Source organism: Methylobacillus sp., from assembly GCF_036844465.1.
Classification (GTDB): domain Bacteria; phylum Pseudomonadota; class Gammaproteobacteria; order Burkholderiales; family Methylophilaceae; genus Methylobacillus.
In genome coordinates this window covers 283207-340669 of sequence record NZ_DAIUFW010000002.1, presented here as the reverse complement: position 1 = coordinate 340669, position 57463 = coordinate 283207, and the positions used below count along the sequence as shown (strand labels likewise).

General features: G+C 54.1%; 58 protein-coding genes (2 of these 58 running past the window's edge). 28 read left to right on the top strand and 30 right to left on the bottom strand.

Features of this window, described 5'->3' with window-relative positions:
- Nucleotides 1-578 carry the 3' portion of a heme o synthase gene (cyoE, locus tag V7Z75_RS03995; RefSeq protein ID WP_334107309.1) on the top strand. The gene continues 337 nt to the left of window position 1, outside the view, so the window shows 578 of its 915 coding nt (coding positions 338-915); its start codon lies off the left edge, out of view; the stop codon is at nt 576-578.
- 45 nt (nt 579-623) lie between these two features.
- Here the strand turns inward: cyoE and V7Z75_RS03990 are convergent, their stop codons facing one another.
- Nucleotides 624-1142 (bottom strand): hypothetical protein, encoded by a 519-nt coding sequence (locus tag V7Z75_RS03990; protein WP_334107308.1) that lies wholly within the window; start codon nt 1140-1142, stop codon nt 624-626.
- A gap of 205 nt (nt 1143-1347) precedes the next feature.
- On the opposite strand from V7Z75_RS03990, the gene V7Z75_RS03985 reads away from it, so the two are divergent.
- Nucleotides 1348-2529, top strand: coding sequence for an MFS transporter (locus V7Z75_RS03985; RefSeq protein WP_334107307.1), 1182 nt, complete (start codon nt 1348-1350; stop codon nt 2527-2529).
- Between the two features lie 84 nt (nt 2530-2613).
- Here the strand turns inward: V7Z75_RS03985 and ykgO are convergent, their stop codons facing one another.
- The 3 genes from ykgO to V7Z75_RS03970 all read right to left on the bottom strand — a co-directional run bounded on the left by ykgO (nt 2614) and on the right by V7Z75_RS03970 (nt 4119).
- Entirely contained in the window at nt 2614-2739 is a 126-nt protein-coding gene (gene ykgO / locus V7Z75_RS03980; RefSeq protein WP_334107306.1) for a type B 50S ribosomal protein L36, read from the bottom strand.
- A gap of 81 nt (nt 2740-2820) precedes the next feature.
- Nucleotides 2821-3099: a cupin domain-containing protein gene (locus V7Z75_RS03975; RefSeq protein ID WP_334107305.1), complete on the bottom strand. Its 279-nt coding sequence runs from the start codon at nt 3097-3099 to the stop codon at nt 2821-2823.
- Between the two features lie 27 nt (nt 3100-3126).
- On the bottom strand, nt 3127-4119 hold the full coding sequence (locus tag V7Z75_RS03970) for a serine/threonine protein kinase (RefSeq protein ID WP_334107397.1): 993 nt from the start codon (nt 4117-4119) through the stop codon (nt 3127-3129).
- A gap of 412 nt (nt 4120-4531) precedes the next feature.
- Between V7Z75_RS03970 and gdhA the strand changes: the two genes are divergently transcribed.
- Nucleotides 4532-5875 (top strand): NADP-specific glutamate dehydrogenase, encoded by a 1344-nt coding sequence (gene gdhA, locus V7Z75_RS03965; protein ID WP_334107304.1) that lies wholly within the window; start codon nt 4532-4534, stop codon nt 5873-5875.
- A 68-nt stretch (nt 5876-5943) separates the two neighbouring features.
- Here the strand turns inward: gdhA and def are convergent, their stop codons facing one another.
- Nucleotides 5944-6477: a peptide deformylase gene (def, locus tag V7Z75_RS03960; protein ID WP_334107303.1), complete on the bottom strand. Its 534-nt coding sequence runs from the start codon at nt 6475-6477 to the stop codon at nt 5944-5946.
- A complete protein-coding gene (locus tag V7Z75_RS03955; protein ID WP_334107302.1) occupies nt 6467-7213 on the bottom strand; it encodes an S-methyl-5'-thioinosine phosphorylase in 747 nt (248 codons plus the stop codon). Before V7Z75_RS03955 ends, def begins: the two co-directional genes overlap by 11 nt.
- Before the next feature lie 97 nt (nt 7214-7310).
- Between V7Z75_RS03955 and hpnC the strand changes: the two genes are divergently transcribed.
- The 5 genes from hpnC (at nt 7311) to glgA (ending at nt 12319) form a co-directional block, all read left to right on the top strand.
- Nucleotides 7311-8165 (top strand): squalene synthase HpnC, encoded by an 855-nt coding sequence (gene hpnC / locus V7Z75_RS03950; RefSeq protein ID WP_334107301.1) that lies wholly within the window; start codon nt 7311-7313, stop codon nt 8163-8165.
- A complete protein-coding gene (gene hpnD, locus V7Z75_RS03945; protein ID WP_334107300.1) occupies nt 8162-8998 on the top strand; it encodes a presqualene diphosphate synthase HpnD in 837 nt (278 codons plus the stop codon). Before hpnC ends, hpnD begins: the two co-directional genes overlap by 4 nt.
- On the top strand, nt 8974-10308 hold the full coding sequence (gene hpnE / locus V7Z75_RS03940) for a hydroxysqualene dehydroxylase HpnE (RefSeq protein WP_334107299.1): 1335 nt from the start codon (nt 8974-8976) through the stop codon (nt 10306-10308). Before hpnD ends, hpnE begins: the two co-directional genes overlap by 25 nt.
- A 13-nt stretch (nt 10309-10321) precedes the next feature.
- Nucleotides 10322-10729, top strand: coding sequence for a phage holin family protein (locus V7Z75_RS03935; protein WP_334107298.1), 408 nt, complete (start codon nt 10322-10324; stop codon nt 10727-10729).
- A gap of 135 nt (nt 10730-10864) precedes the next feature.
- Nucleotides 10865-12319: a glycogen synthase GlgA gene (glgA, locus tag V7Z75_RS03930; RefSeq protein WP_334107297.1), complete on the top strand. Its 1455-nt coding sequence runs from the start codon at nt 10865-10867 to the stop codon at nt 12317-12319.
- Between the two features lie 244 nt (nt 12320-12563).
- Here glgA and orn read toward each other — a convergent pair whose 3' ends face one another.
- Nucleotides 12564-13112: an oligoribonuclease gene (gene orn, locus V7Z75_RS03925; protein ID WP_334107296.1), complete on the bottom strand. Its 549-nt coding sequence runs from the start codon at nt 13110-13112 to the stop codon at nt 12564-12566.
- 104 nt (nt 13113-13216) lie between these two features.
- Here orn and V7Z75_RS03920 point away from each other — a divergent pair, with 104 nt between their 5' ends.
- Genes V7Z75_RS03920 through queD form a run of 4 tightly spaced genes read left to right on the top strand, consistent with a single transcriptional unit; the run spans nt 13217 to nt 16750 of the window.
- A complete protein-coding gene (locus V7Z75_RS03920; protein WP_334107396.1) occupies nt 13217-14470 on the top strand; it encodes a M48 family metallopeptidase in 1254 nt (417 codons plus the stop codon).
- A 10-nt stretch (nt 14471-14480) separates the two neighbouring features.
- Nucleotides 14481-15344 carry a ribosome small subunit-dependent GTPase A gene (gene rsgA / locus V7Z75_RS03915; RefSeq protein WP_334107295.1) on the top strand — a complete coding sequence of 288 codons (864 nt, stop codon included), beginning with the start codon at nt 14481-14483 and terminating at the stop codon, nt 15342-15344.
- A complete protein-coding gene (locus V7Z75_RS03910; protein WP_334107294.1) occupies nt 15341-16276 on the top strand; it encodes a histone deacetylase family protein in 936 nt (311 codons plus the stop codon). The genes rsgA and V7Z75_RS03910 overlap by 4 nt, the downstream gene beginning before the upstream one ends.
- A 33-nt stretch (nt 16277-16309) precedes the next feature.
- Nucleotides 16310-16750, top strand: coding sequence for a 6-carboxytetrahydropterin synthase QueD (gene queD / locus V7Z75_RS03905; protein WP_334107293.1), 441 nt, complete (start codon nt 16310-16312; stop codon nt 16748-16750).
- Between the two features lie 26 nt (nt 16751-16776).
- Here queD and dnaQ read toward each other — a convergent pair whose 3' ends face one another.
- From dnaQ to V7Z75_RS03890, 3 genes are read right to left on the bottom strand one after another with little or no spacing between them, the layout of a single operon-like run.
- On the bottom strand, nt 16777-17469 hold the full coding sequence (gene dnaQ, locus V7Z75_RS03900) for a DNA polymerase III subunit epsilon (protein WP_334107395.1): 693 nt from the start codon (nt 17467-17469) through the stop codon (nt 16777-16779).
- A gap of 8 nt (nt 17470-17477) precedes the next feature.
- The gene (gene rnhA / locus V7Z75_RS03895; protein ID WP_334107292.1) at nt 17478-17936 is read right to left on the bottom strand and encodes a ribonuclease HI; all 459 of its coding nucleotides are present in this window, start codon (nt 17934-17936) and stop codon (nt 17478-17480) included.
- On the bottom strand, nt 17926-18657 hold the full coding sequence (locus tag V7Z75_RS03890; protein WP_334107291.1) for a class I SAM-dependent methyltransferase: 732 nt from the start codon (nt 18655-18657) through the stop codon (nt 17926-17928). Before V7Z75_RS03890 ends, rnhA begins: the two co-directional genes overlap by 11 nt.
- 57 nt (nt 18658-18714) lie before the next feature.
- Here V7Z75_RS03890 and gloB point away from each other — a divergent pair, with 57 nt between their 5' ends.
- From gloB to V7Z75_RS03865, 5 genes are read left to right on the top strand one after another with little or no spacing between them, the layout of a single operon-like run.
- Nucleotides 18715-19467 (top strand): hydroxyacylglutathione hydrolase, encoded by a 753-nt coding sequence (gloB, locus tag V7Z75_RS03885; RefSeq protein ID WP_334107290.1) that lies wholly within the window; start codon nt 18715-18717, stop codon nt 19465-19467.
- Between the two features lie 16 nt (nt 19468-19483).
- Entirely contained in the window at nt 19484-21157 is a 1674-nt protein-coding gene (locus tag V7Z75_RS03880; RefSeq protein WP_442919863.1) for a LysM peptidoglycan-binding domain-containing protein, read from the top strand.
- Between the two features lie 37 nt (nt 21158-21194).
- The gene (locus V7Z75_RS03875) at nt 21195-22832 is read left to right on the top strand and encodes a peptide-binding protein (protein WP_334107289.1); all 1638 of its coding nucleotides are present in this window, start codon (nt 21195-21197) and stop codon (nt 22830-22832) included.
- A gap of 52 nt (nt 22833-22884) precedes the next feature.
- Nucleotides 22885-23901, top strand: a complete 1017-nt coding sequence (locus V7Z75_RS03870; protein ID WP_334107288.1) for an ABC transporter permease — start codon at nt 22885-22887, stop codon at nt 23899-23901.
- Complete coding sequence (locus V7Z75_RS03865) at nt 23898-24722, top strand: ABC transporter permease (protein WP_334107287.1); 825 nt, start codon at nt 23898-23900, stop codon at nt 24720-24722. The genes V7Z75_RS03870 and V7Z75_RS03865 overlap by 4 nt, the downstream gene beginning before the upstream one ends.
- 20 nt (nt 24723-24742) lie before the next feature.
- Here the strand turns inward: V7Z75_RS03865 and V7Z75_RS03860 are convergent, their stop codons facing one another.
- The 17 genes from V7Z75_RS03860 to V7Z75_RS03780 all read right to left on the bottom strand — a co-directional run bounded on the left by V7Z75_RS03860 (nt 24743) and on the right by V7Z75_RS03780 (nt 39228).
- Nucleotides 24743-26503: a putative bifunctional diguanylate cyclase/phosphodiesterase gene (locus V7Z75_RS03860; RefSeq protein ID WP_334107286.1), complete on the bottom strand. Its 1761-nt coding sequence runs from the start codon at nt 26501-26503 to the stop codon at nt 24743-24745.
- Nucleotides 26504-26892: 389 nt separating this feature from the next.
- The gene (locus V7Z75_RS03855; protein ID WP_334107285.1) at nt 26893-27270 is read right to left on the bottom strand and encodes a hypothetical protein; all 378 of its coding nucleotides are present in this window, start codon (nt 27268-27270) and stop codon (nt 26893-26895) included.
- A gap of 76 nt (nt 27271-27346) precedes the next feature.
- Entirely contained in the window at nt 27347-28117 is a 771-nt protein-coding gene (locus V7Z75_RS03850; protein WP_334107284.1) for an MBL fold metallo-hydrolase, read from the bottom strand.
- Complete coding sequence (locus V7Z75_RS03845; RefSeq protein ID WP_334107283.1) at nt 28108-28884, bottom strand: TatD family hydrolase; 777 nt, start codon at nt 28882-28884, stop codon at nt 28108-28110. Before V7Z75_RS03845 ends, V7Z75_RS03850 begins: the two co-directional genes overlap by 10 nt.
- A gap of 45 nt (nt 28885-28929) precedes the next feature.
- Nucleotides 28930-29301, bottom strand: coding sequence for a PilZ domain-containing protein (locus tag V7Z75_RS03840; protein WP_334107282.1), 372 nt, complete (start codon nt 29299-29301; stop codon nt 28930-28932).
- A gap of 17 nt (nt 29302-29318) precedes the next feature.
- The gene (gene holB / locus V7Z75_RS03835) at nt 29319-30329 is read right to left on the bottom strand and encodes a DNA polymerase III subunit delta' (protein ID WP_334107281.1); all 1011 of its coding nucleotides are present in this window, start codon (nt 30327-30329) and stop codon (nt 29319-29321) included.
- Nucleotides 30326-30940, bottom strand: coding sequence for a dTMP kinase (gene tmk, locus V7Z75_RS03830; protein ID WP_334107280.1), 615 nt, complete (start codon nt 30938-30940; stop codon nt 30326-30328). Before tmk ends, holB begins: the two co-directional genes overlap by 4 nt.
- Nucleotides 30930-31934 carry an endolytic transglycosylase MltG gene (mltG, locus tag V7Z75_RS03825; RefSeq protein WP_334107279.1) on the bottom strand — a complete coding sequence of 335 codons (1005 nt, stop codon included), beginning with the start codon at nt 31932-31934 and terminating at the stop codon, nt 30930-30932. The genes tmk and mltG overlap by 11 nt, the downstream gene beginning before the upstream one ends.
- A gap of 1 nt (nt 31935) precedes the next feature.
- Nucleotides 31936-32751, bottom strand: a complete 816-nt coding sequence (gene pabC, locus V7Z75_RS03820) for an aminodeoxychorismate lyase (protein WP_334107278.1) — start codon at nt 32749-32751, stop codon at nt 31936-31938.
- A gap of 328 nt (nt 32752-33079) precedes the next feature.
- A complete protein-coding gene (fabF, locus tag V7Z75_RS03815) occupies nt 33080-34312 on the bottom strand; it encodes a beta-ketoacyl-ACP synthase II (RefSeq protein WP_334107277.1) in 1233 nt (410 codons plus the stop codon).
- A gap of 42 nt (nt 34313-34354) precedes the next feature.
- Nucleotides 34355-34591: an acyl carrier protein gene (gene acpP, locus V7Z75_RS03810; protein WP_011479726.1), complete on the bottom strand. Its 237-nt coding sequence runs from the start codon at nt 34589-34591 to the stop codon at nt 34355-34357.
- A gap of 104 nt (nt 34592-34695) precedes the next feature.
- The gene (fabG, locus tag V7Z75_RS03805; protein ID WP_334107276.1) at nt 34696-35430 is read right to left on the bottom strand and encodes a 3-oxoacyl-ACP reductase FabG; all 735 of its coding nucleotides are present in this window, start codon (nt 35428-35430) and stop codon (nt 34696-34698) included.
- A gap of 21 nt (nt 35431-35451) precedes the next feature.
- The gene (gene fabD / locus V7Z75_RS03800; RefSeq protein WP_334107275.1) at nt 35452-36381 is read right to left on the bottom strand and encodes an ACP S-malonyltransferase; all 930 of its coding nucleotides are present in this window, start codon (nt 36379-36381) and stop codon (nt 35452-35454) included.
- A gap of 42 nt (nt 36382-36423) precedes the next feature.
- Nucleotides 36424-37380, bottom strand: a complete 957-nt coding sequence (locus V7Z75_RS03795) for a beta-ketoacyl-ACP synthase III (RefSeq protein WP_334107274.1) — start codon at nt 37378-37380, stop codon at nt 36424-36426.
- Nucleotides 37381-37389: 9 nt separating this feature from the next.
- On the bottom strand, nt 37390-38433 hold the full coding sequence (plsX, locus tag V7Z75_RS03790) for a phosphate acyltransferase PlsX (protein WP_334107273.1): 1044 nt from the start codon (nt 38431-38433) through the stop codon (nt 37390-37392).
- 73 nt (nt 38434-38506) lie between these two features.
- Nucleotides 38507-38686: a 50S ribosomal protein L32 gene (gene rpmF, locus V7Z75_RS03785; protein ID WP_230341835.1), complete on the bottom strand. Its 180-nt coding sequence runs from the start codon at nt 38684-38686 to the stop codon at nt 38507-38509.
- A 17-nt stretch (nt 38687-38703) separates the two neighbouring features.
- Nucleotides 38704-39228, bottom strand: a complete 525-nt coding sequence (locus V7Z75_RS03780) for a YceD family protein (protein ID WP_334107272.1) — start codon at nt 39226-39228, stop codon at nt 38704-38706.
- Between the two features lie 73 nt (nt 39229-39301).
- On the opposite strand from V7Z75_RS03780, the gene V7Z75_RS03775 reads away from it, so the two are divergent.
- The 6 genes from V7Z75_RS03775 (at nt 39302) to V7Z75_RS03750 (ending at nt 47130) form a co-directional block, all read left to right on the top strand.
- Nucleotides 39302-40720 carry an acetyl-CoA carboxylase biotin carboxylase subunit gene (locus V7Z75_RS03775; RefSeq protein WP_334107271.1) on the top strand — a complete coding sequence of 473 codons (1419 nt, stop codon included), beginning with the start codon at nt 39302-39304 and terminating at the stop codon, nt 40718-40720.
- A gap of 36 nt (nt 40721-40756) precedes the next feature.
- The gene (gene oadA / locus V7Z75_RS03770; protein ID WP_334107270.1) at nt 40757-42619 is read left to right on the top strand and encodes a sodium-extruding oxaloacetate decarboxylase subunit alpha; all 1863 of its coding nucleotides are present in this window, start codon (nt 40757-40759) and stop codon (nt 42617-42619) included.
- 103 nt (nt 42620-42722) lie between these two features.
- Nucleotides 42723-43301 carry a Maf family nucleotide pyrophosphatase gene (locus tag V7Z75_RS03765; RefSeq protein WP_334107269.1) on the top strand — a complete coding sequence of 193 codons (579 nt, stop codon included), beginning with the start codon at nt 42723-42725 and terminating at the stop codon, nt 43299-43301.
- A 31-nt stretch (nt 43302-43332) separates the two neighbouring features.
- On the top strand, nt 43333-44766 hold the full coding sequence (locus tag V7Z75_RS03760) for a DUF4139 domain-containing protein (RefSeq protein WP_442919862.1): 1434 nt from the start codon (nt 43333-43335) through the stop codon (nt 44764-44766).
- On the top strand, nt 44763-45476 hold the full coding sequence (locus V7Z75_RS03755; RefSeq protein WP_334107268.1) for an SAM-dependent methyltransferase: 714 nt from the start codon (nt 44763-44765) through the stop codon (nt 45474-45476). The genes V7Z75_RS03760 and V7Z75_RS03755 overlap by 4 nt, the downstream gene beginning before the upstream one ends.
- Nucleotides 45477-45504: 28 nt before the next feature.
- Complete coding sequence (locus tag V7Z75_RS03750; protein WP_334107267.1) at nt 45505-47130, top strand: Na/Pi cotransporter family protein; 1626 nt, start codon at nt 45505-45507, stop codon at nt 47128-47130.
- 19 nt (nt 47131-47149) lie between these two features.
- Here V7Z75_RS03750 and V7Z75_RS03745 read toward each other — a convergent pair whose 3' ends face one another.
- Complete coding sequence (locus tag V7Z75_RS03745; RefSeq protein ID WP_442919861.1) at nt 47150-48283, bottom strand: methyltransferase; 1134 nt, start codon at nt 48281-48283, stop codon at nt 47150-47152.
- Between the two features lie 112 nt (nt 48284-48395).
- On the opposite strand from V7Z75_RS03745, the gene V7Z75_RS03740 reads away from it, so the two are divergent.
- The 3 genes from V7Z75_RS03740 to V7Z75_RS03730 all read left to right on the top strand — a co-directional run bounded on the left by V7Z75_RS03740 (nt 48396) and on the right by V7Z75_RS03730 (nt 51178).
- Nucleotides 48396-49730, top strand: a complete 1335-nt coding sequence (locus tag V7Z75_RS03740) for a PQQ-dependent sugar dehydrogenase (RefSeq protein ID WP_334107266.1) — start codon at nt 48396-48398, stop codon at nt 49728-49730.
- An 80-nt stretch (nt 49731-49810) separates the two neighbouring features.
- Nucleotides 49811-50401, top strand: a complete 591-nt coding sequence (locus V7Z75_RS03735) for a DUF3828 domain-containing protein (protein WP_334107265.1) — start codon at nt 49811-49813, stop codon at nt 50399-50401.
- 156 nt (nt 50402-50557) lie between these two features.
- The gene (locus tag V7Z75_RS03730) at nt 50558-51178 is read left to right on the top strand and encodes an HD-GYP domain-containing protein (protein ID WP_334107264.1); all 621 of its coding nucleotides are present in this window, start codon (nt 50558-50560) and stop codon (nt 51176-51178) included.
- Between the two features lie 27 nt (nt 51179-51205).
- Here V7Z75_RS03730 and glnE read toward each other — a convergent pair whose 3' ends face one another.
- Nucleotides 51206-53947 carry a bifunctional [glutamate--ammonia ligase]-adenylyl-L-tyrosine phosphorylase/[glutamate--ammonia-ligase] adenylyltransferase gene (gene glnE, locus V7Z75_RS03725; RefSeq protein WP_334107263.1) on the bottom strand — a complete coding sequence of 914 codons (2742 nt, stop codon included), beginning with the start codon at nt 53945-53947 and terminating at the stop codon, nt 51206-51208.
- Between the two features lie 113 nt (nt 53948-54060).
- Between glnE and acs the strand changes: the two genes are divergently transcribed.
- Nucleotides 54061-56025, top strand: coding sequence for an acetate--CoA ligase (gene acs, locus V7Z75_RS03720; RefSeq protein ID WP_334107262.1), 1965 nt, complete (start codon nt 54061-54063; stop codon nt 56023-56025).
- Nucleotides 56026-56028: 3 nt separating this feature from the next.
- Nucleotides 56029-56772: a lipopolysaccharide kinase InaA family protein gene (locus V7Z75_RS03715; RefSeq protein WP_334107261.1), complete on the top strand. Its 744-nt coding sequence runs from the start codon at nt 56029-56031 to the stop codon at nt 56770-56772.
- Nucleotides 56773-56888: 116 nt separating this feature from the next.
- On the opposite strand, the gene serS is transcribed toward V7Z75_RS03715, so the two are convergent.
- Nucleotides 56889-57463: the 3' portion of a serine--tRNA ligase gene (gene serS / locus V7Z75_RS03710; RefSeq protein WP_334107260.1), read on the bottom strand. The gene runs 721 nt beyond the window's last position; the window shows 575 of its 1296 coding nt (coding positions 722-1296); the start codon falls outside the window, past its right edge; its stop codon occupies nt 56889-56891.

Sequence of the window (57463 nt, the reverse complement as noted above, 5' to 3'; positions counted from 1 at the left end):
TCGGCTTTGCCATTTATGTTGGCGCCTACAGCCTTTATCTGAAACGCCATTCCGTCTATGGCACCCTAATTGGTAGCCTGTCCGGTGCGGCTCCTCCTGTCATCGGTTATTGCGCGGTCAGCAATGAGTTCGATATGGGCGCTTGGATATTGCTGGTCATTTTCAGCATCTGGCAAATGCCGCATTCCTATGCCATTGCAATTTTCCGGCTCAAGGATTACACGGCCGCCGCCATTCCAGTATTGCCCGTCAAAAAAGGCATCCTGGCCACCAAAAAGCATATCGTGCTGTATATCGTGGCGTTCATTATTGCCACCATCATGCTGACCCTGAGCGGCTACACAGGCAACCAGTTCCTCGTAGTCGCCGGGGTAATCAGCGTTTACTGGCTGGGGCTGGCCCTAGCTGGTTACAAGACCAGCAATGACCAGCGCTGGGCAAAAAAACTGTTCATGTTCTCCATCATCACCATCACTGCCCTGAGCGTCATGATGTCCATCGACTTTCAGGAACCACGCAAGGATGGGGTATGGGTTGCTATCCACAATCCAGCAACACAATCCATGAAAATAGATTAAGCCACTCTCGTTTGAGTATAAAAAGCCGTTGCTTGCAACGGCTTTTTATTTGCCTGCCATTTCTGGCAGTTCGTGCGCCAGCATGGATGTGCCGACGATATTCCGGGCAGTTGCAGTTTCATCCTCGGTATAAGTATGGATCACCAATACCGCATATCCTCGCTCCACAGCATCATTCACCAGATCAGAGAACTGGCGCTCATGGTTTGAAATGCCTCTGGCTGCACCGATGAATCCACCGACAACCGCACCCCACCCTATCATGGTCAAAGGCGCAATAATAGGACTGGCGACAAACAAACTTACATTCGCCGCAACCAATGCAATTTCCCCCAGCGCCCCCACACCAGCACCGATGGCCGTGCCGAGAGTCCCATCCACCGCTACATTCTTCAGCACTTCTTTGCTGTCTTCAGCCTGCCCGATATCAGCAGGTGGATGTGCTGCCACTACTTGTATCTGCTCTTTGGGGAGCCCTTCATCCATTAACTGCCGGGCTATACGGTATGCGTCATCCAAATGAGGATAAATCCCGGTCACGCTGTCCAGATAGTCATCTTTCATGATGCCTCCTCTTCATGCTACTTGTTCTGAATCGTCAAGCCGACGTACCGGCAAGGCCACTCAGCAATATCCATGATACATTCCCATATCAGCTACTTTTTGACCGAATCCAGGTTACAAGTGAAATGTCAGCTTTCAGCATAACCATCGCCCAGTCATCTGCATGCCAGTTCATTCCGAAAACCATGTCAGATGAGTCTTACACATGACGCAGCATCACCCCCGCCTGCACCAAGGCCTATTGATCCTTGCCATCATCCTGATTGGCATCAACCTGCGCCCGGCATTTTCCAGCATTTCTCCCTTGTTAAGCGAGATACGCCATAGCCTGGCCTTGAGCGGCAGCGCTGCCGGCATGCTGACCACATTGCCGGTTGCCTGCCTGGGTATATTCGCTCCTCTCGCGCCTTGGCTAGCCCGGCACTACGGCGCAGAAAGACTGGTAATGCCATTACTACTGGCCCTGGCAATCGGGCTCGCGCTGCGCGGCCTGTGGCATGTTTCCTGGCTCTTTACCGGCACGGGCATCGCCGGTATCAGCATCGGCCTGCTCGGTATTCTGCTACCCAGCATCATCAAGCGCGAATTTCCTGCCCATCCAGACTTGATGACAGGCGTATATACCATGGCTTTATGCCTGGGAACAGCGCTGGCTGCCGGTATTGCCTTCCCGTTATTCTCAGCATTGCAGAGCCTGCCTTTGGCACTCGCACTCTGGGCCCTGCCTGTATTGCTTGCCATCCTGTTCTGGTGGCCGTTCCGCCACCTTGGCAAAACTGTTCACGCTGTCACCACTTCTACGAGCAATTGGCAACAACTCCTGCGCGATAAGCTGGCCTGGCATGTCACCATGTTTATGGGCTTGCAAAGCGCGCTGGCCTATTGCGTATTTGGCTGGTTGCCCACCATATTGCAGGATCGTGGCATTGATGCCGTTCAGTCCGGCCTGTTTCTTTCTGGCTCTGTCATGACCCAAGTCGTTTCCGCCTTGCTCATCCCATGGATTGCCTCCTTGATGCGCGACCAGAAATGGATGAACTTCCTGATGTTCATCATGATTTTCATCGGCTTCATGGGAGCAATTTATGGTGAGACGGATGCCATGTGGTGGTGGATGATCATACTGGGCTTGGGCCAGGGAGGCGGTTTTGCCATGGCGCTGGCCATGATAGTGCTGCGCACACGCACCCCGTCGCAGGCGACGCAACTTTCGGCAATGTCGCAAGGACTAGGCTACGCGCTGGCCTCTCTAGGCCCTTTAATCATGGGTATCATGCATGAATCCAGCGATAGCTGGCAGGATATGGGATGGCTACTTTCCGCCATTACCTTGGTTGGGCTTTTTCATGGAAGCAAGGCAGGCGCCAGGCGGTTCGTACTGGAATGAAAATAAACGCCATGGGCCAGGAATAACAAAGGGAAGCTCGAAAGCTTCCCTTTTCGACCATCTATGCTTCAATCACCTATGCAATCAGCGTTGACGCGCCTTGAAACGCGGGTTGCTTTTGCAGATGACAAATACCTTTCCATGACGACGCACAACCTTGCAGTCGCGGTGGCGCGTCTTGGCGGATTTAAGTGATGACAGGATTTTCATGACAGTTCACCTCATTTAAGAATGATTGTCATTATGTCAGCTTCACTCCATAATTGCAACAATGTTGCAATTAAAATCAACCTATCCCAACTGATAATGCTTGCGCAACGCCTGCTTCACATTCCATGTACACGATAAACCTGCTGGAAATGTCACCAGGTCTCCCTTGCCAAAACTCACTGGTACACCATCGCCATTGGGCGTAATGGTCACTTCGCCTTCGAGGATATAGGCAATTTCCTGCTCACCAAAGCTCCAGGGGAAAACCGATACTTCCTTGGACCAAGTAGGCCAGCGTGACACGCCTAATTCATTCAAGCGCTCCTGGCTAGGTTGGTGCTCTATCTTGATTTCACTCATTTTCATCTCCTTTTATCATTCCAGTCGTTAACGATTACCGCCCGCAATGCTGAGCGGTGACTCCTGCATCAATGCAATCTGCTCGCGTAGTTCCAGAATACGGTCTTGCCAATATTGCTGCGTATTAAACCAGGTAAATGTCATGGGGAACGCCGGATCATCCCAACGCTTTGCCAGCCAGGCAGAATAATGAATCAGGCGCAGGGTGCGCAAGGCCTCTATCAGATGCAGCTCTGCCGGGTTGAAATCATGGAAACATTCATACCCTTCCAACAATTCCGCCAGTTGCAGGTTCATTTCTTCCCGCGTGCCAGACAATAGCATCCATAAATCCTGAATGGCAGGCCCCATCCTGCTGTCATCAAAATCAACGAAATGCGGCCCACCCTCCGTCCACAGCAGATTGCTCAAATGGCAATCACCATGCAAACGCAAGGTAGCAATATCACCAGCGCGGTCAAAGCAATATTTAACACCTTCCAGCGCCTGCTCCACCACACTGCGGTAGGCAGGTGTCAAATCCGCCGGTATGAACTGGTGCTCCAGCAACCATTGGGCAGGTTCCGCACCGAAACTGTGCAGATCAATGCCAGGACGGTGCCGATATGCTTGTTGTGCACCAATTGCGTGAATTCGGCCAAGAAAACGCCCTATCCACTCCAGCCGCCCTTCCTGATCAAGCTCGGGCACACGTCCGCCGCGCCTGGGGAAAACGGCAAAATAGAAATCCTGATATTGCTGCAACGTATTGCCATTGATCAGCAGGGGCGCCACGACTGGAATTTCAGCATCAGCCAGCTCCAGAGAGAATGCATGTTCCTCCAGGATCTGCTCGCAGCTCCAGCGCCCTGGCCGGTAGAATTTAACGACTACAGGCAGCTGCTCTTCCACGCCTACCTGGTAAACGCGGTTTTCATAGCTATTGAGCGCCAGCAGGCGGCCATCCCCCAGGATACCGATACTGGCCAGCGCATCGAGCAACAGGTCGGGAGTCAAGGTGGAAAACGGTACAGATGTAATCAAGGCAAAACACTTTATAAAAATTTCAGATATTAGCCGGCAGCATGAATAGGCAGCCGGCAGAGGTTAGCATGTCGAAGGGCAAACTCCCACTCCAGAAAAAATTTGCATCCATACGCACCATTATTGTGCACTCCTCCGCACCATTCTGGTTCAATCGCATCACAGCCTTTCATCACTGCATACCTCATGTCTATGTTGATTAGCAGGCATTCATGGGGATTTTCCAATCGGTCAATTTCAGAGAGATACATGCCATAATATCTCCTTGTCATCAACGCACAAAAATGGTGCAAACAAAGCACAAAAATGGTGCATCTCAATGATATAAAAGTGAATTTTTTTGGTGCATTTTTATTTCTCATGAGAGAGAATGCATCACTTTTGTTCAAACTCATGGAGATAAGAGGGTATGAAGTATCAATCGGCACATGATTTTCTAGCCGTGGTCGCACAAAAAAATCCCGGTCAGCCGGAATTCCTGCAAGCTGTTACAGAAGTTGTAGAAAGCCTGTGGCCATTCATCAGCAAGAACCCCCGCTATGCAGAACATGGTGTGCTGGATCGCCTGGTTGAGCCAGAGCGTGCCATTATATTCCGCGTCTCCTGGGTAGATGACAAAGGCGAGGTCCAAGTCAACCGTGGCTACCGCATCCAGCACAACGGCGCCATCGGCCCATTCAAGGGCGGTTTGCGCTTCCATCCCTCCGTAAACCTTTCCATCCTCAAGTTCCTGGCTTTTGAACAAACTTTCAAGAATGCGCTCACCACCCTGCCCATGGGCGGCGGCAAGGGTGGTTCCGACTTTGACCCCAAGGGCAAGAGCAATGGCGAAATCATGCGTTTCTGCCAGGCTTTCATCAGCGAATTGTTCCGCCATATCGGTTCCGATACTGATGTACCGGCAGGTGATATCGGCGTGGGCGCCCGTGAAATCGGCTATATGGCGGGCATGATCAAGAAACTCACCAACCGCGCGGACTGTGTGCTGACCGGCAAGGGCCTAAGCTACGGCGGATCCCTGATCCGCCCCGAAGCGACAGGCTATGGCGCTGTCTATTTTGCAGAGGAAATGCTGCGTCACAGCGGCCGCACCATTGCCGGCCTGCGCGTTGCGGTATCCGGTTCGGGCAATGTTGCGCAATATGCTATCGAAAAATGTATGGCGCTAGGCGCAAAAGTTATCACTGTCTCTGACTCCAGCGGTACCGTGGTCGATGAAGAAGGTTTCACCCCGGAAAAACTGCAAGTGCTGATGCAAGTCAAGAATGTGGAATATGGTCGTGTAGGTGATTACGCTGCTCGCGTGGGCGCGCGCTTTGTCGCTGGCTCTACTCCATGGTCCGTCAAAGCTGAGGTTGCTCTGCCATGCGCGACCCAGAACGAACTGAACGGTGACGATGCCGCTGCACTGATCGCCAATGGCCTGCTCTGTGTTGCAGAAGGCGCCAACATGCCATGTGATGCGGATGCCATGAAGCTGTTCGATGAGAAGCGCGTTCTCTACGCACCCGGCAAGGCCACCAATGCAGGCGGCGTTGCCACTTCCGGCCTGGAAATGACGCAGAACTCCATGCGTTTATCCTGGACTCGCGAAGAAGTCGATGCACGCCTGTTCGACATCATGAAGGGCATCCATGATGCCTGCGTGAAATACGGCACTCGCGCCGACGGTTCCGTAAATTATGTGGATGGCGCCAATATCGCTGGCTTCGTGAAGGTTGCCGATGCGATGCTGGCACAAGGCGTGATTTAACCCTCTTTCATGCCTCAAATAAAAAGAGCACCTGCGGGTGCTCTTTTTTATGCTGCTTTTGATTCAGATCAGTCATCGTCTACCGACATGCCCGGAAACAATACGTCAGTAAATCCAAATTGTGCCAGATCACGAATACGCATGGGGTACAGGATACCATCGAGGTGATCGCACTCGTGCTGCACGACCCTGGCATGAAAACCGCTTACCAAACGGTCTATCGGCTTACCGTATTGGTCAAAGCCAGTGTAGTGCAGCCGCTGATAGCGGGGAACCACGCCGCGCATGCCTGGAACGGATAAGCACCCTTCCCAACCGTCCTCCAGCTCCTCTCCAATCGGAGTCAATTGCGGATTGATTAGCACGGTGTAAGGTACTTGCTCGGCATCGGGATAGCGCGGGTTATGGCCCACGCCGAAAATGACAACGCGCAGGCTGACGCCGATCTGCGGCGCAGCAATGCCCGCACCGTTCAAATGCACCATGGTGTCTTCCATATCCCGGATCAGGGAATGCAGTTCGGGCGTATCAAATTGCGTGACAGGAGCGGCTTTTTGCAGCAACACCGGCTCCCCCATTTTCAATACTGGTCTAACAGGCATGTCCGACCACCACTCTTTCTATCAGTTTGCGCACGCGCTCCATGGTCCCATTCAAGACCTCGCTAATATCTTCATATTGTATGCAGTGCTTGCTGCCACCGCGACCCGCCGCATGATTGACGATGGGACACAAAGCAGCGTAGCGCATCTCCAGCTCCCGTGCCAATGCTGCCTCCGGCATGCCGGTCATGCCTACCAGGGTCGCGCCATCCTTTTCCAGCCGGTTGATTTCCGCTGCTGTTTCCAGCCTGGGGCCCTGCACACAGGCATAGACCCCTCCATCCAGCAACGTCTCGCCAATATTGCTCGCAGCCTCCAGACAAATATTGCGCAGGTGTGGGCAATATGGTTCGGTAAAATCAATATGCTTGACGGGCAAATCCCCCCCATCAAAAAACGTATTTTTACGACCATACGTATAATCAATGATCTGGTTAGGCAAGGTGATCATGCCTGGGCTCAAATCCTGTGTTATCCCGCCCACGGTACCTACTGAGATAATCTCGCGCACTCCCTCGGAATGCAGCGCCCAGATATTGGCGCGATAATTGACAAGATGCGGCGGAATGGTATGCCCGTGTCCATGCCTGGGCAGAAAAACCACCTCATAGCCGCAAATATCACCATAGCTCAATGGCCCGGAAGGCTCGCCGTACGGTGTGCGCATGATTTGCCTGCGCTTGATCTTGAGATTGGCCAGTTGGGTCAGCCCGGTACCACCAATAATCCCTAACATGAAAACTCCACAGCGATAGATCGCTACATTGTAGCGCAACATAATTTACTTGCCACGAAACGCGGCCAAGGATGTTTTGTGGCATACTCTGCCGACTATGACAACAGCCACCAATACCGCCATACAACAAAGCATGTCGCTTGTCAAAATGCATTACGAGAACTTCCCCGTTGCCTCCTTTCTGCTCCCGCGCAAACTGCGCGAACCCGTCAGCCTGATCTATGCGTTTGCCCGCCAAGCAGACGATTTTGCCGATGAAGGCAACCTCGCGCCGGAAGAGCGTCTGGCGCTCCTCGACGGCTTCCGCCAGCAGCTTGACCTGATCCGCAGCGGCGCACAACCGGACGTTCCCCTGTTCCAGGCATTGCAGGATACGATCAATAAACACCAGCTGCCGCTAGAGCCTTTTTACGACTTGCTATCCGCATTCAGCCAGGATGTCACCAAGACACGCTACGGTCACTTCGGCGAGCTCACCAGCTATTGCCGCCGCTCTGCCAACCCGGTAGGCCGCCTGTTGCTGCATCTATACGGTGCAGCCACGCCACGCAATATTGCACTCTCCGATGCCATCTGTACTTCCCTGCAACTGATCAACTTCCTGCAGGATATCGAAATAGATTATCGCAAGAACCGCATCTACCTGCCGCTGGACGAGCTGTACAAGTTCAACATCCACGACCAGCAAATTGCTAACGGCAATGCGCAAGGCACCTGGGGCATGTTCATGGAATTCCAGATCAACCGCACCCGCAGGCTGCTGCAAGCCGGCGCGCCGTTGGGCCTGGTTTTGCCTGGCCGCATCGGCCTGGAAATGCGTATGATCATTGCCGGCGGCGAGCGCATCCTGAAAAAGCTGCACAAAAGCCGCGGCAATGTCTTTAAGCAGCGCCCAACCCTGAATGCCTGGGACTGGGTATATATGTTCTACCGGGCGATCACCAAGAAATGAGTCCGCAGGAATATTGCCAGAAGAAAGCCGCTGCCAGCGGCTCCAGTTTCTACTATAGCTTCCTGTTTCTACCCAAGCCCAAGCGCGAGGCGATTACCGCGCTTTATGCCTTTTGCCGCGAAGTCGATGATATTGCGGATGAAGTGCAGGATCTCTCCGTCGCCCAAGCCAAGCTCAACTGGTGGCGCGGCGAAATCCTCAATCTTTACATTGGCAAGCCGCAGCATCCCGTCACTCAGGCATTAGAAGGCCCGGTCGCCGAATTTGATCTCAAGCAACAGCACCTGCTGGAGATTATCGATGGCATGCAGATGGATCTGGAGCAAAACCGCTACCGCGATTTTGCCGAGCTGGAGCTTTATTGCTATCGCGTCGCCAGCGTCGTCGGCTTGTTATCGGCCTCCATCTTCGGCTATAGCAATCCACAAACCTTGCAATATGCGCTCGACCTCGGCATGGCATTCCAGTTGACCAACATCACCCGTGACGTTGGTGAAGATGCGCGGCGCGGACGCATTTACCTGCCCCAGGATGAACTGGCCCGATTTGGCGTCACTGACCAGGATATCCTACAAGGAAAATCCTCGGACAATATGCGCAAGCTGTTGGAGTTCCAGGCCGAGCGTGCTGAGCAGTATTACGACAAGGCCCTGGCTGAGTTACCACCTGAAGACCGCAAATTGCAGCGCACCGGTCTGATCATGTCCGCCATTTATCGCACCCTGCTCAAGGAAATCCAGGCAGATGATATCCAGATAGTATTAAACGCCAGGGTTTCGCTGACGCCGATCAGGAAACTCTGGCTCGCATGGCTGACGTGGATACGCAACTGAGACCGCATGTCGCGGTCATTGGTGGTGGCTGTGCCGGATTAAGCGCCGCTGTCGCCCTCGCCCGAGCAGGTATCCGCACCACGGTTTTCGAATCCAGCCACCAACTTGGCGGCCGTGCACGTGGCGTACAGTGGCAAGGCACGACTCTGGATAATGGTCAGCATATTCTGCTAGGCGCATATGCAAGAACGCTGGAGTTGCTGCGGCTCTGCAATGTCAACCCCGATAAGGCCATGTTGCGCCTGCCGCTCAAGCTGGAAATGGCCAACACCTTCTCCTTGAGTTGCCCTTCGTTCCTGCCTGCCCCTTTGCATATACTGGCTGGTTTACTGCAAGCCAAGGGATTGAGCATGGCTGAACGCATGGGCGCCATACGCTTGATGGTTTCATTGAAAATCAACCAATTTCAGCTCGCCTCTGACATACCCTTGCAGCAATTCTTGTCAGGCCAGCCGCCGCGTGTCGTCACAATGCTGTGGGAGCCACTATGCCTAGCCGCGCTCAACACGCCTCTTGCCACCGCAAGCACGCAAGCATTTCTCAATATATTGCGCGACAGTTTTGCCCGTCACAAATCCGATAGCGATCTGCTATTGCCGCGTATGGACCTTTCTACACTGTTTGCTGGCCCTGCCGCGAACTATATCAAGACGCATGGAGGCGAAGTCCACCTCAACTGCAAAGTGGAAAAAATAAACTTTAATAACAGTTCATTAGAAATAAGTTTTAAAAAAGAAACTCATGATTTTAGCCATGTAATAATCGCCACCTCGCCGTTCCGCACTGCCCCCTTGTTGCAATCTTTGCCAGACATGGAGAAAGTCATTTCACAATGCACAGGCCTGCAATACCAGCCGATCTATACAATTTATCTGCAATACGCTGCGGAAATACGCCTGCCGGAGAGTATGTGCGGCATCACAGGTCGGCTGGGGCAATGGGTTTTTGATCGCGGGCAGCTTTATGGGCAGAAAGGCTTGATTGCAGTGGTAATCAGCGTCGAAGGCAAACATCAGACTTTATCCCAAGCAGAACTGGCAATTGCCATTCATCATGAGTTACAGGCCATTTTTCCACATATACTGTCCAGACCTCCCGAATGGCATAAAGTAATTGCCGAGAAACGCGCTACATTTGCCTGCGTGGCAGGATTAGATCGCCCTGGACAATATACCCCTCATAAAAACGTAGTGCTTGCAGGCGATTACGTCAGCACGGGCGACCGTTTGCAGGATTATCCCGCCACGATAGAAGGTGCTGTCAGGAGCGGTTTTCAGGCAGCAGAAATAATATTGAACAACATTAACTAAAACACTTCATCTTATGTTTAACCAAGATATTTATGATTTCATCATCCATTGGGCCATCATGAGCCTGTCATTGTGGATTGCCAGCCTATTGTTTTCTGGCCTGAATTTCAGGTCACGATCCGCCTTATTGATTTCCGCCCTGGCACTGGGCTTCGTCAATGCAATTCTCCGGCCTTTGCTGCTGATTCTCACATTTCCGCTTACCTTGGTAACATTTGGATTTTTCGCCTTGGTTATCAATGCATTGATGGTGATGCTGGTTGCCAAACTCGTTAAAGGGTTTGAGCTATCTGGTTTCTGGACAGCATTTTTCGTCAGCATTTTCATCGCCATCCTGGGGTTTGTGATCGAATGGTTTCTGCCGAGCCAAGGAATTGCATTGATACCAATCAGCAGCAGTCCTGACATCATTTCAATTTAGTGTTGCAGTCCAGACGTTTGCATGACAGCATTTTCGCCATTATGGTTATTTGCTATGCTTTCCGGCAGCGTATTGAACATTGCCTATCTATCTGCAATTGCCGTTATATTTAACGAAAAGTGAAAGATCACAATCTTGCGTATCCTTTTTGTCAGTTCTGAAGCATATCCCCTCATTAAGACTGGCGGCCTGGCAGATGTCAGCGGCTCCCTCCCCGCAGCTTTGCGTGATCTAGGCGTCGATATCCGTACCTTGCTACCGGGCTACCCGGCAGTGCTCAGCAAACTGCAAGGTGCGCGACAAATTGCCCAGCTGCATGGTTTGCCAGAGATAGGCACGGTTAACTTGCTGTTGGGCAAAATGCCAGACACCAAGGTGGATGTCATGGTCATTGAACATGCCGCCTTGTTTGACAGGCCAGGCGGGCCTTATACAAATGGATATGGTGATGACTGGGACGACAATGCCCTGCGCTTTGGCGTGCTCTCAAAATCCGCTGCCATCCTAAGCAGCCAGGATTCACCATTGAAAGACTGGGTTCCGGATATCGTGCATTGCAATGACTGGCAGAGCGGGTTGACACCCGCTTTCCTGCGCTTCTCAGCTGTACCGCATGCCAAATCCGTCATCAGCATCCACAACCTCGCCTTCCAGGGCAACTTCCCCCCCGAATGGGTGCAGCGACTCAACCTGCCTTCCCACAGCTATCAGATGCATGGACTGGAATATTTCGGGCAAATGTCTTTTCTCAAGGCCGGGATATATTATGCCGACAGCCTGACGACAGTTAGCCCGACCTATGCGCACGAAATTCAGACCGAGCAATATGGCTTCGGTATGCAAGGCTTGCTAGCCGCGCGCGGTCACGAAATTCACGGCATATTGAACGGAATCGAGATTCAGGAGTGGAATCCCGCCACAGATCCTTATCTGGCCAAGACCTACACTATCGACCATCTTGCCGACAAGAAAATTGTCAAAAAATCACTCCAGCTCCAGCTCGGGCTGGAATCAGCCCCGCACAAACCCCTGCTGGGTGTCGTCAGCCGTCTTACCCATCAGAAAGGGTTGGATATCTTCCTCTCGGTCGCGGAACACCTGATCGATAAACATTGCCAGATTGCTGTGCTGGGGGCCGGAGACCCGAGGATGGAGCAGGGATTCAGGGCATTGGCACAGCGGCACCCGCATCAGGTCAGCGTCACGATCGGTTATAAAGAACCGTTGTCGCATCAAATCATGGCAGGTGCAGACCTGTTCATCATGCCTTCCCGTTTCGAACCCTGCGGCCTCAACCAGATGTACGGCCTGCGCTATGGCACACCTCCGGTGGTCACGCGCACCGGCGGCCTTGCGGATTCAGTGCATGACAGCAACGAAACTACTATGCAGGATAATACGGCGACGGGTTTCGTCATGGACTCTGCCGACCCACAGCAGCTGCTGGACGCCGTGGATCGGGCATTGGCGTACTACCACGACCCCAGAGCATGGCGCAAAATCCAGCGTAACGGCATGAGCCGTGACCTCAGTTGGACGAAGAGCGCCCAAGCCTATCTTGATTTATACAATACGCTGGTTTACCACTAACTTTTTGGCAGCAACCGCACTGCAAACTGTTACAACTGGTAACAGTTTGCTAACCATTTTCCCGTTTGTGGCAATACTTCCGCAACACATCCCCTCTAATATAGCAAGGAATGTTAAAGCAAATGGCATGAACAAGTTTCATGCGAGCTTTCTCCAAGCTATACCTCTCCTCCTTTTCGGGTGCGCCAGTCGCACCCAATTTTTTGCCTGCTTACTCCCTATTCCGGTTTCAGCGTCCTACTGACTACTCCAGCCGGATGAAATGCTCGCGGTAATATTTGAGTTCTTCGATGGATTCGTAGATATCTGCCAATGCTTCGTGTTTGCTGCTTTTCTTGAAGCCTGCCATCAAGGCTGGACGCCAACGCCTTGCCAACTCCTTGAACACGCTCACATCCAGGTTACGGTAATGGAAATAGGCTTCCAGTTCCGGCATATAACGCGCCATGAAACGTCTGTCCTGGCAGATGGAATTGCCGCACATAGGAGATTTTCCGGCGGGCACAAACTCCTTCAGGAAATTCATCATGATTGTTGAAGCACTGGTTTCATCCAGAGTGGATGCTTTCACCTTGTCAATCAGGCCGGAGCGGCCATGCGTCCCCTTGTTCCAGGCATCCATGCCATCCAGAACAACATCTGACTGGTGCACCACCAATACCGGTGACTCACCCAGCACATTCAGCTCAGCATCAGTCACTACCGCTGCCAGTTCCAGAATACGGTCGCTATCAGGTTGCAAGCCGCTCATTTCCATATCCAGCCAGATGAGATTGTCGTTGTGTTGTGACATAATGAATTCCATTAAAATGTATTACGCATGCAAGATAAAGTGAACCTTAGCCGCATTCCTGCTTCAAAATAAACATAACATTCTAACTGATATCCAAGTAAATGATGGCTACCAATCTGACCCTCCTTTTCATTTCACTCCTGGCAATTACCACTATTATCCGTATCTGGCTGGGTCGTCGGCATGTCCTGCATATCCAGCAGCATCGCAACCGGGTACCGGATGCATTCAGCGCCAGCATCAGCCTGGGAGCACACCAAAAGGCAGCAGACTACTCTTCCACCAAGACTCGCCTGGTCCTGCTTGAAACCGTCGTGCAGGCAGCCCTGTTATTGCTATTGACAGTAGGTGGTGGCCTGCAGCTCATTGATGAAGTCTGGCGCAACATCCTGCCCAACCACGACATCATCCGCGGCAGCGCGGTCATTGTCAGCGCACTACTGGTCAGCAGCCTGGTGGATTTGCCTTTTGATTATTACCGCACCTTCGTTATTGATCAGCATTTTGGTTTCAACAAAATGACGCGCGCCATGTATTTCACAGACATGATCAAGCATGCCCTGGTCGGGCTTCTGCTCGGCGCCCCGCTGCTGTTTGCCGCTTTGTGGCTCATGCAGGGCGCAGGTGACTACTGGTGGCTTTACCTGTGGGTAGTCTGGAGCCTGTTTAACTTGCTGATGCTGGCGATTTACCCCACTTTCATTGCGCCGATGTTCAACAAGTTCTCGCCCCTGGGTGACGAACCCCTGAAACGCCGTATCGAAACCCTGCTGACCAAGTGCGGCTTCAAATCCCAAGGCCTGTTCGTGATGGACGGCTCAACCCGCAGCAGCCATGGCAACGCTTACTTCACTGGTTTTGGCGCCAGCAAGCGCGTGGTATTCTTCGACACCCTGCTTGAGCGTCTGAACGGCGATGAGATTGAAGCCGTGCTTGCTCATGAACTCGGCCACTTCAAGCACAAGCATGTCGTCAAGCGTATTGCCCTGATGTTCTTGGTCAGCTTTATCGGCCTGGCCCTGCTCGGCTGGTTGGCACAGCAAGAATGGTTTTATGCGGGCCTGGGCGTTCAACAGCCCAGCGATTACATGGCATTGATCCTATTCCTGCTGGTCAGCCCGGTGTTCTTGTTCCTGCTACGTCCCTTGCTCGCCGGCTATTCCCGCAAGAATGAGTTCGAGGCTGACGCCTATGCCGCACAGAACTCGGACGCGCGCTACTTGGTAGAAGCACTGGTCAAGCTGTATCGCGACAACGCTTCCACACTGACGCCAGATCCTTTGCATTCAGCATTCTACGATTCGCATCCGCCTGCCAGCATACGCATTACCCGCTTGATGTCCGCGACAGCACATTAAGCGCCTCCCGATGCTGATCAATGGTCTTGTCATTGCCTCTTATGGCAAGCGCTATGGCGTGGAGCTGGAAGACGGCACAGAGCTGAGTTGCGTCACCCGCGGTAAAAAAACCGACCTGGCCTGCGGCGATAGGGTCAAAGTCAAGCTGACCGGCCCCAATGAAGGCGTAGTGGAGCAGCTTGAGGCAAGAAGCAGCCTGCTCTATCGCAGCAATAGCTTCCGCAGCAAGATGCTGGCGGCAAACGTCAGCCAGGCAGTTATCGTGCTGGCAACCCAACCCAGTTTTTATGAGGAACTGCTGGCACGCTGCCTGGTTGCCGTTGAAGCCGCAGGCATCAAGGCAGTCATCGTGCTCAACAAGTGTGACCTGGGCAGTACCGGTGAAGCGCTGGGCAAGCTGCAACATTACGCAGCACTGGGCTACACCATACAGCCGCTATCCGCACGGAAAAATATTGAGCCGCTCAAGCAATGGCTACGCGGGGAAACCAGCGTATTGGTAGGCCAGTCCGGCATGGGGAAATCCACCATCATCAATGCCCTTCTGCCTGGTCAGCAGGTCAGGACCCAGGAAGTTTCCAACGTGCTCGACAGCGGAAAACACACAACAACCGCAGCCCATCTCTACCACCTGGATGCAGAAAGCCAACTGATTGACTCCCCCGGCCTGCAGGAATTTGGCCTGCACCACCTGGATGCGGATCAGCTTGAGCTCACCTTTATTGAATTCCGCCCCTATTTGGGCAAATGCCGCTTCAACAACTGCCGCCACCTGAAAGAGCCGGATTGCGCCATCCAGCGCGCTGTTGCTGAAGGCGCAATACAAGCGCAACGCCTGACCTATTACCAGCAGTTTCTGCAGGAAATCACATGACAACCGCGCTGGTGACGCATCCCGATACCCTGCTCCATGTCATGGATGGTAGGCATCCCGAGTCACCGGCCCGCATCACTGCCATCCTGGACGAATTGGCAGCTCAGAAATTACTCGATAAATTGCAACGCCACGAAGCACCGCAAGCAACAGATGAAGCACTCCTGCGGGTGCATGACGCAGCCTATGTCCGGCATATCCGCGAGATTGCCCCAAAGGCAGGTATTGTGCGGCTGGATCGCGATACCGCCATGGGCCCAATGTCATTAAGTGCTTGTCTGCATGCATCAGGCGCGGTCATCAAGGCCATTGACCTGGTCATGCAACAGCAGGCTGAAAATGCCTTTTGCTGCGTCCGCCCGCCAGGCCATCATGCAGGCAGAGCCAATGCTGCTGGTTTCTGCATCTTTAACCATATCGCCGCAGGCGCCGCCCATACGCTGGCAATTCATGGCCTGGAAAGAGTGGCAATCCTGGATTTCGATGTGCATCATGGCGACGGCACCGAAGATATATTCCGGCATGACAAGCGGGTGATGCTGTGCTCGACATTCCAGCACCCGTTTTACCCTCACCGCGGCGCAGAGACGCGCTCTGACCACATCATCAACGTTCCCTTGGCGGCGTACAGCGGCGGCAAGGTTTTCCGTGAGGCAGTCCTGCAGCATTTCGCGCCCGCCTTACAGCGTTTCAAGCCGCAATTGGTGCTGATTTCCGCAGGATTCGATGCGCACGAAAACGATCCACTGGCCCAGTTGCAGCTCACTCAGGATGACTATCAGTGGATAACGGCATTCGCCATGTCGGTCGCCGAGCATCACGCAGAAAAACGCATCGTCTCAATACTGGAAGGCGGCTATCACCTCCCATCCCTCGCCCAGTGCGCCGCTGCGCACATTCGCACGCTGGCCCGGCTTCCCGCGCTTTCATAATGTCGTCACAGGCTTTGCTGATATAATCGCGCCATGCAAATTACCACCCGTCTTGAATTTGATGCCGGTCACCGCATCCCCAGCCATAAAAGCCAGTGCCGCAATCTGCATGGCCATCGTTATGCCATGGAAATCACGCTTTCCGGCAATATCATCGAACTGGAAAATGCTTCCGACAATGGCATGGTCATGGACTTTTCTGACGTCAAGGCGATTGCCAAACGTTGTGTGGTGGATTTATGGGATCACGCGTTCCTGGTGTACAAGAACGATACGGCGGTATTGGACTTTCTGCGCAGCCTGCCAGATCACAAAACCGTCGTCTTCAATACCGTGCCGACTGCTGAAAACATGGCGGCTGAAGCCTTCAACATTCTCAAGGCGCAATATCGCGATATCTACGGCACCCAACTCAAGCTGGAGCGGGTGCGTCTTTATGAAACACCCAATAGCTGGGCTGACGCACTAGCCTGAGCTGTTTCCCCGTTATTGATTAGGGGTTACTGCGACCAGATGCAGGCGCCGCCCTTGGCAAGCGTTTGCAGATACTGATCATGCTCTGCCTGCTCAAATTCGTTTGCCGCCAGAATGCGTAAGGGCTTGTTGCGCGCGAGCTTGCTGAGTTCGCCATCAAGCGCTATTGAGCTGCTGTCCATCATATCTATCATCAGGCTTTCCTGCCCGCGCGTCATGGACATGTAAACATCAGCCAGCAGTTCCGCATCGAGCAAGGCGCCGTGCAGGGTGCGCGATGAATTGTCTATGCCGTAATGCCGGCAAAGAGCATCGAGGTTGTTGCGCTGGCCGGGACGCATTTCCTTGGCCAGCTTGAGCGTGTCGATGATTTCCAGCACGCTGTGCTCGATATTGGGCTGCTCCATGCGGCTCAGCTCGGCATTGAGGAAGCCGATATCGAACGGCGCGTTGTGGATGATGAGGTCAGCCCCTGCAACAAATTGCAGAAACTCATCCGCAATATCGGCAAACCGCGGCTTGTCCTGGAGGAATTCCAGCGTGATGCCATGCACTTCCTGCGCCGCTTCGTCAATCTCGCGGTCAGGATTTAGGTAGACATGGAAATGATTGTTGGTCAGCCTGCGGTTGATCAGCTCCACACCGGCAATCTCAATGATGCGGTGCCCTTGAGCGTGGTAAAGGCCGGTCGTTTCCGTATCGAGAAAAATCTGTCGCAAACTCATTTTTACACCTTCACCCGTCCGAGGACTTCATCCACACCTTTATTGGCCAGCGCATCCGCGCGCTCGTTGCCCGCATTGCCTGCATGCCCCTTGACCCAAATCCATTCCACTTCATGCTGCTGCACCAGGGTATCCAGGCTTTTCCAGAGATCTACATTCTTCACCGGCTTCTTGTCGCTGGTTGTCCAGTTTCTTACTTTCCAGCCATGCACCCATTCAGTGATGCCTTTTTGCACATACGCCGAATCCGTATAGATTCTCACCGGGCACTGCCGCTTCAGCGCTTCCAACGCCCGTATCACCGCAGTCAATTCCATGCGGTTATTGGTCGTCTCCATTTCGCCGCCCCAAAGTTCTTTTTCATGTCCCGCATAGGAAAGCCATGCCCCCCAGCCGCCTGGACCAGGGTTTCCCTTGCAAGCGCCATCGGCGTATATCTCGATCAAATTGCTATTGCTCATGTTGCTTTTTCTGTATATCTGCTTTTTGGGAAGGAGTCGGCAGCAAGCCCGCCTTGAATGCTGAACGGCTCCATGCGGGCTTGATCAGCCGCATGCCGATCACGCGTTTTTTCGCCAGCACGAAGTATACCCCACCCATCACCGGCCAGAACCGCGTTCCTAGCCACTCCAGCCCGCCAACATATCTCTGGAGCCGGCTATTGCGGAATGGCAGCCGATGGCAAGCCATCCTGACTTCCAGCACCTCGAAATCCAGCAAGGTCAGCCAATCCTTGACCCGTCTCAGGCTGAGAAAATTCGCATCCCATGGATAATCATCCTGGTTGCTATTAGCCAAGCGGCGCAAACCCCAGGCGCTGACCGGATTGAACCCCGTTATAGCGATATGTCCTTCCGGCACCAGCACTCGCGCGGCTTCCCGCACAGTCTGATGTGGATGGCCACTGAAATCCAGGGTGTGTGGCAGCAGCACCAGGTCCAGGCTATCCGCCTGCAAGGGAAGCTGATGCGATTCGCAGCACAGCAGACCGCCGGCAATATCCGCATTGAATTGATAAGGAATACGGCAATGACGCAACAGCGGCATTTCCAGCATGCCAAACTGCATGGCATTAAAGCCGAAAATATCCGGCACCATCGCGTCGAACAGGCGCTGCTCCTGCGCCATTAGATACTGACCCAATGGGCTGGCAAGCCATTGGTCTTTGTTCGCTGTTGACATCAAGGCCTCAACATATCATTAATAGCTCTAGTTCATTCGCCGATTCATCCAGCTCAGATGCCAGTAATTATCCCGATTCCCGCCTTCAGCGACAATTATATATGGCTAATTCACCATCAAGGCGTTGCCATCATCGTTGATCCCGGCGATGCCCAGCCTGTATTGCAGAGACTCTCAGCAATGAACCTGCGACTGGAGGCCATTCTGGTCACCCATCATCACCATGATCATATTGGTGGCGTGCAGGCGTTGATTGATGCCACATCTGCCGCAGTGTTCGCTCCTGCCAAGGAGCATTATGCATTTCCATATCAGCCGGTAAAGGCGGGGGATACGCTGGATTTTCCGGCCCTCGCGCTATCCCTATCCGTGCTGGAAGTGCCGGGGCATACCCTGGGACATGTCGCCTACTATGGCAATGGCATGTTGTTTTGCGGTGACACCTTGTTTGGCGCAGGCTGTGGACGGCTATTTGAAGGGACACCTGCGCAAATGCATGCATCCTTACAACAACTGGCCGCCTTGCCTGGCACGACGGCTGTCTATTGCGCCCATGAATATACTGAACACAATTTGGAATTTGCTCTTTCCCTGCAGCCTGAACATCAAGCGTTGCTGATTCGCCAGAAAATGACCAGAAAGCTACGTAGCCAAGGCCTACCCAGCCTACCATCCAATTTGTCGCTCGAATTGGCGACCAATCCTTTCCTGCGGTGCCACGAAGCTGAACTGGCCGCCGCATCAGGCAGCTCAAGCCCCGATCCCATCCAGGTATTTGCCGCTATTCGGGAGCTGAGAAATCATTTTTAATCATTGAGATAGTTGAATGACCTCAAGTAAGGTGTTTATTTCTGCCATAGACTTGACGCCATATTCCATCATTCGCTACTATCTAGCACCCGAAGCCTCCCGAGATTTGCGCATGACTGTAAAGTCCCTGCTGAAGCTGGTATTGCTGGCCTTTCCCATTGCGACAGTCCCTGCAGCCTACGCTGTCACTAATGTGGTCGGCGATGAAATCGTCATTCTCGGAGACTATCCCAGCGACGATGTCGCAGGTTACATGCCTGACGGCATCAGTTTACAGAGCCAGGAAACCCTGGATACTTCCGATCTATGGCAACGCATTCGCGACGGTTATGGCATGCCGGAATTGCAATCAGCCAAAACCAGTACGCATGAAAACTGGTATTCCTCACGCCCCGATTACGTCAAGCGCATGGTGGATCGCAGCCAGCGCTATCTCTATTACATCGTCGAAGAAGTGCAGAAACGTGGCATGCCGACGGAAATCGCCCTGCTGCCCATGATTGAAAGCGCCTTCAACCCACAAGCGCTTTCACGCAGCAGCGCTTCAGGCATCTGGCAATTCATCCCATCCACCGGCAAGAACTTCGGCCTCAAGCAAAACTGGTGGACGGATAGCCGACGCGATGTCACCGCCGCCACCAACGCAGCGCTCAACTACCTACAAAAGCTCTATGTCATGTTCGGCACCTGGGATCTCGCCCTGGCCGCCTATAACGCCGGTGAGGGCACTGTCAGCCGCGCCATTGCCCGCAATCGCAGCCTGGGCCTGCCTACGGATTATCAGAGTTTAGAACTGTCTGATGAAACCAAGAATTACGTGCCCAAGCTACAGGCCGTCAAGAACATCATGACAGACCCGCAGCGTTATGGCCTGAATATCCGCAGCATCCCCAACCGCCCCTACTTCGCCAAGGTCACGGCACCGCAACAGATAGATGCAAAACTCGCAGCAGACCTGGCTGAAATCTCCTACGAAGAATTCGCCTCGCTGAACCCCGAATATAATCGCCCGGTGCTCACCGCCAATGGTAGCGTGCATGAAATCCTGCTGCCGATCAGCGCAGCCGAGGTGTTTACCAACAACCTGGCGGCTTATGACAAGCCACTGGTCAGTTGGCAAACCTACTATGTCAAGCGCGGCGAGCGCATGGACAATATCGCCCGGAAATTTGGCATAGACCCAGCAAAACTTAAAGTCATCAATGGCTTGAGCACCGCCAATATCATCGCCAGCAACACCGCGCTCCTAGTGCCTGCACAACCGGATATTCAGGAAAGCGCCATCGTAGCGGATGACCATGACTTGCCAGTAGCTGCTGTTGCCTCTGCCAATCCGCTGCCAAGCGCAATCAAGCATACGGTGAAAAGCGGCGATACCATCAATAGCATCGCCAAACGTTATAACCTCAGCTCTCAGCAACTGATGAGCATGAATGGTCTGAAATCCTCCGCGCTGAAACCAGGCCAGAGCCTGTCCATTGTCGTTTCATCCAAGGCAGTAGCCACAGCGTCACCATCCAAGAAAACTCCTGCTAACAAACATTATGTAGTCAAGCGCGGCGATACACTGGATAGCATTGCTCGAAAATTCGCCATCCCCAGCAAGGATTTGAAGCGCTGGAACAACATCAGTGGATCACGCATCGTGCCTGGCAGCAAACTGACAGTTTCCCGTCCAGACGAGGCTTGAGGGCGCTTTTTCCGTGGGTTTCACTCCCCTTCTCCCCATGCGGTTTTTATCTTTTGCGCTCACGGTACTGCTGACTGCTTGCCTAACGGCATGCGGCTCATCCGCAGTTGAGCAGGTTGCGGATTACGACCGCGACTATCCACCGGAAGATGGCGGCACCATGATCGACGCCACGCGGGGCGAGCCGAGCGGACTTGTTCCTATGCTCGCCGGTGAGGCAGCAGCATCCGCCGTTGCGCAACATATTTTCAGCAGCCTGCTGCGTTATGACAAAAATCTGGAATTCGAGGGACAGCTGGCAGAGTCGTGGCAAATCTCCCCGGACCAGAAAGTGATTACCTTCAAGCTCAAGCCAAATCTAAAATGGGCTGATGGCAAACCGCTCACCAGCGCAGATGTCCTGTTTACCTGGAAGCTCATCACCGACGAGAAAACCCGCACCCCATACGGCTCCGACTACAAACTGGTTGTCAAGGCCGAAACGCCCGATGCCCGCACCTTCAGAGTCAGTTATGCCGAACCTTACGCGCCAGCCATCAATTCCTGGGCCGGGCTGGACATCTTGCCCAAGCACCTGCTTGAGGGCAAGGATATCAATACCAGCCCATTTGTCCGTAATCCGGTGGGCAGCCATTATTACAAATTGGAGAAATGGCGGCCCGGCGAACAGGTTTCACTGGTGCGCAACCCGCTATCTACACAAGGGCCAGCGCATATAGAACGCCTGGTCAGCCGCTTTATCCCAGACGAAGCCTCGCAATTTCTGGAACTGATGGCCAACAATATCGACACGATGGCCCTCTCTCCGGTGCAATATGCCCGCATTTTCCCAGCCCGGCCTGAACTACAGAAGAAATTCGCACTTTACAAGGAGCTGGGCAACAATTACACCTACCTTGGCTTCAACCTCAAGCACAAGCCATTCGATGACATCCGCGTCCGCAAGGCCATCAACTATGCCATCAACAAGCAGGAACTGATCGATGGCGTATTGCTAGGCATGGGTGAGCCCGTTGCATCCCCTTACAAGCCTGGCACCCGCTGGAGCAACCCAAAACTCAAGCCTTATAGCTACGATCCGGACAAGGCGCGCGCCTTGCTTGAAGATGCCGGGTTCAAGAAAAACCGTGACGGCATCCTAGAGCGCAACGGCAAGCCGCTCTCGTTCGAGATTCTCACCAACCAGAACAAGCAGCGTGAAATGAGCGCAGTGCTCATCCAGCGCAGACTGAAGGAAATTGGTATCGACGTCAGAATACGCGTGCTGGAATGGGCAAGCTTTATCAGTCGCTTCATCAAGACCGGTGATTTCGATGTCGTCCTGCTGGGCTGGCAATTGGCCATTGATCCGGATCAGTATGCCATCTGGCATTCGTCACAACAGGAGCCGGGCCAGTTCAACTTTCTCGGCTACAAGAACCAGCAGGTTGACCGCTTGCTGGAACGCGGCCGCATGGAACTCAACCCGGACAAGCGCATGCGCATTTACCATGAATTTGCCGAAATTCTGCTGGAAGACAGCCCTATCGTATACTTGTTTGCAGGCTATGGTTTGCAAGCCATGCACAAGCGCGTCAAAGGCATAGAGAACCCTGCCCCGCCAGCCGGGATAGGATACAACTCCCATGAATGGTATATCCCCAGGCCGTTGCGGCGCACGGAGATCAGCCAATGATGCCGATGATTGTCCGCACCTGCGGTGATTGGTCTTGCCGGAAGAGCAGCGCATGTTGAAATATCTGTTGAAACGACTGTTCTGGATGGTGCCGCTATTGATCGGCATCAGCCTGATTTCATTTCTTATCATTCATCTCGCGCCAGGCGACATCACCACGACGACAGATTTCGATCCCAAGGCCAGCGAGGAGTCGCGCCAGAAGCTGCGCGAGCTATATAACCTGGACAAACCCGTGATCGTGCAATACGGCTTATGGCTGCAACGCATGGTCAAGCTGGATTTCGGCACCTCCTTCGCCTCGCACCAGCGCCCTGTTTTCTGGAAGACCAAGGACAAGGACGGTAACGTCACACCGGGTATGATCCAGGAGGCTCTGCCAATCACCCTGCTCATCAATGTCTTGAGCCTGGGGTTGATCATCATCATTGCGCTGCCGCTCGGCGTGATCTCGGCTTTGACCCAGAATCGATTGCCCGATCGCGCCATTACCCTATTTGTCTTCATCGGGTTTGCCATTCCCGGCTTCTGGCTCGCGCTGCTGTTGATGTACTGGACCGGCGTTGTCAACGACTGGCTGCCGATCTCGGGTTTGCATAGCCTGGGCGCGGAACATATGCACTGGCTGGCCTATGCCTGGGATGCCTTGAAGCATCTAGCATTGCCTGTGCTGATTTCCGCCCTGAGCGGGCTTGCAGGCATTGCCCTGTTCGTGCGCAACGGCATGCTGGACGTCCTGCACCAGGACTACATCACCACCGCGCGCGCGAAAGGCCTACCGGAAAATACCGTCGTGTACGGGCATGCGCTGCGCAATGCCCTGCTGCCGCTCATCACCATCTTCGGCCTGGCGATTCCGGGGTTGATTGGCGGCTCCGTGATTGCCGAATCGATTTTTGCTATCCCCGGCATGGGCAAGCTGTTCTATGATGCCGTGCTAATGCGGGATTTCCCCGTCATCATGGGCATATTGACCATAGGCTCCGCATTGACGCTGCTGGGTAACCTGCTCGCCGATCTGGCCTATGCCTGGGCAGATCCCCGCGTACGCCGTGGAGTCATGCAATGAAGCGCGCGCTATCAAATCCATTGGCCCTTTCCGGCTTCATCATTATTTCCGGCATCCTTCTACTGGCGCTGTTCGCGCCGTTGATCGCGCCGTATGAGCCAGATGCCATTGATGTTCAGGCCATCCTGCTTAGCCCTTCTTCCAACCACTGGATGGGTACGGATGCGCTGGGCCGCGATGTATTCACGCGCATGTTATATGGCGCCCGTATTTCCCTGCTGGTCGGCTTGGTGGCGGTGGGTATCGCCACAGCTATCGGCATCGTGTTGGGAGCAATTGCGGGCTATTATCGCGGCTGGGTGGATATGATCATCATGCGGGCGGTCGATGTCATGTTGTCTATTCCGACTTTCTTCCTGATTCTGGCGGTCATTGCATTCTTAACGCCGTCGATCTGGAATATCATGGTCATCATCGGCCTGACGTCCTGGATGGGGGTCACCCGCCTCGTGCGAGCTGAATTCCTCAGCCTGCGCAACCGCGAATTCGTCATGGCTTCGGAAACCCTGGGTGCCAGCGACAAGCGCCTGATTTTCAAACACTTGCTGCCAAATAGCATGACGCCGGTGATCGTCAGCTCGGTGCTCGGCGTCGCCAGCGCAGTGCTGATCGAATCTGGGTTGAGTTTTCTGGGACTAGGTGTGCAGGCACCGCAAGCGTCATGGGGCAATATTCTCACTGACGGCAAGGAATATATTCAGTTTGCCTGGTGGCTATCGCTATTTCCTGGCCTTGCCATTCTGATCACTGTGCTGGGTTACAACCTGCTGGGTGAAGGCCTGCGCGATGTCTATGACCCGCGCTCGTCGCAATCACGCTAGCAGATTGAGATTAAATTAACTCAGAGCAAGCGCTGGAATTCATCCAGGGATAATGGCCTGGAGAAAAGATAGCCTTGGAATGCCCTACAACCATACTGTATAAGCATTTCCATCTGCTCTTTAGTTTCCACGCCTTCCGCAATCACTTCCAGATCCAGCGCTGCCGCCATCGCGATAATGGCTTTCACAATCACCGCATCATTAGCATTGTTTACAATATTGCCCACAAAGCTGCGGTCTATCTTGAGCTGGTTCAGCGGCAAGCTCTGCAAATGCACCAATGAGGAATAGCCGGTGCCAAAATCATCCATGGCAAAGTGAATTCCAAGTTGCTGCAACTCCAGCATTTTCCTGACGTTGTCCGAAGTACCTTCCATAATGAGACTTTCCGTCAGTTCGAGTTTCAGCCGCGATGGATCGATTCCGGTTTCTTCTAATATTGCCTTGACCTGAGTTACAAAATCTTCATGACACAACTGAAGAATACTGATATTGACTGACAATATCAGGTGGCGGGTAAACTCATGCTGCTCCCATGCCTTGAGCTGCTGACAGGCGGCTTTGAGCACATAATGGCCAATAGGCCGGATAAGCCCGGTTTCCTCGGCAAGCGGGATAAATTGCGCAGGCGATACCAGTCCACGCTCTGGGTGCTGCCAGCGCAGCAGAACCTCGGCGCCATAAGCATGCTGTTCTGCATCTACCTGGATTTGATAATAAAGCAGAAACTGGTTCAGGCTGAGCGCCATGCGTAAATCTGCCTCAAGCTCCGCCTTGCGTTCTATCATCTCCTGCAAATGGGGATCAAACAGGCAATAGGTATTCTTCCCAGTCTGCTTGGCTTGATACATCGCCGTATCCGCTCGGCGCAAAACCTCATGGATATTGTCTGCGCCATTGAAGATAGTAATGCCGACACTGGCAGTGCAATGATAATGGTAGCCCTTGAGTTCATAGGTATGGCTGATCGCCTGGCATACCTTTTCCGCAACACATAAAGCATCTTTTGTCGCCAGTTCCTCGTCCGTACTGATGTTTTCCAGCACTACAAGAAACTCATCCCCACCAAACCTGGCGACCATGTCATTTTGCCGCACCGAACTGCGCAGGCGCGCGGCAACCTCCGTCAGCAACAGGTCGCCGAAATCATGTCCCTTGGTATCATTCAGCGTCTTGAAGTTATCCAAATCGATGAAGAAAATAGCACCATAATCTTCATGTTTCTGACCATTTGCCAATGCCAGCGCGAGCTGATCCATCAACAAACGCCGGTTGGGCAAATGGGTCAAGGGATCATAGAAGGCCAGACGATAGATATTTTCATTGGCTTCTTTCTGCTGGCTGACGTCAGTAAAAGTAGCCATGTAATTGGTGACGTGATTATGGTCATCGGTGATCGCCTTGATCGTCAACAGCTTGGGATAAATAGTGCCGTCCTTGCGCTTGTCCCAGACCTCACCCTGCCAATAATGATGCTCCCGCAATTCAGCCCACATCTTGCGATAAAAGGCTGCATTCTGTCGCCCAGACTTCAATAGTGAAGACGTCATTCCCAACACCTCATCCTCGCGATATCCGGTCAAGCGGGTGAATGCGCTATTGACCTTGAGAATGATATTGTTGGCATCTGTCACCAGGATGCCATCCTGACTTTCAAATGCGTGCCGCGTAATCCTGAGCTCACTCTCGGTTTCTCGCAGGCTTCCCCTCAAGTCAGCAACCTCTTGCTGCAATAGGTCGTATCGATCCTGCAACGACATGCTGGGTAGCAAGCGTTGCATCAATCCACATAGCCATTGTTGCCATATAGAACCCTGTGAGCAGCAAATCGAGTTATCAACTGACACAAGCTGCTCCTGTTACCAATACTCCCCATAAAAACGCCATTTCATCACTTCCCATTTTATTATTTGTGATAAGAAAGCTCACTGTTTATCAAGTTAATGACTTTGATTAACCTATTGAGCCCTTAGCATTTGTTGTCAGTAACATTAATTTTTTGACCGAAGATCAATATTAAATTGACAATATGATAAAGTAAAATCCATTTTTAAAGAACCAGTTAAACCAGTTATAGTAAATCACGTTTATTCATGTGATATAGCGGAAATATAAAAACCCTTCCATCCATTTGAATAAAATAATAAAAGCCGGGAATTCCCGGCTTTTATTATTTGCTATTAAAAAATGCGACATTCACACATCGATCATTGACGAAAACCAGTTCGATGGATTTGTAGGTCCGCTTCTCATCGTATCTCACGATATCCTTGTAGTACCACATCTCAACCTGGTCAGGCTTGCCTTTACTATCGACAGGCCGCCCAAGCACATTGGAAGCATTGCTTGGTTTCACCGATTGCTCTTTCTTGACTGGCTGACCCAGCTGTTTCGCCACCTCATCGCGGGTTTTATTGCTGAAAGCCCTTAGAAACTCTTGTTCGCTGTAAACCGTCTCTTTCTTGGGCTCAGCCATGGCTGGCGTCGTCATCATGACAGATGCAACCATGACGCCGACGATCACCAAGCATTTTTTGTATAAAGCCATTCAACTACTCCTTCTTCCTCTGTATGAATCACCATACCCGATCAGCCTTATCAAGACTGTCTGGCCTTATTTATAATCAACAATCTGCTATCTCAAGCTGCAGGCCATCATACCCTACATGAACGGATGACGGCAGTTTTTCGCTGACTTCCACATACTCCATTTCGTGGGTCATATGAATGAGATAGGTACGCTTCGCGCCGATGATGGCTGCCTGCTCCAGACTTTGCGCCAGGCTGAAATGGGTATAATGCGGTTCATGGCGCAGGCAATCCAGCAACAAGACATCCAGATCATGCAGCAACTCCATCGACGTGGCAGGAATAGCGGAAACATCGGTGAGATAAGCCAGCTTCCCTATGCGGTAGCCATACATCTCTAACCTCCCATGCAGCACCGGCACTGGTATCACCTCAATACCAAACAGGTCAAATGGCTGTTCCACCGGGTTAACGCTCAATATGGGTAAATCCCAATAATCCATCGGCTCGCGGATAGCGTAGCCGAACTTGCTGACAATATGCTCCATCGCATCCGGCTTGCCGTATAGCGGAATCTGCTGCCGCTGCCTTTGGCAAAAGGCGCGTAAATCATCAATGCCATGCAGATGATCCGCATGCGTGTGTGTATAAAGCACGGCATCGACATGCGTGATATTCTCGCGCAGTGCCTGCGACCTCATATCGGGACCGGTATCGATCAGGATGTTTTTGCCATTGTCCAGCGTGATCAACGAGGAGCAGCGGCTGCGCTTGTTTTTGGGATTATCAGATTTACAGGTGGCGCACTGGCAGCCAATCACGGGGGTTCCCGAGCTGGAGCCGACCCCCAGCACGGTCAGGCGCATGGCTGCGCCGCCTTGAACAGGCGGAAAAAGTTGGCCGTTGTCGCCTGCTCGACCTCCTGGTAAGAAATATCGCGAAGAATGGCAATTTCCTCTGCCACATAGCGCACATAGGCAGGCTGATTCAGTTTGCCGCGGAACGGCACGGGAGCAAGATAAGGAGAATCGGTTTCAACGAGGATACGGTCCAGCGGTATTGCTTTGGCGACCTCTTTCAATGCCACGGCGTTCTTGAAAGTCAAGATGCCCGAGAACGAGATATAAAAGCCCAGCTCGATTGCCGCCAGCGCCACTTCCAGGCTTTCAGTAAAGCAGTGCATGACGCCGCCTACTTGCTCGGCATGCTCTTCGCACATGATGCGCAAGGTATCTTCTGCAGCATTGCGCGTATGAATTACCAAGGGCTTCTGTGCGCGAATCGCCGCGCGGATATGAGTGCGGAATCGCTCGCGCTGCCATTCCAGATCGCCTGTGAGGCGGAAGTAATCCAACCCGGTTTCGCCGATCGCCACAACCTTGGGATGAGCTGCCAACTCAACCAGGTGATCCTCGGTAAATTCAGGCTCATCTTCATAATCGGGATGCACGCCTACTGATGCATAGAAATTGTCATAAGCCGCTGCGACGGCCAGCACATCAGGAAAATCCGGTAAGGTCACAGAAATACACAAGGCATGTCCGACCCTCTCCTCCTGCATCGCAGCACGCAATGCCTGCATATTGTTACGCAATTCAGGAAAATTCAGGTGGCAATGGGAATCAACAAGCATAAAACTTAAAAATCAAATAATTGAACAATATATTCAGGTAATAAATTACATTGTGTGTGTGGGCCGCTGGGATTTCAAGGCGTTGCCCAGCAAGCCTTCGATCTGGTTGCGCGCTTGCAACCCGCCATCTTTCTCGCTCATCTGCACGCCTATCCCCTGCGGGCGGTTGCCATGCACGACGGGGCTGATCCATACCACTCGCCCCGCCACCTTGAGCTTGTCCGGATTATCCAGCAGGCTGAGCAGCAGGAACACCTCATCACCGATATTGAAGGGCTTGTTGGTCGGAATGAACAGCGCCCCCCCTTGAATGAAAGGCATATACGCGGCGTACAGGGCAGCCTTTTCCTTGATGGCAAGCGACATGACGCTGGGCTTGGGGGCTGCCTGCTTTTCCGCAATCTCCTGTTTGCTCATCGTAGCTTCCTGATCCTTTATCTGGAAAACAGCTTGCTGTATTGCAACAGCAAATGCTCAAGCTGCAGTTCATTATTCAGCGGATGGCTGGCTGAACGCCTAGCTTCATCCACCTGTCGCTGGAAGGCCAGCAACGCGCTCAAGTCTACGCTTTTGGCCAGGGCTTGCAAAGCTGCGGCATCACGCGCATGGTAGCGCAACGATACATTCAGCCTGACCGCCAGAAGGTCGTATACCCATTTCTGCAAGGCGACCATCACTTCTTCCATTCCCATCGCGGCAAACTCGGCTGCCGTAGCAAATGGGTCCAGCCTGCCGCCTTGGGCAAGCCGCGCAGCCATTGCCTGCATTCGACCATTGCCAGCGCTAGCTGCATCTACTGCCTGTAACGGCGAACCACCGCTATAGGCCAGCCAATATTGGGCATCCTGCACATTCTGCTGCTGCAACCATGTCAATGCCTCCTCCTCAGTCGGCGCGGGCATTTCCAGTTGCTGGCAACGGCTCATGATAGTGGGCAGCAGGCGCTGGGGATGGCTGGTGACGAGGATGAAAACGATATTGGCAGGCGGTTCCTCCAGCATCTTCAGCAATGCATTGGCGGATGTCTGGTTCAAGGCATCCGCCGGGTGAATCACCACCGCCCGCACGCCATCATTCTGATGGCTGGATAGCTCAAGAAAGCTCGCCAATTCGCGTATCTGCGCAACAGAGATCTGCGAGCTCTTGCGCACAGGCTTTTTGCTGGCAGGCGCAGACTCTCCCGCGTCTGCTGTTTCCTGCTCAGGAGTCAACAGACGGTAATCGGGATGACTTTTCAACTGAAACCAGTTGCAACTGATGCATTGGCCGCACGCATGACCATCAACAGCAGGCGACTGGCACAACAGCGATTGCGCCAACGCATTGGCAAACGCCAGCTTGGCTATCCCCTGCTTGCCCCGCAGCAACAGCGCATGGTGCCTGCGATCGCGCGATTGCTGCAAGCGTTGCCAGGTGCCGGCATGCCAGGGATAACGCTCACTCATCGCTGACAAAAACCATTGATAATTTCAACGACTTCCTGCCGAACTACTTCCAGCGGCCGATTGCCGTCAATCACGCGGAAACGTTGCGGTTGGGCCTCGGCCCGCGCAAGATAGCCGTTGCGGATACGCCTGAAGAAATCGGCGCTTTCGCTCTCAAACTTATCCGGCGCGCGCGCCGCGGCCAATCGCGTCACGCTTACCTCCACCGGTACATCAAACAATAACGTCATATCTGGCTGCAAGCCCTGCTGCACCCAGCTTTCCAGCATCTCCACCTTTTCAGGCGGCACGCCACGGCCGCCACACTGATAGGCAAAGGATGCGTCCGTGAACCGGTCGGACAACACCCATGCGCCACGCGCCAATGCAGGGGCTATTACCTCGGCAATATGCTCGCGCCGCGCGGCGAACATCAGTAGGGTTTCCGTTTCGGCATGCATACGCTGATGCAATAGCAATTCACGTAATTTCTCTCCCAATGGCGTGCCACCGGGCTCACGTGTGGAAACAACCTCTACCCCGCACGTCGTCAGAGTGGCAAGAATACTCTCTATATGCGAGCTCTTGCCCGCGCCATCCATGCCTTCCAGCGTAATGAATTTACCGCGCATTGCCGCCTTTCAGTTGATACCGCACCACTGCGCGGTTATGTTCGCTCAAGGTACGTGAGAATTGATGACTGCCGTCGCCCTTGCCGACAAAGTAGAAAGCGTCGGTCTGCTCAGGATGCAATGCCGCCGTAATGGCGGCCAGCCCTGGCATGGCAATAGGAGTGGGAGGCAAGCCTGCCCGCGTATAAGTATTGAAAGGCGTATCTTTTAATAAGTCGCGCTTGCGCAAATTGCCATCAAATGCCTCACCCATGCCGTAGATCACAGTAGGGTCAGTCTGTAGGCGCATGCCGATGCGCATGCGGTTTAGGAATACCCCGGCGATAGTAGCCCGCTCACTGGCTTTACCTGTTTCCTTCTCCACAATGGAGGCCATAATCAGGGCTTCATAGGGTGTCGCGTAAGGCAGCCCTGGCGCGCGCTGCTCCCAAGCCGCCTGCAAGCGGCCCTGCATGGCAATATAAGCGCGCTTGAGGATATCCTGATCGCTCATGCCCCGACTGAAGAAATAGGTATCCGGGAAGAACAGGCCTTCCGGCGATGATTCCGTAGCGCCGATGTTTTGCATGATTTCCATATCTGTATAAGCCATGGTCAGGTGGCGCACAGATTCATGATTGTTCAGCGCTTGCCGCATCTGGGCAAATGTCCACCCCTCGATGAAGGTGATACTGTCCTGGGTGACATTGCCATTGCTCAAGGTAGTGAAAAGCTCGTAAGGCGTTTGCCCGGATTCCAGCAAATAATTGCCCGCCTTGATGCCGCCGGCCATCTTCATGGCTCTGACCAGCAGAATAAAGCTCCATGGCTCCTCCAGGATGCCTTGCTCTACCAATTGTTGGGAAATCACGCGCAGGTTGCTGCCTGCGCGGATTTCAAACTCGACTGTCTTGGTGGGAAATTGCAGCGGCGTAATGACAAAGTAAGTCATCCATGCGACAAACCCGATAACCAGCACCGTGCCCAATAACAACAGACTTTTCAATATACGCATGCTATTCCTGCAAAACTTGGCGCAACCTGTCAGCCAGCGAAGCTACAGGCCAGGTTTGGCGATTGAAATCCACTACCTGCCAGACACCATAAAGGCTGTTGCACATCAAGACTTCATCCGCCTCCATCAACATATCCAGCGTCAAGGAAGCAATAATGGGGGTCAAGCCAAGGCCGGGGGCAATATCCAGGATGCGCTGACGGGTAATGCCCGCAACACCGCATTGGTGCAGATCGGGCGTGGACAATATTGTACCCGAGCGCACAAAAATATTACTCATCACGCCCTCAACCACCAGGCCGGCCTGGTCCAGCATGACACCCTCGCTGATGGATGGATCACTCCACTCCTGTCTGGCCAGCACGTTTTCCAAACGGTTAAGATGCTTGATGCCAGCCAGCAAGGGTTGATGCGCCAATCTGGTCTGGCAAAAATGCGCCCTAATACCCCTATCAGCATTTTGCGGAGGATAATTCGGCAATGGGCTACGGATGGCGACACGAGTAACATTGTCATGCTCCCCCACCGCATAGCCTCTTTCGCTGACCCCGCGGGTCAGAATGAGTTTAATCACCCCATCTGCCTGATCGGCAAATAATTGTTCAATATCCTCTTGCCAGAGCGTAACTTCCGGGCAGGCAAGCCCAAGGCGTCTGCTATCCTCCGCGAGCTTGGCATAATGCTCTAGCCATGCCGTCGTTTGTCCATTTTTCACTCGGATAGTCCGAAACACGCCGTCACCATAGGCAAACCCACGGTCCAGGGGTGAAATCGCGGCATCGGCCACACCATTGATTAGAAACGTCGCTGTATTCATCGAGATATATAAAATCAACAGCCGCCCATGCTAAAACATCCGCATCAAGTTAGAAAGAAATTCCCTCCACAAAAGCTGTGGATAATTTTGTGGATGAAGTTTGGAAAGACCCGCTAAGCCGCCGTCAGCACTAAGGTTTTCTTGATTCGCCTAATTTTTAGGCATTTAATTTTAACTATATAAATCAAATGCTTATAAAATTATAAATTTTATAGCCATGCATACAGACAAACCTCTGTCAATAGTCGTCCATCTGTGAATAAAGGCCCGTGTACTCCTTGCAGAATATACGGGCCTCATCAGGTTTTCGTTATTGGCAACGTGAGATTTATATTTTACAGAACACCAGGCTACCGTTTGTACCGCCGAAACCGAAGTTGTTTTTCACTGCCACATCAATCTTCAAATCCCTGGCTTCATTCGCGCAGTAATCCAGATCGCATTCTGGATCCTGATTGAAGATATTGATGGTAGGAGGCGATACCTGATGGTAAATGGATAATACGGTGAATACCGATTCCAGGCCGCCCGCACCGCCAAGCAAGTGACCCGTCATCGACTTGGTGGAACTCACCACCAGGTTCTTGGCATGGTCACCAAATGCCGCCTTGATGGCATTGGTTTCATTCACATCGCCCAAAGGTGTGGAAGTGCCATGTGCGTTGACGAACTGTACCTGATCAGGATTGAGCCCCGCGTTCTTCAACGCGTTCACCACCGAACGGCGAGGGCCATCCATGTTGGGCGCTGTCATGTGATAAGCGTCGGCGCTCATGCCATAGCCTGTCAGTTCCGCATAGATCTTGGCGCCACGCTTCTTGGCATGCTCATATTCTTCGAGCACCAGCACACCGGCACCTTCACCAATGACAAAACCATCACGATCAGCGTCCCAAGGACGGCTAGCCGTCGCTGGGTCATCATTACGGGTTGAAAGCGCGCGCGCGGCTGCGAAGCCACCTACGCCCAGTTCAGTAATCGGTGCTTCAGCACCGCCCGCCACCATGACATCGGCATCACCATATTCGATCATGCGGGCTGCGTCGCCAATTGAATGCGTGCCTGTAGTACAAGCAGTTACAATAGCGACATTGGGACCCTTGAACCCATACATGATGGAAAGGTTGCCCGAGATCATATTGATGATGGTGCCAGGAATGAAGAATGGCGAAATCTTGCGAGGGCCGGATTCTTTGTAAATCTTGTCCGTATCCTCGATCAATTGCAGACCACCAATGCCGGAACCAATGGAAACTCCAATCCGCTCGGCATTTTCTTCTGTCACTTCGATGCCCGAATCCTTTACTGCCTCAATTGCGGCTACCATGCCGTACTGGATAAAGGTATCCATACGGCGGGCATCCTTGGCAGGCAGATATTGCGAGACGTCAAAACCTTTTACTTCACCTGCGACTTGCGAGGCGAATGGGGTAGCATCGAACTTGGTAATATTGGTGATACCGGATTGACCGGCCACAAGGTTGGCCCAGGAGGTTGGCACACCGATACCTACCGGTGATACAACGCCCAGGCCAGTCACAACTACCCTACGCTTGGACAAGGCAACTCCAAGAAAAATATCAGAAATGGGGGGAGGGGAAAATTATTTCAGGTTTGCGTTGACGTAGTCGATCGCTTGCTGAACAGTAGTGATTTTTTCGGCTTCTTCGTCAGGAATTTCACAGTCGAATTCTTCTTCCAGCGCCATCACCAATTCCACGGTGTCGAGAGAATCAGCACCCAGATCGTCAACAAAAGAGGATTCGTTTTTTACATCAGCCTCGTTCGCGCCCAGTTGTTCAGAAACGATCTTTTTAACGCGTTGTTCGATGTCAGACATCTAAATATTCCTTTCAAGTTTAAGTCGCTTAAAAAAGCTCGGGCTATTCTATCAAAAGTCCCAAGGATTTCAAAAGCAGAATGATGAAGTATTAAAACCTGCTATCAGGCCATGTACATGCCGCCATTCACATGCAGGGTTTCGCCTGTGATATAGCCTGCTGAAGAGGATGCCAGGAAGGCAACAGTCGCTGCGATATCAGCAACATCGCCAAAACGCCCTGCTGGCACGCGCTTCAATAACTCCTCGCGCACATTTTCGGGTAATTCGCGTGTCATGTCGGTATCGATAAAGCCTGGCGCGACGCAGTTCACGGTAATGCCCCGGCTGCCGACCTCTGCCGCCAGCGAGCGCGTGAACCCTGCCATGCCGGCCTTGGCTGCCGCATAGTTGGCTTGGCCGGGATTGCCCATATGGCCCACCACGGAAGAAATATTGATGATACGGCCGCTCCTCGCCTTCATCATCGGGCGCAGCACCGCCTGCGACATCCGGTAGACGGAAGTAAGGTTGGTCGCGATCACGGCGTCCCAATCCTCGTCCTTCATGCGCATCAATAGGGTGTCGCGCGTGATACCTGCGTTGTTCACCAGGATGCTGACATCGCCAAACTGGCCGGCAATGTTCTTCAATACGGTCTCGACCTGCCCGGCATCATTAACGTCCAACGCCAGGCCAATGCCGCCGTGCGCACTCAACGCCTGAGTAATATTGGCAGCGCCGGACTCACTGGTCGCGGTGCCGACTACCTTGGCACCCTGTTTTGCCAGCTCCTGCGCAATGGCGGCGCCAATACCACGGCTGGCGCCTGTAACAAGTGCAATTTGCCCTTCCAGCATGATTGCCCTCCTCCTTGATAATTATTGTTTGAATTGCGCCTGGGCTTCCGCCAGCGCTTCCTGGTTGACCAATGCGATGCATGGCAGCTCGGCCACCGTGCGCTTGACCAGTCCTGCCAATACCTTGCCAGGGCCGCACTCCGCGCTGGCAGTCACGCCGGAGGCATGCACCGCCTGCACGGTCTCCACCCAGCGCACAGGGCTGTAAAGCTGGCGCACCAAGGCATCCTTGACCTTGGCCGCATCTTCATATGAAGCTACGTCTGCATTATGCAGCACTGGGATTTGGGCGGATACGAAACCCACATCCTTGAGATACTCGGCCAGCTCATCCGCCGCAGGCTTCATCAGGGCGCAATGGGACGGCACGCTGACCGGCAGCAGCAAGGCGCGCTTGGCGCCCTTCGCCTTTGCAGCCTCAATACCGCGCTCAACCGCAGCCTTGTGCCCGGCGATCACGACCTGGCCAGGGGAGTTCAAATTGACTGCTTCCAGCACCTCTCCTTGCGCCGCCTCGGCACAGGCCGCACGGACGGCATCGTCGTCCAGCCCGAGCACGGCCGCCATGGCGCCGACGCCTTCGGCCACGGCACGCTGCATGACGTCGGCACGGAAACGCACCAGAGGCAATGCCGCTTCGTAGGACACGATGCCGGCCGCAACCAGCGCGGTGTATTCGCCCAGGCTATGGCCAGCCAACACGGTCGGCAGTGGCCCGCCCTGGGATTGCCACGCGCGCCATGTCGCAACGCCGGCCGCCAGCATCAACGGTTGGGTATTGGTGGTCTGGTTGATCGCATCGTTGGGCTCGGTCGCCATGCGCCAGAAATCGACACCAAGCGTATCGGAGGCCTCGACGAACGTGTCCTTGATCACGGCAAGGTCGCCAAAGCCCTGCATCATGCCGACGGATTGTGAGCCTTGCCCGGGAAAGAAAAATGCGAAATTCATGAATGCGGCCTTTTTTAGGTCGTAAGGAATCGTTTGAATGAATTAATACTTGAGGAGCACGGAGCCCCAGGTAAAGCCGCCGCCAAATGCTTCCATCAACACGGTTTCACCACGCTTGATGCGCCCGTCGCGCACTGCGACATCCAGGGCCAGCGGCACGGATGCGGCGGAAGTGTTGCCGTGCTTGTCCACGGTTACCACCACCCGGTCCATGTCCATGCCCAGCTTGCGCGCGGTCGACTGCAGGATACGGATATTGGCCTGGTGCGGCACCAGCCAATCGATGTCCGATTTCTGCATGCCGTTGGCCTCCAGCGTTTCATCGACAATGGCGTCCAATGTATTCACCGCGATCTTGAACACGGCGTTGCCTTCCATATGGATGGTCTTTTCCTCGCCGCGGTTGGAAACGCCAGTCGGCACATTGAGCAGTTTTGTGTAGCTGCCGTCGGCGTGCAGATGGGTGGAGATGATGCCCTGCTGGTCGCTGGCACCCAGTACTACCGCGCCGGCGCCGTCCCCCCAGAGGATACAGTTGCTGCGGTCGGTCCAGTCGGTGATACGCGACATGGTCTCGGCGCCCACTACGAGCGCGGTTCGCGCCGCGCCGCTGCGGATGAAATTATCGGCAGTGGCAATCGCATAGATAAAGCCGCTGCATACCGCCTGCACATCGAACGCAGGCGCGCCTGTATTGCCCAGCTTGTGCTGCAGCAGGCAAGCCGTGCTCGGAAACACGCGGTCGGGCGTCGTGGTGGCGACAATGATCAAATCCACGGCATCCGCGGTGACGCCCGCCGCCTCCAGTGCGCGCTGTGCGGCATGGAAGGACAGGTCGCTGGTGAATTCACCCTCGGCGGCAATATGGCGCTGGCGGATGCCGGTACGGGTATAGATCCACTCATCCGTTGTATCGACCATGCGCTCAAGATCAGCATTGGTCAGAATCTTCTCCGGCAAATAGCTGCCGGTTCCCAAGATGCGCGAATAGATGGTCATATGCCCTCTTTATATATTCTCGGCACCCGGCGCAGCGGGCTGCGGCTTGAGGTGCTCGATTTCGAGTTGCTCGGTGATACGGTTCAGGACGCCGTTGCGCGACTCTTCCGCTGCCGCCCGGATCGCATATTGGAACGCCAGGCTGTCTGCGCCGCCGTGGCTCTTTATCACGACACCGCGCAAGCCAAGGAAAGTTGCGCCATTGTAGCGACGGTGGTCCAGTCTGCGCTTGAACGCCTTGAGTACCGGCATGGCGCCCAGCGCCATCAGCTTGGTAAACCAGTTGCGCTTGAACTCCTGCACCAGGAAACGGTTGACCATTTGGGCCAACCCCTCCGAAGTCTTCAGGGCGACATTGCCGACAAAGCCATCACAGACCACGACATCCGTCGTGCCCTTGTAAATATCATTGCCTTCAATATTGCCATAAAAATTCAGATGACTGGCACGCAGCAACTCCCCTGCCTGCTTGACCACCTCATTGCCCTTGATGTCTTCAGAGCCGATATTGAGAAGACCCACCGTCGGGCGCTCCTTGCGCTCAATACAAGACACCAGCATGGCGCCCATGATGGCAAATTGCAGCAAATGCTCTGGCGTGCAGTCGGCATTGGCTCCCAGATCCAACATATATATCTTGCCTTTTTGTGTAGGCAAGACGCCCGCAATCGCGGGTCGGTCAATGCCAGGCAAGGTTTTCAGGACAAAACGCGCAGTTGCCATCAACGCTCCTGTATTGCCGGCGCTAACGCAGGCATTGGCCTCGCCGTTCTTGACGAGGTTAATGGCCACGCGCATGGATGAATCTTTTTTGTTCTTGAGCGCGCTCTGGGGAGATTCGTCCATCGCCACGACTTCACTAGCGTGCTGAATCCTGAGACGCGGGCCAACTGTCGCCTTATTGGACGCCAGCTCTGCCTCTATTACATCCTTCAAGCCAACAAGAATGATATTTAATTGGCTATCCTGCTTGATAGCGTGAAGTGCTGCGGGAATGGTGACATGGGGGCCATGGTCGCCTCCCATTGCGTCGATAGCAACTGTTATGTCCATGCTAACAATCGGAAGTTAGATACAAAAGCGCCAGCCTGGAGGCTGGCGCATATATTTGCATATCCAGAGGATATTACTCGCCCTTGGCTGGCAACACCTTGCGACCACGGTAGTAGCCATTAGGGCTGACGTGGTGACGCAAATGGGTTTCGCCTGTGGTGGGCTCAACTGCCAGCGGCGGGTTGGTCAGGAAGTCGTGGGAACGGTGCATGCCACGCTTGGATGGTGACTTTTTATTCTGTTGAACGGCCATAATGTGCTCCTAGTTAACTAATCGTTTTGGCTTTTGCCAGCTTTGAAACCTTTCAACACAGCAAAAGGACTCGGTTTTTCCAACTCGACCTTGCCCGCATTCTCACACTTTTCATCAGAGTGCTTGGGCGCCAATGGCAAAGTCAGCAATATCTCGTCTTCTACCAGGTCTATCACCGGCATCTGCGTTTCCGCCACCAGGTAATCCACCTCATCGTCATATTCATCTGAATCTGGCGATGGAATCGCATCTTCACTGGTGACGATCACAAAGTCTGCAGCCACATCCAGCGGGTATTCAAATGAATCCAGGCATCGCTGGCAAATCAGTTTCAACACGCCCTGCGCTTCCAGATGGAGCACGGGTTTGCCGGATTCGTCAGTCCTGCCACTCAAGGCGATCTCCAGCGTACCATTGGTATCGGCCAGAATTTCACCCAGGCGAGAAAATCGCAAGAGCGGGATTATATCATGGAATTCCTGCGCTTTTCTTACGAAATCGAGACTATTGATAACGGGCAGATTCATTGCTTGTGCAGTCATAAGCCGCGCATGATATAATTTGAAAGTTTCCCTGTCAAAAATCAGCACCATTTTTCAGGCTTAGGTTTACTTCGTGATCAAAAAAATTCTAATTGCCAACCGGGGCGAAATCGCCGTGCGTATTGTACGCGCCTGCTCAGAGATGGGCATCAAATCCGTTGCCATATATTCAGATGCAGACCGCCATGCACTGCATGTCAAGAAAGCAGACGAAGCCTACAATATCGGGTCAGACCCGGTGCTGGGCTATCTGAATACTCATAATATAGTCAATCTCGCAGTCGCCTCCGGCTGTGACGCCCTGCATCCGGGCTATGGCTTCCTTTCCGAGAATCCAGAGCTCGCAGAAATCTGCGCGCGCCGCGGCATCAAGTTCATCGGACCGGATGCCAAGGTCATTCGCCAGATGGGCGATAAAATCCAGGCCCGTACCGCCATGATCAAGGCAGGCATTCCCTGCGTGCCCGGCAGCGACGGCAATCTGGAAAACCTGGAAGAAGCCCGCAAGCTGGCCAACAAAATCGGCTATCCCGTGATGCTGAAAGCCACCAACGGTGGCGGCGGACGTGGTATTCGGCGTTGTAACGACGAAAAGGAATTGCTTGGCAATTACGACCGCGTTATTTCCGAAGCCAGCAAGGCATTCGGCAAGCCCGAAGTTTTTCTGGAAAAATGCGTGGTCAACCCACGCCATATTGAAGTACAGGTACTCGCGGACAGCCATGGCAATGTTATCCACCTGTTCGAGCGCGACTGTTCGATCCAGCGCCGCAACCAGAAGCTGATCGAGATTGCGCCGTCTCCGCAATTGAGCAAGGCGCAGCGCGAGTATATCGGCAATCTGGCAGTCAAGGCCGCCAAGGCAGTAGGCTACAAGAACGCCGGCACGGTCGAGTTCCTGCTTGATTCCGACAATAACTTCTATTTCATGGAAATGAATACCCGCCTGCAGGTCGAACACACCGTGACGGAGCAGATCACCGGTATCGACATCGTGCAGGAGCAGATCCGCGTCGCTGACGGTCAGCGCCTGCAATACAAGCAGTCGGAAGTGCAGTACCGCGGCTTTGCGATGGAATTCCGCATCAACGCCGAAGACCCCAAGAACGACTTTCTGCCAAGCTTCGGCAAGATCACACGCTACTATGCCCCCGGCGGCCCAGGCATTCGCATGGATGCCGCCATGTATAGCGGCTACGTGATTCCGCCCTATTACGACTCCATGTGCGCCAAACTCACCGTTTGGGCGTTGAATTGGGAGAGCGTGGTAGAGCGTGGTCGCCGCGCACTCAATGACACGGTGGTGTACGGTGTCAAGACGACGATTCCTTATTATCAGGAAATCCTGAAACATCCGGACTTTCGCAATGCGAAGTTCAACACCAGCTTTGTGGAAACCCACCCGGAGCTTGCCAACTATGCGACCCAGTTCCCACCCGAACTGATCGCTGCGGCGATTTCAGCCGCCATTGCTGCCCACGAGGGTATCTGAGGCTTAAATTCAACACCTTGAAGTGGTAAAAAGATTATGGCAAAAGTACATGTAACCGATGTAGTTCTACGTGATGGTCACCAGTCGCTGATCGCGACGCGCATGCGTACCGATGACATGCTGCCCATCTGTTCCAAACTCGATGCAGTCGGCTATTGGTCGCTGGAAGCCTGGGGCGGCGCAACTTTTGATGCTTGTGTACGCTACCTGCGCGAAGACCCCTGGGAGCGCCTGAAGAAACTGCGCAAGGCCCTGCCCAACACGCGCCTCCAGATGCTGCTGCGCGGCCAGAACCTGCTGGGCTATCGTCACTATTCGGATGACGTAGTGCGCGCTTTTGCGCAGAAATCCGCAGATAACGGCATTGACGTGTTCCGTATTTTTGACGCAATGAACGACCTGCGCAATCTCAAGGTATCCATTGAAGCAGTCAAAGCAGTTGGCAAGCACGCAGAAGGCACTATCAGCTACACCACCAGCCCTGCGCACGATATCCCTTACTTCGTCAACCTGGCGAAGGAGTTGGAAAGCTTCGGCTGCGACACCATTGCCATCAAGGACATGGCGAGCCTGCTGACGCCGCAAGTCACTGGCGAGCTGGTCAAGGCACTCCGCGAAGCGGTCAGCTTGCCAATCCACCTGCACGCCCATGCCACTTCCGGCCTGGCCAGCATGTCGATCCAGCGTGCAGTAGACAACGGAGTTGCCATTGTCGATGGCTGCATTTCCTCATTTGCCGAAGGCGCCAGCCTGCCCACTACCGAAAGCATCGTCGCGGCGCTCAAGGGGACCGAATACGATACCGGCCTGGATATCGGCCTGCTGCAGGAAATTTCTGCATACTTCCGTGAAGTGCGCAAGAAGTATTGGCAGTTCGAGAGTGAGTTTACTGGCGTGGATACCCGCGTGCTGGTCAACCAGGTGCCGGGCGGCATGATTTCCAATCTGTCCAACCAGTTGAAAGAACAAGGTGCACTGGATCGCATGGACGCCGTACTGGATGAAATCCCGCGCGTGCGTGAAGACTTGGGCTACCCTCCGCTGGTCACCCCGACTTCACAAATCGTGGGCACCCAGGCCGTACTGAACGTCATCACCGGCGCGCGCTACAAGTCCGTGACCAATGAAGTCAAAAACTACCTGCTCGGCCATTATGGCAAGGCGCCCGCGCCGGTCAATCCAGAAGTACGCATGTTGGCTGTAGGCAATGCCGAAGTCATCGCATGCCGTCCTGCTGACCTGCTCGCTCCGGAAATGGACAAGCTGCGCAATGAGGTGGAAGGCCTGGCCAAGAGCGAGGAGGATGTACTGACTTATGCCATGTTCCCCGACCTGGCCAAGACATTCCTGCAGGAACGCAATGCCGGCACCTTGAAGCCGGAGGTATTGCGCGACAAAGACGAAGCCAGCTCAAACGCATCCCATTCCCGTTTCGCGCCTAGCGAATTTAATGTCACCCTGCATGGTGAAACTTTTCACATCAAGCTCACCGGCAGTGGTCAGCATGGCGAGGACCAGCGTCCCTTCTATGTTTCCGTGGATGGCGTAGCCGAAGAAGTTGTGGTGGAGACACTCAACGAGATTGAAGTCTCTGGCGGCAGTTCCGGCTCTGGCAGCAATGATGCCAAGAAGAAAGCCTCACGCCCCAGCAACGGCAGCAACCGACCACGACCCTCTCATCCGGGTTGCGTCACTACCGCCATGCCTGGCACCATCGTCGAAGTTAAGGTCAAGGTAGGTGACAAGGTGAATGCTGGCGATGCGGTACTGGTGATCGAAGCCATGAAGATGGAAAACGAAATCCAGGCGGCCAAGGCCGGTGTGGTCGTGGCTGTCAATGTTGCCAAGGGCGACAGCGTCACGCCAGATGAAACCCTGCTGGAAATCCAGCCTGACTAAACGCTGGCACTACGCAAAAAAGCCGGGGTTTCCCGGCTTTTTTATTTTTCCTGACGCATGACATCTCGCATGTCAGAATAAACTTTTTGTTTCTCATTTCACTATGCAGTCATTGATTCTTGCCTCCTCATCACCTTATCGCCGCGAATTGCTAGAGCGCTTGCAGTTACCCTTCAGCGTGCTATCCCCCGATATTGACGAAACCCCGCTCGCAGGAGAGCTTCCTGAGCAGACCGCGCTGCGTCTGGCCCAAGCCAAGGCACTCAAGGTGGCCGATATGCATCCTGATGCTTTGATCATCGGCTGTGACCAGGTAGCAACGCTGGATGGCCTGCAACTGGGCAAACCACTGAATCATGAGAACGCTGTCAGGCAATTGACACTGATGCGCGGGCGCAGCGTCATCTTTCACAGCGCGCTCTGCCTCTACAACGCTGCCAACCAGCAAATGCAAACCGATGTCGTGCCTTATACCGTGATCTTCCGCGACTTGAGCAATGCGCAAATCGAGAACTATCTGCGTAGAGAACAGCCATACCAGTGTGCGGGCAGCGCCAAGTCCGAAGGCCTAGGCATTGCCATCATTGCCGCGATGCAGGGCGATGACCCGAATGCGCTGATCGGCCTGCCATTGATCCGCCTGATCGACATGCTCAATAACCAGGGTGTTGCTATCATCTAGTCCAACACCCCATAACAAGGAATTCCCATCCATGATGACCAAACCCACCCTGATTGCGCTTGGCATGGCTGCTGCTTTTCACGCCATGGCCGCCCAGGATGAAATCCGCAGCACGCTGAACGACCAGCAAAGCGTCGCCGTCACGATTTATAACAACGACCTGGCCTTGGTGAAAGACCAACGCAGGGTCAACCTGGACAGCGGGCAGAACGCACTCGCGCTGCGCGACGTCAGCGCCCAGATTCGCCCAGAAACGGCCTTGCTGCGCAGCCTGAATGGTCAATTGCAGACGCTGGAGCAGAATTTCGACTACGACCTGCTGAGCCCGGAAAAGCTGTTGGAAAAATACATCGGCCAAACGGTGCAGGTTATCCGTACCAATCCGGCGACTGGAGTTGAAACCGTGGAATCCGCGCAAGTGCTCGCGGCCAACAACGGCACAGTGCTGAAAATGGGCAACCGCATCGAGACCGGTATTCCTGGCAGGATTGTATATCCTGACGTGCCGGAAAATCTCAGGGATCGCCCGACCCTGGTGACCACGCTCATCAGCAAGCAATCCGGCCCACAAGATATTGAATTGAGCTACCTGACGCACGGCCTGGGCTGGAAGGCGGACTATGTGGCTGAGCTGAATGCCGCAGAAAACCGCCTGGATTTGTCCGGCTGGGTGACCTTGTCCAACGCCAGCGGCACCGCCTACCGCAATGCCAAACTGCAACTCGTCGCTGGCGATGTGAACCAGGTAGCGCAAGCCCGTCCCGTCCCCATGGCTGCAATGCGCAAAAATGAGATGATGGTCGCGGATGCCATGCCTGCCATGACGGAAGAATCCCTGCTTGAATATCATCTTTACTCGCTGGAGCGTCCGACAACCTTGGCTGAAAACCAGACCAAGCAGGTAGCCCTGCTCAGCGCCCAGGCTATTCCCGTCCGCAAGGAGCTGGTCTTGAGGGGCTCTCCTTATTATTACCAATCCAGCCAAGGGGATCTCGGGCAGAAACTGAAGGCAGGCGTGTTCGTCGAGTTCGACAACAAGGAAAGCGCGAGCCTGGGCAAGCCCCTCCCCAAGGGCATCATGCGCGTGTACAAGAAAGACAGCCAAGGCAATGCCCAGTTTGTCGGTGAGGACAGGATAGACCACACCGCCAAGAACGAAACCGTGCGCCTCAAGCTGGGCGAGGCATTTGACGTCACCGCAAACAAGAAGCAGACGGACTTCAAAAAGCTTCCCAATCCCGCAAAAGGCAACAGCCAGTTCGAGAGCGCCTATGAAATCGTCATCAAGAACGCCAAGGCCGAACCCGTCAAGGTCAAGGTGGTGGAACCCATCCCTGGCGACTGGAGCTTGTTGAGCCAAAGCCATCCATCCAGCAAAAGCAGCAGCAACACCGCTACCTGGAACCTGGCAGTACCAGCCGAAAGCAGCGTGACGCTCACTTACAGGGTACAGGTGAAATATTGAGCACTGGCACACTTTACATGCTCCCGGTCACGCTGGGCGCGGACAATCTAGAGCAGGTGTTGCCGCAGGAGGTGATCCAGCTGGCGCAAACGCTGGACACCTTCATCGTGGAAAATGAAAAAACCGCGCGGCGTTTTCTCAGCCTGGTCAAGACTGTGAAACCAGTTCGCGAGTTGACCTTGCTCACGCTCAATGAACATACGATAGACGCAGAGTTGCCCGCCTTGTTGGCTCCCCTGTTGGCTGGCAAAAACATCGGTTTGATGTCCGAAGCCGGCTGCCCCGGCGTTGCCGATCCTGGCGCGCGGCTGGCAGCGCTGGCACACCAGAAAAATATCCGTGTCGCGCCCCTGGTCGGTCCTTCTTCCATCCTGCTTGCGCTCATGGGATCAGGTTTCAATGGCCAACGCTTCACCTTTCTCGGCTACCTGCCCAGCGACAAGCAGGCGCGGATCCAGAAGCTGAAGGAAATCGAGCGCCATTCACGGCAGTACAAGGAAACGCAGATATTCATCGAGACTCCTTACCGCAATCAGCACCTGCTGGAAGATATGCTCGCCCATTGCAGTGGCGAGACCAAATTGTGCATCGCGCGCAACATCAGCTTACCGACCGAACTGGTCATCAGCCGCCCCATACGGGACTGGAAAACTTCTGAATTGCCGGAATTGCACAAACAGCCGACAGTGTTTTTACTGTTCGCTGGCTGAATACGATAGAGAGGTATAAACAACATTCATGTGGTCTGATCTTTTCATGGGGCTCGGGGCCGTCGGCCTCATGCTGCTGGGTATAGACTGGATGACGCGCGGCCTCAAGAGAGCTGCAGGCCCCAGTTTCATGCAGATATTGCAGCGTTGGACAAGCACGCCTCTGCAAGGCATTTTCATTGGCGGCATCAGCACGCTGGCGGTGCAATCTTCGGCTGCCATCACCGTGACTGTCGTCGGCTTCGCCAATGCCAATATTCTCTCACTCTCCGCCGCCGCTTTTGTGATTTACGGCAGCAATCTCGGCAGCTCATTAAGCGCATGGATGGTGGCTGTGGTGGGCGGCAGCTTCAAGATGGATGGCCTTGCCCTGCCCATCCTGGGGATGACTGTCATACTCAAGCTATTCAGTAAACAATCCCGCAGTCAGGGTATTGGCGAGGCCTTGACCGGCATCGCCCTGCTATTTCTCGGGCTGAGCTACCTGAAGCTCAGCTTCGATTCGGTATTCGTCAATGTGGATTTCGCCTACCTCACCAGCCTGGGTGTTGCCGGCCTGTTGCTTTCCATGCTCGCAGGCATCCTGCTCACCGTTGCAATGCAATCCTCGCTGGCAGTGGTAGCCCTGGTCGTCACGGCAGTCTCTACAGGCTCAGTGCCGCTGGAGGTCGGCGCGGCAGTCGTTATCGGCTCCAATGTCGGCACCACATCGACAGCCCTGCTGGCTACCTTGTCTGCCACCGCCACTGCCAAACGCGTGGCAAGCCTGCATGTGCTGTTCAACGTCCTCACAGCCATCGTGGCCATGCTGGCCCTCAAACCGCTGCTCTGGGGAGTCCAGGGCATTGCCCTGTTCGTGTTCCGCGATACCCAGCCAGAGTTTATCCTGGCCCTGTTCCATACCGTGTTCAATGCGCTGGGGGTAGTGCTCATGTATCCATTGACTCCGCCGCTGATACGCTGGCTGGAAACCAGGTTCAAGCCGCCCACACCAGTGACTTCATTCACACTGGACCAATCCAGTCTGGCGATTCCCAGCCTGGCGATCAAGACCATGAGCCTGGAGGGCATGCGGGCCGGACAATTGATCGCACGCCAAGCACTGATGATGGGACAACAACATAAGCTGGATAGCCAATTGTTGGAAGACAACAAGCAGATATTGCAGAACCTGCATCTCTATATTGCCAAACTGGCACAGCAGGATATGTCGGCAAAAGAAGCCGAATTGCTCCACCAATTGGTGCAAAACCAATTGCGTCTTTCCATGGCGTTGCAACAACTCCCAGGCCTTGCACGCCACCTTACCCAGGACCCTTCCGCCTTTGATCTGGAAATTCCGTATTGGCAATCCCTGAGCAACAGCCCTCTGCCACCTGATCCGGTGGCATTACGCAATGCTTACCGACAATTCGTCCATGACCGCCAGCAGAGAAAACAACTGATTGTCCAGGATGTGCTGCATGAGCGTATTGGCCAGGAATCTGGCGGAGATGACTTTCTCAAGCTGGCGGAAACCCGCCGTTTCAATCAGCAACTGACCAAGGCCCTGCTGGCATTTATCAAGCTACAGTCCAGCTTTGACAAACAGACCAAGCGGACTAAAGAAACACCGCCAGACACTGCAGACGAGACAGAAACACTGCTGCAATAAACAAAAACCACGCCTGCGGCTAGGCAGCCACCAGCCGCCATAGCGAAGTCACCTCAGCACGCCTGGCCTGATGCAGGGGATCAGAAGCATCATTTGCCCGGGAGTGGCGTGGCTGGATATCCAGGCGCTCCAGCACCCGAAGCCCTGCGCGTTCAATCATATCCAGCAATTGCTGGCGCGTGCGCAACCCTAGTCGCTCAGCGATATCCGACAAGATCAGCCATGCCTCTCCACCAGGACTCAAATGGACCGTCACTCCATTCAGGAACCCTTTCAGCATCGCGCTATCGGGGTCGTAAATTGCGTATTCGATTGCAGCATTGGCCTTGGCAGGAATCCATGGTGGATTGCACACGATGAGCGGCGCTTTTCCTGTCGGGAAGAGGTTGCATTCCAGCACCTCGACCTGTTGTTCCAATCCCAGCCTTTGCATATTGTCGCGCGCACAGGCCAATGCCCGCGCATCCTGATCAGTGGCAATGACTTTTTTCACACCCCGCTTTGCCAATATCGCCGCCAGCACGCCACTGCCGGTACCGATATCGAATGCCAAGGTATCCGCAGACAAAGGAACCTGGGCCACCAGGTCAACATACTCGCCGCGCACAGGCGAAAACACGCCGTAATGCGGATGAATGCGCGCTTCCAAGGCAGGTACATCAACTCCTTTCTTGCGCCACTCATATGCCCCCACCACACCCTGCAACTCCCGCAGGGAAACCAGTGACACTTGTCCGGCAACACCATAAGCCTGCAGGCAAGCCTCTCGCACTTCTGGCGCGCGCCGCAAGGCAATGTCATAGTCCCCGTCCAGCTCCACCACCAACATACCAAGTACTCGCGCCCGTTGCGCCTGCGCCTGCCGATGTAGGTGAAAAGCCTCCAATGGCTGGCTGGAAGTCTTGGCTGGTTTACGGTCTATCCTGCGCGCCATCGCCTGCAACAATTGACGCGCATTCTGGAAATCGCCGCGCCACACCAAGGCCGTGCCCTCGCATGCCAGGCGATACGCCTGATCTGCCTTGATCGCATCATCGACCACCTGTACACGCACAGGTGGCTTGCTATGGTTTTCCGAGCGCCACAGCGCCTGGCGCGGTTGCAACCCTTCCTGCCAATAGACAAGCGGAGTTTCAGGAGACAATCTATCCAAGCGAGAACTTTCCATGTATGTCATACGTCATTAAATTGCAAAATCCAAACAACCCGGGTCATTATAGAGCATGCTCAGATGTCCTATCTGAACACCGTCAAGGATTACGCTCATGCGCCATATATTACTCCCCACTCTGATGACGCTCACCCTCGCTGCCTGCGGCGATGTTGCGCAGCTTCCTGTTTCGGCAGGCATGGGCATCAAGCCGGAGCTGCCGGAGCCTCGCCCCGGACTGATTCCCACAGTAAATATCGCTTCCGTGGTCGGCTGGCCTGAGGGCGCTACGCCCATCGCTGCGGAAGGCATGAAAGTCAATCTATTTGCCCAAGGGCTGGATCATCCCCGCTGGTTGTATGAGCTACCGAATGGCGACATATTGGTCGCGGAAACCAACACTCCTTCCAACCCAGATGCAGGCTTTAGCCTGGTCCGCTGGATTACTGGAAAATTCATGGCGCTTGCCGGTGCAGGCGCACCCAGCGCTGACCGCATCACATTGTTACGTGATACAAACGGCGATGGCATTGCCGATCAACGCTTCGCCTTTTTAGAGAATCTGCATTCCCCCTTCGGCATGGCACTGATCGGCAACACATTTTATGTTGCCAATACCGATGCCATCGTCACTTTTCCTTATCAGAATGGAGATACCAAGATCACCGCCCCACCTGTCAATTTGATTGACCTTCCCAGCCAGTCGCCAAACTATCATTGGACCAAAAACATCATTGCCAGCCTCGATGACAGCAAGCTATATGTCACCGTGGGCTCCAACAGCAATATTGGCGAAAACGGCATGGAGATAGAGGAAGGCCGCGCTGCCATCTGGGAAGTCGATACCAAGTCCGGCCAGCACCGCATTTTCGCCTCTGGATTACGCAACCCAAATGGTCTTGCCTGGGAACCGGACAGCGGCGCATTGTGGACTGCAGTCAACGAGCGCGATGCCATCGGCAGCGATCTGGTGCCTGACTACATCACCTCGGTGCAGGATAACGGTTTTTATGGCTGGCCTTACAGCTATTACGGTCAACATGTGGATGTCCGCGTGCAGCCGCAGCAGCCCGAGCTGGTAGCTAGTTCCTTGGTACCAGATTATGCTGTGGGAGCGCATACTGCCACATTGGGCCTGGCTGTCGCGCACGGCAATACCCTGCCATCGCAATATGCCAATGGTATGTTCATCGGTCAGCATGGCTCATGGAACCGCAAGCCAAGCAGCGGCTACCAGGTCTTGTTCGTACCGTTTGCCAATGGCAAGCCCAGAGGTATGCCTATCGAAGTACTTACTGGTTTCCTTAATGAAAAGGGCGAGGCACAGGGAAGGCCGGTGGGCGTGCTGGTCAATCAGGAAGGCGCGCTGCTGGTCGCTGACGATGTAGGCAATGCCATTTGGCGCGTGACCGCTGCAAGTCCAGCGCAACAATCAAACACAGCGAAATAATGAAATATTGCAGGGAATCTTTCCCGACTTCATCCAACCACTTCATTTTGGCTTGTTTACACTTTTGGCAGCATGGTCTAATGCGCCATTCCGCATCCATCGCGTTCATTGCCGCCATGAATACTATGACCAAACCTTTCCTGATTCTTACCCTTGGCCTCAGCCTGCTGAGCGCACTTCCGGCCAAGGCAGCCGCATCCGACAAGGATGAGGCCAGGGAAGCTGCCGTGAGTTTTTTTGAAGATTACGCCGCACTGCAAAAAACCAATAAAGTCGTCGGACTGCCCAACATGCAGCAACTGGATGCCATTTCCCAGCACTTCATCCCCAAACTACATCGTATTTTCTATATAGCGCTACGCGAACAACACCGCTGCCGCAGCCGCGATAGAGATACTCCATGGACCAGCGGCGACCTCTTCACCTCCAACGATGCAAGCTTCACCAGCTTTACCATTGACCCCAGCATCACCAACCAGTTCGGACGCCAGGCCACCATTCATTTCACGCTGGATCAACAGGGCACCTCCCAGCGCTGGAATGACGAGGTCATCCTCAGAAAAGAAAATGGCAAATGGATGATCTACGATATTGAATACCATGCTCCGTTTGCCCCTCACAAAGCCGGCAAAAGCCTGCAATCCATCATCGATAAAAATCCAGCCTGTTGAATCTTTAAGATATTGTTTCCATCATGCATGTTATGTGGTAACGTAAGCGCCTGATGATTTGGAAGCATAATATTTAGCTTCGAACGGATTTACAATTGATAGCAGTACCGCATTCCCAGCAGCTATTTTCCCTGGCAATCTCCCTGGAGAACACTCTTGTCAGATAGTTTTCAGCAGGCAGTTCCCTCATCTTTCGAGTCTTATCTTGCTCAATCTGCCAATGCACTTTTCCTGGCATTGGACGAGCGCGACAACCATACCCAGCAACATTGTGACCGTGTTTCCATATTGGCGTGCGAAATCGGCACTGCTTGTGGTTTTAGCCAAAAAGAACTAAGTGTGCTTGCTGTCGGGGCACGCTTTCATGACATAGGTAAAATCGGCATCCCGGATTATGTCCTGCTCAAGCCCGGGCCGCTGACAACCGCAGAATGGGAGGTCATGAAAATGCACCCGGCCAAGGGAGAACGCCTGTTCCGCAACACCTTGCACCCTTATGCCAGCGAAATTGCCACTGTCATCAGGCATCACCACGAGCGTTTTGACGGCAGTGGATACCCGGATGGCTTGTCCGGCGACCATATTCCCCTGGCTTCACGCATCCTGGGGCTAGCCGACATCTATGACGCCATGGCAACGACACGGCCCTATCACCGTGCCCGCACACATCGTGAAATCATGGATTTCCTGCTAGAAGAAGACGGCACCCGTATCGACCCGGATGTCTTCGCCTGTTTTCACAATATTATCGAACACAGCCCGGCGCGAGTAGCCTGATTAATTCCCGGCCAATCAAGCCGCTAGCTAATCAATCCGCCCGAATACCTGTTGCCATAGGTTTCGAACTGCCGCCACTTTCTCGCTGACCTTATCCAGCGGCACGCGTGCCTTCTGGTTCCCCTGCAAGCGGATGGCATGCTGGCGGCGGCGGTAATCGCGATAGTTCTGCGCCACCTGGTGCGCCAGTGCCGCATCCACCAGCCCCAGCCCGCCCAGCATTTCCAGCAAGGCAATATTCCCCAGATTACGCGTCAACTCTCGATATTGTGACGCGTAAGCCAGCACCAGGTATTGCACAATGAACTCGACATCCACGATGCCGCCACGATCATGCTTGAGGTCAAACAGTTCGCCGTAGTTGGGATGCGCCTGGTGCATTTTCTGGCGCATGTTAACCACCTCGGTTTTCAGCATTTCCTTATCCCGCTGCTGACACAGCACATCCTCGCGAATCTGCTCGAACACCAGGCCAATCTCCGGCTTACCGGCGCAGAAACGCGCGCGAGTCAATGCCTGGTGTTCCCAAACCCAGGCTTTCTCCTGCTGATAGGTCCTGAATGCCTGCACGGAACTCACCAGTAAGCCGCTTGCGCCATCAGGCCGCAACTGCATGTCGGTTTCATAGAGAATGCCAGCTGAGGTCATGCTGCCAAGCCAGGTATTCAGCCGTTGGCCGAGCTTGGCATATACCTCGCCCGCCTCCGGCGCGTCATCATCATAGAGGAAAATAATATCCAGGTCGGAAGCATAGCCAAGCTCCTTGCCGCCCAGTTTGCCATAACCAATGATGGCAAATTGCGGCTCTTCACGATGGCGCTGCCGCAGGCTGGGCCAGATCGCCTTGATCGCCACGTCGAGGATGATATCGGCCAAGGCGCTCAGGTAATCCGACAGCGTTTCCAGCGCCAACTCCCCGGCCACATCCTTGGCGGCAAACCGGAACACGGCGGCATGCTTGAATTGCCGCATCTCGTCCATTTGCCGCTCGACATCGCCGGACAAGGTCATGACCCTGCGTTCCAGGTCCGCATGCATGGCGGCAAAGTCCGGCGTTGCATAGAGATTGCGTGTATCGAGCAATTCGTCCAGCAAAATCGGGTGCCGGGTCAAGTATTGCGCCAGCCATGGACTCGCGCCCACGATGCGCGTGACCAGTGTCAGAGCAGAGGGATATTCAACCAGCAATGCAAGGTAACTGGCGCGGCGGCAGATGCTGTCCAGCAGGTCTGCCACGCGGATCAGCGCCTTGTCAGGCTCGGGTTCCTGCGCCGCTTCAGTGATTGCAAGTGGCACCAGCGCGTCAAAACGCTGCCGGCTGATTTCAGGCAACTGCTTGTAGCGCGGGCTATCATGCAGACTCAACAGCTTGCGCAAGGTTTCTTCCGGCTCGGCATAGCCCAACTGCGCCAGCGCAGCACTGGCATCTTCGCCCTCAATCGAGCGTTTCCATAAAGCCATTTCCTGCTGCGGCTCATCCTCTTCGCTGCGCTCATCTGCTGGGTCGCTGAATACTTCCTCAAAATGGTGTTGCACCAGATTGCGATGCTGATCCAGAGCCGCCAAGAATGTCTCCCAATCGGCATAGCCCATGCCCAGCGCTATCCTGGCCCTGTTTTCTTCGCTTGCCGGCAAATCCTGGGTTTGCGCATCCTCCAGATATTGCAGCCTGTGCTCCAGGTTGCGCAGGAATACATATGCCTGCTTTAGCTCAATCACTGCCGCTGCTGTCAACAATCCCTTTTCACCCAGCAAATCCAGCACCGCCATGGTTGGTCGAATCTGCAAACTGGCATCGCGCCCGCCACGCATGAGCTGGAACACCTGGGCAATAAACTCCACTTCGCGTATGCCGCCGCGCCCAAGCTTGATATTGTCATGCATGTCGCGCCGGTTAACCTCGCGCTGTATCTGCATCTTGAGGTCGCGCATGGAGGCGAACACGCCGAAATCGAGGTATTTGCGGAAGACAAAAGGCCGCAACATCTGGCTCAGTCCTTGGTCTGGCCCCGCCACTACCCTACCCTTGATCCAGGCATAGCGTTCCCATTCGCGCCCCTGGTTCTGGTAATACTCTTCCAGCATGGCAAAGCTGCATGCCAGCGGCCCTTCAGAGCCATAAGGCCGCAAGCGCATATCGACGCGGAACACGAAACCATCTTCGGTAATTTCATCAATCGCAGCAATCAGGCGCTTGGCGAGCCGTGTAAAGAAATCCACATTGCTAATGGATTTTTTCGTCCCGCTGGTTTCGCCATCCTCGGAAAAGGCAAAGATCAGGTCAATATCCGAGGAAACGTTGAGTTCGTTGCCGCCCAGCTTGCCCATACCTACCACGATAAGCTGCTGCGGCTCCCCGCTTTCCTCGCCAACAGGCACGCCATACTGCGCCTGCAGCCAGGGCGTCAGATGCTGCAAGGCATATTGCAGCGTGACTTCCGCCAGCGCACTTACCACATGCATCACCTCATCCAGATCAGCAAGGCCATTCAGGTCGCGCACGATCAGGCGCAGCATGACCCGCTGCCGCAATTGGCGCAGGGTATGCTTGAGGCTGGCATCGTCCGTGACGGCTTGCTGCGCCAGCCAGTCACGCATCTCCGCCGCTGCCCAGGGCTGATGCATGGTAGCCGCCAATTCCGGAAGCAGATCTGCATCGCTATTGACGAGACGCGCAATGAAAGGGCTGCATTTCACGGCATGCAATAAATACTGTTCATCCCGCGATAAGCCTGTATCTGGCTGCAAAATCTGTGATAGTGTGCGCATCTTTAACTTGTAAATAAAATGTTATTATTTGTTTCTGAAAGTAAATAATGGGAAAATATCCCGTTCAAGTCATGAATCATCGTTGCATTATAGAGTTTTAAAGGAGCATTTTTATGTCGTCGATAGTATCCGTGCTGACGGAATCACGTGTTTTTGCACCGCATGAAACATTCCGCCAAGCCGCCAGCGTATCAGGTATACAAGCCTATCAAGCCTTGTGCGATGCAGCTGAGCAGGATTACATCGGCTTCTGGGCTGATCTTGCCCGACAGGAAATCAGTTGGCAAACTCCCTTCACAGAAATCCTGGATGAATCAACTGCTCCATTCTATCGCTGGTTTGCCGACGGCAAACTCAATGCTTCCTATAATTGCATTGATCGTCACCTAGAAAAAAATAGTGACAAGATCGCGCTAATCTTTGAGGCCGATGACGGCACCATTACCAATATCACCTACCGCGGGCTACACCAACGTGTTTGCCGCTTTGCCAATGCCTTGAAGAAACAAGGCATAACCTTGGGCGATCGCGTGGTCATCTACTTGCCGATGAGTATAGAAGCGATTGTTGCCATGCAAGCCTGCGCGCGTATTGGTGCTATCCACTCGGTCGTGTTCGGCGGATTCTCCGCCAAGAGCCTGCACGAGCGCATCGTCGATGTCGGCGCCAAACTGGTAATTACCGCAGATGCCGCCATGCGCGGCGGCAAAGCCGTCACGCTCAAGGCGGCTGTGGATGAAGCCCTGGCACAAGGCGGTTGCGATGCTGTGGAAAAAGTCATCATCTATCGACGTACCGACCTCGACATGGCTTGGGACAGTGCGCGCGACCTCTGGTGGCATGACATCGAAGCAAGGGAAAGTGATGTCTGCGAACCGACCTGGGTGGAAGCGGAGCACCCGCTCTTCATCCTCTACACATCCGGCTCCACTGGCACCCCCAAGGGCGTACAACACTCCACCGGCGGCTATCTGCTCGGCGCCATCATGAGCATGAAATGGGTATTCGACCATAAGGCCGACGATATTTTCTGGTGTACCGCAGATGTAGGCTGGATCACTGGCCATAGCTATGTAGCCTATGGCCCATTGGCGTTAGGCAGCACGCAAATCGTATTCGAAGGCATCCCGACCTATCCTGACGCTGGCCGTTTCTGGCAGATGATCGAGCGCCACAAGGTAAGCATTTTCTATACTGCGCCTACCGCGATCCGCTCCCTGATCAAGCTAGGTGGCGAACTGCCTCACAATTACGATCTCTCCAGCCTACGTTTGCTCGGCACAGTAGGAGAGCCAATCAATCCCGAAGCCTGGATGTGGTATCACACAGTCGTAGGCAAGGAGCGCTGCCCGATTGCCGACACTTGGTGGCAGACTGAAACCGGTTCGCACATGATCGCCCCATTACCCGGCGCTATCGACCTCAAGCCCGGCTCCTGCACCCGTCCCCTGCCCGGCATCATCATGGATATCGTGCATGAAGATGGCTCCCATATCGAAGGCACTGGCGGCGGCCTGCTGGTGGTAAAAAAACCATGGCCTTCCATGATCCGCAATATCTGGGGCAATCCGGAACGCTTCAGAAAAGCCTACTTCCCCGAGGAACTCCATGGCCTCTATCTGGCTGGCGACTCTGCGCACCGTGATGAAGACGGCTACTTCTGGATTATGGGCCGCATCGATGATGTATTGAATGTGTCTGGACACCGCTTGGGCACCATGGAAATCGAATCCGCCCTGGTCGCTAACCCATTGGTTGCGGAAGCCGCAGTGGTCGGCAAGCCCCATGACATCAAGGGTGAATCCATCGTGGCCTATGTCGTGCTCAAGGGCGCACGCCCTGAAGGTGAAACAGCCAAGACCGTTGCCCAGCAACTACGCGACTGGGTGGGCAAAGAAATCGGCCCGATTGCCAAGCCGGATGAAATCCGCTTTGGTGAAAATCTGCCCAAGACGCGCTCCGGCAAGATCATGCGCCGCTTGCTGCGCTCGCTGGCGAAAGGTGAAGAAATCACCTCGGACATTTCCACGCTGGACAACCCCGCCATTCTGGAACAATTAAAGCAATCCAGCATTTAGCGTATGACAACCTGGCAACTACAACCTGAATTCCATCACTTGCGCGGCTATTTTGGCTCACTGGACGATATATTCAAGCTGGATGGTCCGCAGGTAAGCCATGCCCGCGACTTCTCGGAAGCCATTCGCGTAGAAGTGAATGAACAACAATATTACGTCAAACGCTATCAAGCCGCAGGCAAGGGTATCCGGCGTTTCCTCGGTACTCCACGCATCCAGCGGGAATGGGAAAATCTTCTATCTTTTGATGCATGGGGCATCCCTACCGCGCCGATCGTTGCCTACGGCATGGAATATAGTTACGGCCTGTTCAGGCGCAGCGCCATGATCACGGCAGCCATTCCGAACAGCATTGACCTGCTCTCGCTCGCCACCAGCAACGACCCTCGCCTGCGCGACAGGCAATGGGTGGATCACATCAGCAAGCAGATCGCCGTCATCACGCGCACGCTCCATGCAAAGCAATTCATTCATGGGGATTTGAAGTGGCGCAATATCCTCGTCAACGGAAACGGGGATATCTTCCTGATCGACAGCCCCTGTGGCACGACATGGTCAGGAAGTTTCTTGAAATACCGCATCAAGAAGGAAATTTTCGGTCTGGACCGTTATGCCCGAAGGTTCGGTCTTAGCCGCAGCCAAAGGCTGCGTTTTTTCCTGCTGTACCTGGATACTCCGCGGCTGAACAACAAGACAAAATCCTGGCTGCGGGAAATCATGGCCTACCGCTTCCGCCGCGATCAATAAACAGGGCAAGAGCAGCAGCTAATATAAATTAACTCCCCAGTCCCCGCTCTTTCTATCCTGCCCTCGCCTGCCGCAATATTCAAACAAGGTTTACGGCAACCCAACCATGGCAGATTCTATTCCGCGCTGATGACTGCTAAACCGCCCATATAAGGACGCAGCACTTCCGGCACCGTTACGCTGCCGTCGGCCTGCTGATAATTTTCCAGGACAGCCACCAACGTGCGGCCTACAGCCAAGCCGGAACCGTTCAAGGTATGCACCAGTTCTGGCTTGCCGTTTTCATTGCGGAAGCGCGCCTGCAACCGGCGGGCCTGAAACGCCTCGCAATTGGAGATCGAGGAAATCTCGCGATAGGTGTTCTGGGCAGGCAGCCACACTTCAAGGTCATAGGTCTTGGCCGCGCCGAAACCCATGTCGCCGGTGCACAGCAGCACGGCACGGTACGGTAACCCCAATGCCTGCAGCACATGCTCGGCATGTCCAACCATCTCCTCCAGCGCCTCGTAGCTTTTTTCAGGGTGGGCGATCTGCACCATTTCCACCTTGTCGAACTGGTGTTGGCGTATCATGCCGCGCGTATCCCGGCCGTAAGAACCTGCTTCCGAGCGGAAGCAAGGAGTATGCGCCGTCAGCTTGATCGGCAGCTCATCCAGCGCTACGATCTCGTCGCGCACGGTATTGGTTAGAG

What these genes read in the sequence shown, in the direction of transcription:
- V7Z75_RS03990 (WP_334107308.1), bottom strand. Translation starts at nt 1,142, where the DNA reads ATGAAAGATGACTATCTGGACAGCGTGACCGGGATTTATCCTCATTTG.
- V7Z75_RS03985 (WP_334107307.1), top strand. Translation starts at nt 1,348, where the DNA reads ATGACGCAGCATCACCCCCGCCTGCACCAAGGCCTATTGATCCTTGCC.
- ykgO (WP_334107306.1), bottom strand. Translation starts at nt 2,739, where the DNA reads ATGAAAATCCTGTCATCACTTAAATCCGCCAAGACGCGCCACCGCGAC.
- V7Z75_RS03975 (WP_334107305.1), bottom strand. Translation starts at nt 3,099, where the DNA reads ATGAGTGAAATCAAGATAGAGCACCAACCTAGCCAGGAGCGCTTGAAT.
- gdhA (WP_334107304.1), top strand. Translation starts at nt 4,532, where the DNA reads ATGAAGTATCAATCGGCACATGATTTTCTAGCCGTGGTCGCACAAAAA.
- def (WP_334107303.1), bottom strand. Translation starts at nt 6,477, where the DNA reads ATGCCTGTTAGACCAGTATTGAAAATGGGGGAGCCGGTGTTGCTGCAA.
- V7Z75_RS03955 (WP_334107302.1), bottom strand. Translation starts at nt 7,213, where the DNA reads ATGTTAGGGATTATTGGTGGTACCGGGCTGACCCAACTGGCCAATCTC.
- hpnC (WP_334107301.1), top strand. Translation starts at nt 7,311, where the DNA reads ATGACAACAGCCACCAATACCGCCATACAACAAAGCATGTCGCTTGTC.
- hpnD (WP_334107300.1), top strand. Translation starts at nt 8,162, where the DNA reads ATGAGTCCGCAGGAATATTGCCAGAAGAAAGCCGCTGCCAGCGGCTCC.
- hpnE (WP_334107299.1), top strand. Translation starts at nt 8,974, where the DNA reads ATGGCTGACGTGGATACGCAACTGAGACCGCATGTCGCGGTCATTGGT.
- V7Z75_RS03935 (WP_334107298.1), top strand. Translation starts at nt 10,322, where the DNA reads ATGTTTAACCAAGATATTTATGATTTCATCATCCATTGGGCCATCATG.
- orn (WP_334107296.1), bottom strand. Translation starts at nt 13,112, where the DNA reads ATGTCACAACACAACGACAATCTCATCTGGCTGGATATGGAAATGAGC.
- V7Z75_RS03920 (WP_334107396.1), top strand. Translation starts at nt 13,217, where the DNA reads ATGGCTACCAATCTGACCCTCCTTTTCATTTCACTCCTGGCAATTACC.
- rsgA (WP_334107295.1), top strand. Translation starts at nt 14,481, where the DNA reads ATGCTGATCAATGGTCTTGTCATTGCCTCTTATGGCAAGCGCTATGGC.
- V7Z75_RS03910 (WP_334107294.1), top strand. Translation starts at nt 15,341, where the DNA reads ATGACAACCGCGCTGGTGACGCATCCCGATACCCTGCTCCATGTCATG.
- queD (WP_334107293.1), top strand. Translation starts at nt 16,310, where the DNA reads ATGCAAATTACCACCCGTCTTGAATTTGATGCCGGTCACCGCATCCCC.
- rnhA (WP_334107292.1), bottom strand. Translation starts at nt 17,936, where the DNA reads ATGAGCAATAGCAATTTGATCGAGATATACGCCGATGGCGCTTGCAAG.
- V7Z75_RS03890 (WP_334107291.1), bottom strand. Translation starts at nt 18,657, where the DNA reads ATGTCAACAGCGAACAAAGACCAATGGCTTGCCAGCCCATTGGGTCAG.
- gloB (WP_334107290.1), top strand. Translation starts at nt 18,715, where the DNA reads ATGCCAGTAATTATCCCGATTCCCGCCTTCAGCGACAATTATATATGG.
- V7Z75_RS03880 (WP_442919863.1), top strand. Translation starts at nt 19,484, where the DNA reads ATGACCTCAAGTAAGGTGTTTATTTCTGCCATAGACTTGACGCCATAT.
- V7Z75_RS03875 (WP_334107289.1), top strand. Translation starts at nt 21,195, where the DNA reads ATGCGGTTTTTATCTTTTGCGCTCACGGTACTGCTGACTGCTTGCCTA.
- V7Z75_RS03870 (WP_334107288.1), top strand. Translation starts at nt 22,885, where the DNA reads ATGTTGAAATATCTGTTGAAACGACTGTTCTGGATGGTGCCGCTATTG.
- V7Z75_RS03865 (WP_334107287.1), top strand. Translation starts at nt 23,898, where the DNA reads ATGAAGCGCGCGCTATCAAATCCATTGGCCCTTTCCGGCTTCATCATT.
- V7Z75_RS03860 (WP_334107286.1), bottom strand. Translation starts at nt 26,503, where the DNA reads ATGCAACGCTTGCTACCCAGCATGTCGTTGCAGGATCGATACGACCTA.
- V7Z75_RS03855 (WP_334107285.1), bottom strand. Translation starts at nt 27,270, where the DNA reads ATGGCTTTATACAAAAAATGCTTGGTGATCGTCGGCGTCATGGTTGCA.
- V7Z75_RS03850 (WP_334107284.1), bottom strand. Translation starts at nt 28,117, where the DNA reads ATGCGCCTGACCGTGCTGGGGGTCGGCTCCAGCTCGGGAACCCCCGTG.
- V7Z75_RS03845 (WP_334107283.1), bottom strand. Translation starts at nt 28,884, where the DNA reads ATGCTTGTTGATTCCCATTGCCACCTGAATTTTCCTGAATTGCGTAAC.
- V7Z75_RS03840 (WP_334107282.1), bottom strand. Translation starts at nt 29,301, where the DNA reads ATGAGCAAACAGGAGATTGCGGAAAAGCAGGCAGCCCCCAAGCCCAGC.
- holB (WP_334107281.1), bottom strand. Translation starts at nt 30,329, where the DNA reads ATGAGTGAGCGTTATCCCTGGCATGCCGGCACCTGGCAACGCTTGCAG.
- tmk (WP_334107280.1), bottom strand. Translation starts at nt 30,940, where the DNA reads ATGCGCGGTAAATTCATTACGCTGGAAGGCATGGATGGCGCGGGCAAG.
- mltG (WP_334107279.1), bottom strand. Translation starts at nt 31,934, where the DNA reads ATGCGTATATTGAAAAGTCTGTTGTTATTGGGCACGGTGCTGGTTATC.
- pabC (WP_334107278.1), bottom strand. Translation starts at nt 32,751, where the DNA reads ATGAATACAGCGACGTTTCTAATCAATGGTGTGGCCGATGCCGCGATT.
- acpP (WP_011479726.1), bottom strand. Translation starts at nt 34,591, where the DNA reads ATGTCTGACATCGAACAACGCGTTAAAAAGATCGTTTCTGAACAACTG.
- fabG (WP_334107276.1), bottom strand. Translation starts at nt 35,430, where the DNA reads ATGCTGGAAGGGCAAATTGCACTTGTTACAGGCGCCAGCCGTGGTATT.
- fabD (WP_334107275.1), bottom strand. Translation starts at nt 36,381, where the DNA reads ATGAATTTCGCATTTTTCTTTCCCGGGCAAGGCTCACAATCCGTCGGC.
- V7Z75_RS03795 (WP_334107274.1), bottom strand. Translation starts at nt 37,380, where the DNA reads ATGACCATCTATTCGCGCATCTTGGGAACCGGCAGCTATTTGCCGGAG.
- plsX (WP_334107273.1), bottom strand. Translation starts at nt 38,433, where the DNA reads ATGGACATAACAGTTGCTATCGACGCAATGGGAGGCGACCATGGCCCC.
- rpmF (WP_230341835.1), bottom strand. Translation starts at nt 38,686, where the DNA reads ATGGCCGTTCAACAGAATAAAAAGTCACCATCCAAGCGTGGCATGCAC.
- V7Z75_RS03780 (WP_334107272.1), bottom strand. Translation starts at nt 39,228, where the DNA reads ATGACTGCACAAGCAATGAATCTGCCCGTTATCAATAGTCTCGATTTC.
- oadA (WP_334107270.1), top strand. Translation starts at nt 40,757, where the DNA reads ATGGCAAAAGTACATGTAACCGATGTAGTTCTACGTGATGGTCACCAG.
- V7Z75_RS03765 (WP_334107269.1), top strand. Translation starts at nt 42,723, where the DNA reads ATGCAGTCATTGATTCTTGCCTCCTCATCACCTTATCGCCGCGAATTG.
- V7Z75_RS03760 (WP_442919862.1), top strand. Translation starts at nt 43,333, where the DNA reads ATGATGACCAAACCCACCCTGATTGCGCTTGGCATGGCTGCTGCTTTT.
- V7Z75_RS03750 (WP_334107267.1), top strand. Translation starts at nt 45,505, where the DNA reads ATGTGGTCTGATCTTTTCATGGGGCTCGGGGCCGTCGGCCTCATGCTG.
- V7Z75_RS03740 (WP_334107266.1), top strand. Translation starts at nt 48,396, where the DNA reads ATGCGCCATATATTACTCCCCACTCTGATGACGCTCACCCTCGCTGCC.
- V7Z75_RS03735 (WP_334107265.1), top strand. Translation starts at nt 49,811, where the DNA reads ATGCGCCATTCCGCATCCATCGCGTTCATTGCCGCCATGAATACTATG.
- glnE (WP_334107263.1), bottom strand. Translation starts at nt 53,947, where the DNA reads ATGCGCACACTATCACAGATTTTGCAGCCAGATACAGGCTTATCGCGG.
- acs (WP_334107262.1), top strand. Translation starts at nt 54,061, where the DNA reads ATGTCGTCGATAGTATCCGTGCTGACGGAATCACGTGTTTTTGCACCG.
- V7Z75_RS03715 (WP_334107261.1), top strand. Translation starts at nt 56,029, where the DNA reads ATGACAACCTGGCAACTACAACCTGAATTCCATCACTTGCGCGGCTAT.